The organism is Streptomyces sp. NPDC107562 (assembly GCF_055657325.1).
The window spans coordinates 1-55,841 of sequence record NZ_JBVKBE010000020.1; the positions used below are offsets into that span (position 1 = coordinate 1).

Annotated in this window: 51 protein-coding genes and 2 pseudogenes (1 of these 53 running past the window's edge); 31 read left to right on the forward strand and 22 right to left on the reverse strand. The window is 72.0% G+C overall.

What is annotated here, in order from left to right:
- Positions 1-90 precede the first annotated feature (90 nt).
- On the reverse strand, positions 91-1,698 hold the full coding sequence (locus tag ACZ7LV_RS35490) for an acyl-CoA synthetase (protein ID WP_471945477.1): 1,608 nt from the start codon (positions 1,696-1,698) through the stop codon (positions 91-93).
- A 196-nt stretch (positions 1,699-1,894) separates the two neighbouring features.
- On the opposite strand from ACZ7LV_RS35490, the gene ACZ7LV_RS35495 reads away from it, so the two are divergent.
- The 8 genes from ACZ7LV_RS35495 to ACZ7LV_RS35530 all read left to right on the forward strand — a co-directional run bounded on the left by ACZ7LV_RS35495 (position 1,895) and on the right by ACZ7LV_RS35530 (position 8,482).
- Complete coding sequence (locus tag ACZ7LV_RS35495; RefSeq protein ID WP_471945478.1) at positions 1,895-2,695, forward strand: crotonase/enoyl-CoA hydratase family protein; 801 nt, start codon at positions 1,895-1,897, stop codon at positions 2,693-2,695.
- 17 nt (positions 2,696-2,712) lie between these two features.
- Entirely contained in the window at positions 2,713-3,654 is a 942-nt protein-coding gene (locus ACZ7LV_RS35500; RefSeq protein WP_471945479.1) for a Zn-ribbon domain-containing OB-fold protein, read from the forward strand.
- The gene (locus ACZ7LV_RS35505; protein ID WP_471945480.1) at positions 3,651-4,700 is read left to right on the forward strand and encodes a thiolase domain-containing protein; all 1,050 of its coding nucleotides are present in this window, start codon (positions 3,651-3,653) and stop codon (positions 4,698-4,700) included. Before ACZ7LV_RS35500 ends, ACZ7LV_RS35505 begins: the two co-directional genes overlap by 4 nt.
- Entirely contained in the window at positions 4,697-5,863 is a 1,167-nt protein-coding gene (locus ACZ7LV_RS35510; RefSeq protein ID WP_471945481.1) for a thiolase domain-containing protein, read from the forward strand. The genes ACZ7LV_RS35505 and ACZ7LV_RS35510 overlap by 4 nt, the downstream gene beginning before the upstream one ends.
- Positions 5,864-5,944: 81 nt before the next feature.
- Complete coding sequence (locus tag ACZ7LV_RS35515) at positions 5,945-6,187, forward strand: DUF397 domain-containing protein (RefSeq protein WP_401671060.1); 243 nt, start codon at positions 5,945-5,947, stop codon at positions 6,185-6,187.
- A 151-nt stretch (positions 6,188-6,338) separates the two neighbouring features.
- A complete protein-coding gene (locus ACZ7LV_RS35520) occupies positions 6,339-7,250 on the forward strand; it encodes a universal stress protein (protein WP_471945482.1) in 912 nt (303 codons plus the stop codon).
- A gap of 28 nt (positions 7,251-7,278) precedes the next feature.
- Positions 7,279-7,878: an ABATE domain-containing protein gene (locus ACZ7LV_RS35525; protein WP_471945483.1), complete on the forward strand. Its 600-nt coding sequence runs from the start codon at positions 7,279-7,281 to the stop codon at positions 7,876-7,878.
- A 106-nt stretch (positions 7,879-7,984) separates the two neighbouring features.
- A complete protein-coding gene (locus ACZ7LV_RS35530) occupies positions 7,985-8,482 on the forward strand; it encodes a hypothetical protein (RefSeq protein ID WP_401671053.1) in 498 nt (165 codons plus the stop codon).
- Positions 8,483-8,486: 4 nt separating this feature from the next.
- Here the strand turns inward: ACZ7LV_RS35530 and ACZ7LV_RS35535 are convergent, their stop codons facing one another.
- On the reverse strand, positions 8,487-10,460 hold the full coding sequence (locus tag ACZ7LV_RS35535) for an N-acetylmuramoyl-L-alanine amidase (RefSeq protein WP_471945484.1): 1,974 nt from the start codon (positions 10,458-10,460) through the stop codon (positions 8,487-8,489).
- 262 nt (positions 10,461-10,722) lie between these two features.
- Entirely contained in the window at positions 10,723-11,904 is a 1,182-nt protein-coding gene (locus ACZ7LV_RS35540; RefSeq protein ID WP_471945485.1) for an aminoglycoside phosphotransferase family protein, read from the reverse strand.
- Between the two features lie 244 nt (positions 11,905-12,148).
- Between ACZ7LV_RS35540 and ACZ7LV_RS35545 the strand changes: the two genes are divergently transcribed.
- On the forward strand, positions 12,149-13,639 hold the full coding sequence (locus ACZ7LV_RS35545; RefSeq protein ID WP_471945486.1) for a DNA-binding protein NsdB: 1,491 nt from the start codon (positions 12,149-12,151) through the stop codon (positions 13,637-13,639).
- 11 nt (positions 13,640-13,650) lie between these two features.
- On the opposite strand, the gene ACZ7LV_RS35550 is transcribed toward ACZ7LV_RS35545, so the two are convergent.
- Positions 13,651-15,096: a PP2C family protein-serine/threonine phosphatase gene (locus ACZ7LV_RS35550; protein WP_471945487.1), complete on the reverse strand. Its 1,446-nt coding sequence runs from the start codon at positions 15,094-15,096 to the stop codon at positions 13,651-13,653.
- 348 nt (positions 15,097-15,444) lie between these two features.
- Between ACZ7LV_RS35550 and ACZ7LV_RS35555 the strand changes: the two genes are divergently transcribed.
- On the forward strand, positions 15,445-15,858 hold the full coding sequence (locus tag ACZ7LV_RS35555) for an SsgA family sporulation/cell division regulator (protein ID WP_471945488.1): 414 nt from the start codon (positions 15,445-15,447) through the stop codon (positions 15,856-15,858).
- A 28-nt stretch (positions 15,859-15,886) separates the two neighbouring features.
- Here the strand turns inward: ACZ7LV_RS35555 and ACZ7LV_RS35560 are convergent, their stop codons facing one another.
- From ACZ7LV_RS35560 to ACZ7LV_RS35570, 3 genes are all read right to left on the reverse strand, one after another.
- A complete protein-coding gene (locus ACZ7LV_RS35560; protein WP_471945489.1) occupies positions 15,887-16,912 on the reverse strand; it encodes a Gfo/Idh/MocA family protein in 1,026 nt (341 codons plus the stop codon).
- A gap of 72 nt (positions 16,913-16,984) precedes the next feature.
- Positions 16,985-18,079 carry a baeRF3 domain-containing protein gene (locus tag ACZ7LV_RS35565; protein WP_471945490.1) on the reverse strand — a complete coding sequence of 365 codons (1,095 nt, stop codon included), beginning with the start codon at positions 18,077-18,079 and terminating at the stop codon, positions 16,985-16,987.
- Positions 18,080-18,131: 52 nt separating this feature from the next.
- Complete coding sequence (locus ACZ7LV_RS35570) at positions 18,132-19,745, reverse strand: alpha/beta hydrolase (protein ID WP_471945491.1); 1,614 nt, start codon at positions 19,743-19,745, stop codon at positions 18,132-18,134.
- A gap of 303 nt (positions 19,746-20,048) precedes the next feature.
- Here ACZ7LV_RS35570 and ACZ7LV_RS35575 point away from each other — a divergent pair, with 303 nt between their 5' ends.
- A complete protein-coding gene (locus tag ACZ7LV_RS35575) occupies positions 20,049-20,708 on the forward strand; it encodes a chaplin (protein WP_471945492.1) in 660 nt (219 codons plus the stop codon).
- A 729-nt stretch (positions 20,709-21,437) separates the two neighbouring features.
- Here the strand turns inward: ACZ7LV_RS35575 and ACZ7LV_RS35580 are convergent.
- On the reverse strand, positions 21,438-21,920 hold the full coding sequence (locus tag ACZ7LV_RS35580; protein WP_471945493.1) for a nucleoside deaminase: 483 nt from the start codon (positions 21,918-21,920) through the stop codon (positions 21,438-21,440).
- Positions 21,921-22,089: 169 nt separating this feature from the next.
- On the opposite strand from ACZ7LV_RS35580, the gene ACZ7LV_RS35585 reads away from it, so the two are divergent.
- The gene (locus tag ACZ7LV_RS35585; protein ID WP_471945577.1) at positions 22,090-22,866 is read left to right on the forward strand and encodes an ArsR/SmtB family transcription factor; all 777 of its coding nucleotides are present in this window, start codon (positions 22,090-22,092) and stop codon (positions 22,864-22,866) included.
- Positions 22,867-23,021: 155 nt separating this feature from the next.
- On the opposite strand, the gene ACZ7LV_RS35590 is transcribed toward ACZ7LV_RS35585, so the two are convergent.
- Positions 23,022-23,462: an SPW repeat protein gene (locus ACZ7LV_RS35590; RefSeq protein WP_471945494.1), complete on the reverse strand. Its 441-nt coding sequence runs from the start codon at positions 23,460-23,462 to the stop codon at positions 23,022-23,024.
- Between the two features lie 121 nt (positions 23,463-23,583).
- On the opposite strand from ACZ7LV_RS35590, the gene ACZ7LV_RS35595 reads away from it, so the two are divergent.
- From ACZ7LV_RS35595 to ssuE, 4 genes are all read left to right on the forward strand, one after another.
- Positions 23,584-24,084 carry a MarR family winged helix-turn-helix transcriptional regulator gene (locus ACZ7LV_RS35595; RefSeq protein ID WP_401671024.1) on the forward strand — a complete coding sequence of 167 codons (501 nt, stop codon included), beginning with the start codon at positions 23,584-23,586 and terminating at the stop codon, positions 24,082-24,084.
- Between the two features lie 165 nt (positions 24,085-24,249).
- Complete coding sequence (locus ACZ7LV_RS35600; protein ID WP_401671021.1) at positions 24,250-24,417, forward strand: hypothetical protein; 168 nt, start codon at positions 24,250-24,252, stop codon at positions 24,415-24,417.
- A 265-nt stretch (positions 24,418-24,682) separates the two neighbouring features.
- The gene (locus ACZ7LV_RS35605) at positions 24,683-24,760 is read left to right on the forward strand and encodes a putative leader peptide (RefSeq protein WP_471945578.1); all 78 of its coding nucleotides are present in this window, start codon (positions 24,683-24,685) and stop codon (positions 24,758-24,760) included.
- A gap of 297 nt (positions 24,761-25,057) precedes the next feature.
- Positions 25,058-25,612 carry an NADPH-dependent FMN reductase gene (ssuE, locus tag ACZ7LV_RS35610; RefSeq protein WP_471945495.1) on the forward strand — a complete coding sequence of 185 codons (555 nt, stop codon included), beginning with the start codon at positions 25,058-25,060 and terminating at the stop codon, positions 25,610-25,612.
- Between the two features lie 40 nt (positions 25,613-25,652).
- Here ssuE and ACZ7LV_RS35615 read toward each other — a convergent pair.
- Positions 25,653-26,683 (reverse strand): annotated as a pseudogene (locus ACZ7LV_RS35615) (acyl-CoA dehydrogenase family protein).
- Positions 26,684-26,779: 96 nt separating this feature from the next.
- On the opposite strand from ACZ7LV_RS35615, the gene polX reads away from it, so the two are divergent.
- The 3 genes from polX (at position 26,780) to ACZ7LV_RS35630 (ending at position 30,892) form a co-directional block, all read left to right on the forward strand.
- The gene (polX, locus tag ACZ7LV_RS35620; protein WP_471945496.1) at positions 26,780-28,537 is read left to right on the forward strand and encodes a DNA polymerase/3'-5' exonuclease PolX; all 1,758 of its coding nucleotides are present in this window, start codon (positions 26,780-26,782) and stop codon (positions 28,535-28,537) included.
- A gap of 200 nt (positions 28,538-28,737) precedes the next feature.
- Positions 28,738-29,454: a chitinase gene (locus ACZ7LV_RS35625; protein WP_471945497.1), complete on the forward strand. Its 717-nt coding sequence runs from the start codon at positions 28,738-28,740 to the stop codon at positions 29,452-29,454.
- Between the two features lie 64 nt (positions 29,455-29,518).
- A complete protein-coding gene (locus ACZ7LV_RS35630; RefSeq protein ID WP_471945498.1) occupies positions 29,519-30,892 on the forward strand; it encodes a phospholipase in 1,374 nt (457 codons plus the stop codon).
- 47 nt (positions 30,893-30,939) lie between these two features.
- On the opposite strand, the gene sph is transcribed toward ACZ7LV_RS35630, so the two are convergent.
- Complete coding sequence (gene sph, locus ACZ7LV_RS35635) at positions 30,940-31,959, reverse strand: sphingomyelin phosphodiesterase (RefSeq protein ID WP_471945499.1); 1,020 nt, start codon at positions 31,957-31,959, stop codon at positions 30,940-30,942.
- A gap of 279 nt (positions 31,960-32,238) precedes the next feature.
- Here sph and ACZ7LV_RS35640 point away from each other — a divergent pair, with 279 nt between their 5' ends.
- Positions 32,239-33,069: an alpha/beta fold hydrolase gene (locus ACZ7LV_RS35640; protein WP_471945500.1), complete on the forward strand. Its 831-nt coding sequence runs from the start codon at positions 32,239-32,241 to the stop codon at positions 33,067-33,069.
- Between the two features lie 64 nt (positions 33,070-33,133).
- On the opposite strand, the gene ACZ7LV_RS35645 is transcribed toward ACZ7LV_RS35640, so the two are convergent.
- Positions 33,134-33,703 carry an antibiotic biosynthesis monooxygenase gene (locus ACZ7LV_RS35645; protein ID WP_471945501.1) on the reverse strand — a complete coding sequence of 190 codons (570 nt, stop codon included), beginning with the start codon at positions 33,701-33,703 and terminating at the stop codon, positions 33,134-33,136.
- A gap of 72 nt (positions 33,704-33,775) precedes the next feature.
- Here ACZ7LV_RS35645 and ACZ7LV_RS35650 point away from each other — a divergent pair, with 72 nt between their 5' ends.
- The 6 genes from ACZ7LV_RS35650 (at position 33,776) to ACZ7LV_RS35675 (ending at position 41,040) form a co-directional block, all read left to right on the forward strand.
- Positions 33,776-34,300 carry a (2Fe-2S)-binding protein gene (locus ACZ7LV_RS35650; RefSeq protein ID WP_471945502.1) on the forward strand — a complete coding sequence of 175 codons (525 nt, stop codon included), beginning with the start codon at positions 33,776-33,778 and terminating at the stop codon, positions 34,298-34,300.
- A gap of 10 nt (positions 34,301-34,310) precedes the next feature.
- Positions 34,311-35,339 carry an FAD binding domain-containing protein gene (locus ACZ7LV_RS35655; RefSeq protein WP_471945503.1) on the forward strand — a complete coding sequence of 343 codons (1,029 nt, stop codon included), beginning with the start codon at positions 34,311-34,313 and terminating at the stop codon, positions 35,337-35,339.
- The gene (locus tag ACZ7LV_RS35660) at positions 35,336-37,570 is read left to right on the forward strand and encodes a xanthine dehydrogenase family protein molybdopterin-binding subunit (protein ID WP_471945504.1); all 2,235 of its coding nucleotides are present in this window, start codon (positions 35,336-35,338) and stop codon (positions 37,568-37,570) included. Before ACZ7LV_RS35655 ends, ACZ7LV_RS35660 begins: the two co-directional genes overlap by 4 nt.
- Positions 37,571-37,643: 73 nt before the next feature.
- Positions 37,644-39,410, forward strand: coding sequence for a SpoIIE family protein phosphatase (locus ACZ7LV_RS35665; protein WP_471945505.1), 1,767 nt, complete (start codon positions 37,644-37,646; stop codon positions 39,408-39,410).
- A 94-nt stretch (positions 39,411-39,504) separates the two neighbouring features.
- Positions 39,505-39,897, forward strand: coding sequence for a VOC family protein (locus ACZ7LV_RS35670; protein ID WP_471945506.1), 393 nt, complete (start codon positions 39,505-39,507; stop codon positions 39,895-39,897).
- Between the two features lie 78 nt (positions 39,898-39,975).
- Complete coding sequence (locus tag ACZ7LV_RS35675) at positions 39,976-41,040, forward strand: adenosine deaminase (RefSeq protein WP_471945507.1); 1,065 nt, start codon at positions 39,976-39,978, stop codon at positions 41,038-41,040.
- On the opposite strand, the gene ACZ7LV_RS35680 is transcribed toward ACZ7LV_RS35675, so the two are convergent.
- Positions 41,028-41,537 (reverse strand): mycothiol transferase, encoded by a 510-nt coding sequence (locus ACZ7LV_RS35680; RefSeq protein WP_471945508.1) that lies wholly within the window; start codon positions 41,535-41,537, stop codon positions 41,028-41,030. The two genes, ACZ7LV_RS35675 and ACZ7LV_RS35680, sit on opposite strands and share 13 nt — an antisense overlap.
- A 56-nt stretch (positions 41,538-41,593) precedes the next feature.
- Positions 41,594-42,481, reverse strand: coding sequence for a LysR family transcriptional regulator (locus ACZ7LV_RS35685; RefSeq protein ID WP_471945509.1), 888 nt, complete (start codon positions 42,479-42,481; stop codon positions 41,594-41,596).
- Positions 42,482-42,596: 115 nt separating this feature from the next.
- On the opposite strand from ACZ7LV_RS35685, the gene mgrA reads away from it, so the two are divergent.
- Complete coding sequence (gene mgrA, locus ACZ7LV_RS35690) at positions 42,597-43,586, forward strand: L-glyceraldehyde 3-phosphate reductase (RefSeq protein ID WP_471945510.1); 990 nt, start codon at positions 42,597-42,599, stop codon at positions 43,584-43,586.
- 85 nt (positions 43,587-43,671) lie between these two features.
- Here the strand turns inward: mgrA and ACZ7LV_RS35695 are convergent, their stop codons facing one another.
- Positions 43,672-43,959 (reverse strand): DUF1905 domain-containing protein, encoded by a 288-nt coding sequence (locus ACZ7LV_RS35695; RefSeq protein WP_471945511.1) that lies wholly within the window; start codon positions 43,957-43,959, stop codon positions 43,672-43,674.
- A 305-nt stretch (positions 43,960-44,264) separates the two neighbouring features.
- Between ACZ7LV_RS35695 and ACZ7LV_RS35700 the strand changes: the two genes are divergently transcribed.
- Together ACZ7LV_RS35700 and ACZ7LV_RS35705 are read left to right on the forward strand one after the other, a co-directional pair.
- The gene (locus ACZ7LV_RS35700) at positions 44,265-44,675 is read left to right on the forward strand and encodes a hypothetical protein (protein ID WP_471945512.1); all 411 of its coding nucleotides are present in this window, start codon (positions 44,265-44,267) and stop codon (positions 44,673-44,675) included.
- Positions 44,676-44,818: 143 nt separating this feature from the next.
- Positions 44,819-46,675, forward strand: a pseudogene (locus ACZ7LV_RS35705) (glycoside hydrolase family 5 protein).
- 94 nt (positions 46,676-46,769) lie between these two features.
- Here the strand turns inward: ACZ7LV_RS35705 and ACZ7LV_RS35710 are convergent.
- From ACZ7LV_RS35710 to ACZ7LV_RS35730, 5 genes are all read right to left on the reverse strand, one after another.
- Positions 46,770-48,239: an aldehyde dehydrogenase family protein gene (locus tag ACZ7LV_RS35710; protein ID WP_471945513.1), complete on the reverse strand. Its 1,470-nt coding sequence runs from the start codon at positions 48,237-48,239 to the stop codon at positions 46,770-46,772.
- On the reverse strand, positions 48,239-49,327 hold the full coding sequence (locus tag ACZ7LV_RS35715; RefSeq protein WP_471945514.1) for an AMP-binding protein: 1,089 nt from the start codon (positions 49,325-49,327) through the stop codon (positions 48,239-48,241). The genes ACZ7LV_RS35710 and ACZ7LV_RS35715 overlap by 1 nt, the downstream gene beginning before the upstream one ends.
- Positions 49,328-49,403: 76 nt before the next feature.
- The gene (locus ACZ7LV_RS35720) at positions 49,404-50,738 is read right to left on the reverse strand and encodes an aminotransferase class III-fold pyridoxal phosphate-dependent enzyme (protein ID WP_471945515.1); all 1,335 of its coding nucleotides are present in this window, start codon (positions 50,736-50,738) and stop codon (positions 49,404-49,406) included.
- Between the two features lie 61 nt (positions 50,739-50,799).
- Positions 50,800-51,567, reverse strand: a complete 768-nt coding sequence (locus ACZ7LV_RS35725; RefSeq protein WP_471945516.1) for a helix-turn-helix domain-containing protein — start codon at positions 51,565-51,567, stop codon at positions 50,800-50,802.
- Between the two features lie 101 nt (positions 51,568-51,668).
- A complete protein-coding gene (locus ACZ7LV_RS35730) occupies positions 51,669-52,931 on the reverse strand; it encodes a streptophobe family protein (RefSeq protein WP_471945517.1) in 1,263 nt (420 codons plus the stop codon).
- 271 nt (positions 52,932-53,202) lie between these two features.
- Between ACZ7LV_RS35730 and ACZ7LV_RS35735 the strand changes: the two genes are divergently transcribed.
- Positions 53,203-53,661, forward strand: coding sequence for an ATP-binding protein (locus ACZ7LV_RS35735; protein WP_471945518.1), 459 nt, complete (start codon positions 53,203-53,205; stop codon positions 53,659-53,661).
- Between the two features lie 85 nt (positions 53,662-53,746).
- Here ACZ7LV_RS35735 and ACZ7LV_RS35740 read toward each other — a convergent pair whose 3' ends face one another.
- Complete coding sequence (locus ACZ7LV_RS35740) at positions 53,747-54,634, reverse strand: RNA polymerase sigma factor SigF (protein WP_471945519.1); 888 nt, start codon at positions 54,632-54,634, stop codon at positions 53,747-53,749.
- A 276-nt stretch (positions 54,635-54,910) separates the two neighbouring features.
- On the opposite strand from ACZ7LV_RS35740, the gene ACZ7LV_RS35745 reads away from it, so the two are divergent.
- Positions 54,911-55,288: a helix-turn-helix domain-containing protein gene (locus ACZ7LV_RS35745; protein WP_471945520.1), complete on the forward strand. Its 378-nt coding sequence runs from the start codon at positions 54,911-54,913 to the stop codon at positions 55,286-55,288.
- Between the two features lie 15 nt (positions 55,289-55,303).
- Here ACZ7LV_RS35745 and ACZ7LV_RS35750 read toward each other — a convergent pair whose 3' ends face one another.
- Positions 55,304-55,841: the 3' portion of a ClpP family protease gene (locus ACZ7LV_RS35750; protein WP_471945521.1), read on the reverse strand. It continues 65 nt past the right edge of the window; the window shows 538 of its 603 coding nt (coding positions 66-603); its start codon lies off the right edge, out of view — the gene reads right to left on this strand; it ends in the stop codon at positions 55,304-55,306.

A 55,841-nucleotide genomic window follows, 5' to 3' on the forward strand; every position in this document is an offset into this window, starting at 1 on the left:
ACCCGCTACGACAAACGAGCCCGGCACTACCAAGCCCTGGTCACCCTCGCCTGCCTACGACTCTGGCTGACCTGACTTTGCGGACACGCCCTAGGACCTGTCGGCCGCCGTGGCCACCTCCCGGGCCCATCGGTAGTCCGCCTTGCCGCTGGGGGAGCGGCGGATGGTGTCCGTGACGATCAGCTGGCGGGGGATCTTGTACCCGGCGAGGCGGTCGCGGCAGTGGGTCCGGATGTCCGCCAGGGTGGGCTCGGATGCCCCCTCGCGCAGCTGGACGACCGCCGCGACATGGTTGCCCCACTTCGCGTCCGGCACCCCGGCCACCAGGGCGTCGTAGACGTCCGGATGGGACTTGAGGGCCTGTTCCACCTCCTCCGGGTACACCTTCTCGCCGCCCGTGTTGATGCACTGCGACCCCCGCCCGAGGACCGTGACCACGCCCTCCTCGTCGACGGTCGCCATGTCGCCGAGCAGCACCCACCGCTCCCCGTCCTTCTCGAAGAAGGTCTCCGCGGTCTTCGCCGGGTCGTTGTAGTAGCCGAGCGGCACGTGGCCGCACTGGGCGACCCGGCCCACCTCGCCCACGGCCACCCCCTCGCGTGTCGCCGGATCGACCACCCGGGTACGGGAGTTGACCCGGATGCGAAAGCCCCGCCCGGGCCCGGAGTCGTCCGTCGCCGTGCCGTTGAAGCCGGACTCGGAGGAGCCGAAGTTGTTCAGCAGCATCACGTGCGGCAGCAGGGCCAGGAACTGCTGCCGGACAGTCTCCGACATGATCGCGCCGGACGACGACACGCTGAACAGGGCGGAGCAGTCGGTGCCCTTGAGGGGGCCGGAGAGGGCGTCGATCAGCGGGCGCAGCATGGCGTCGCCGACCAGGGAGACGCTGGTGACCCTCTCCTTCTCGATGGTCCGCAGCACCTCGTCGGGCACGAACTTGCGGTGCAGCACCACCCGCTGGCCGAAGCCGAAGCCGATGAACGCCGTCAGCGTGGACGTGCCGTGCATCAGCGGGGGAGTCGGGAAGAACGTGATCCCCGAGCCGCCCGCCGCGACCCGCTCGGCCAGCTCCTGCGGCGCCTTGACCGGCTCGCCCGTCGGCGCCCCGCCGCCGAGGCCCGAGAAGAACAGATCCTCCTGACGCCACATCACCCCCTTCGGCATCCCCGTCGTGCCGCCGGTGTAGATGATGAACTGGTCGTCCCCGGAGCGCGCCGGGAACCCGCGCTCCGGTGAACCGCCGCTCTCGGCCCGCGCGAACGGCACCCCGAGCGGACCTCCGCCTCCCACCCGCAGCAGGTGGCGCACCTGCGGCGTCCTGGGCAGTGCCGCCGCCACCCGGTCCGTGAACTCCGCGTCGAAGACCAGGGCCACCAGATCGGCGTCCCGGTAGAGATGGACCAGCTCCTCTTCGACATAGCGGTAGTTGACGTTCACCGGCACGATCCGCGCCTTGAGGCAGCCGAGCACGGTCTGGAGGTACTCCACGCCGTTGTAGAGATGCAGTCCGAGGTGCTCGCCGGGGCGGACGCCGCTCTCCAGCAGGTGGTGACCGATCCGGTTGGCGGCCGCGTCGAGCTCGGCGTACGTCAGCCGGCGCTCCGCGCCCGTGCCGGGGTGGTCGAGGTACACCAGCGCCTCGCGGCCCGGCACCACGTCCACGACCGACTCGAACAGGTCGGCAAGGTTGTACTCCACCGCTCCTCCTGACCTCGCTGCCCCTCGGTTGCCGGTCATCAGAGCAAAGGGCGGCACAAGTGTGAAGGGTCCGCGCGACAGAAATCTGACTGACTGTCAGAAAACTCTTGAAGCCCCGACGCGCCTGCTGCAACCTGTTCTCGTTCCGGCGTACGAGCCCGAGGCCGGCAGGACGGGGACGACGGGGAGGACGATCATGGGTGGGACCGAACACCTCACCGTGCAGCGCGAAGGCGCCACACTGGTGCTCACGCTCAACCGGCCCGAGGCCAGGAACGCGCTGTCGCTGCCGATGCTCGTCGGCCTCCACGACGGCTGGGCCGAGGCCGACGAGGACGACGCGGTCCGCTCCATCGTGCTCACCGGGGCGGGCGGCGCCTTCTGCGCGGGGATGGACCTCAAGGCCCTGGCGGGCAAGGCCATGGCGGGCGAGCAGTACCGGGACCGGCTCAAGGCCGACCCCGACCTGCACTGGAAGGCCATGCTGCGCCACCACCGGCCCCGCAAGCCGGTGATCGCCGCCGTCGAGGGCCCCTGCGTCGCGGGCGGCACCGAGATCCTCCAGGGCACCGACATCCGGGTGGCGGGCGAGTCCGCGACCTTCGGCCTCTTCGAGGTCCGGCGCGGGCTCTTCCCGATCGGCGGCTCCACGGTCCGGCTGCCCCGCCAGATCCCCCGCACCCACGCCCTGGAGATGCTGCTCACCGGGCGGCCCTACGGCGCCCGCGAGGCGGCCGACATCGGGCTCGTCGGCCACGTCGTCCCCGACGACACCGCACTCGCCAAGGCCCTGGAGATCGCCGAACAGATCAACGCCTGCGGTCCGCTGGCCGTCGAGGCCGTCAAGGCGTCGGTGTACGAGAGCGCCGACATGACCGAGGCCGACGGCCTGGCCGCCGAACTCCGGCGCGGATGGCCGGTCTTCGACACCGCCGACGCCAAGGAGGGAGCCCGCGCGTTCGCCGAGAAACGCCCGCCCCACTACAAGCGCGCCTGACGTCGAAGGAGCCCGGCATGCCCGAAGTCCTCAAAGCCCCCCTGGTCGTCGAGTTCCCGTTCACCCGCTCCCTCGGCCCCGTCCAGAGCGCCTTCCTGACCGGCCTGCGCGAACGCGTCGTCCTCGGCGTGCGCACCGAGGACGGGCGCACCCTCGTCCCACCGGTCGAGTACGACCCCGTGACGGCCGAGGAGCTGCGCGACCTCGTCGAAGTGGCCCCCACCGGCACGGTCACCACGTGGGCCTGGAACCCGGCCCCTCGCCGCGGCCAGCCCCTGGACACCGCCTTCGCCTGGGCCCTGGTCCGACTGGACGGCGCCGACACGGCCCTGCTCCACGCGCTCGACGCGCCCGGCCCCGACGCGGTCCGCACCGGCATGCGGGTCCGCGTCCGCTGGGCCGAGGAACGCACCGGCGCCATCACCGACATCGCCTGCTTCGAGCCGTACGACGGCGAGGCCGAACGGCCGGGCGGTCACACCGGCGAGTTCCAGGACCCGGTCACCGGCATCGTGGCCCACGCCCGGCTCGACTACAGCTACAGCCCGGGACGCGCCCAGACCGCCTACATCGAGGCGCTCGCGGACCGGCGGACCGTCGGCGAACGCTGCCCGTCCTGCCGCAAGGTGTACGTGCCGTCCCGCGGCGCCTGTCCCACCTGCGGCGTCGCCACCGCCGAACGCGTCGAGGTCGGCCCCCGCGGCACGGTCACCACGTTCTGCGTCGTCAACATCAAGGCCAAGAACCTCGACATCGAAGTCCCCTACGTCTACGCCCACATCGCCCTCGACGGCGCCGACCTCGCCCTGCACGCGCGCATCGGCGGCATCCCCTACGACCAGGTCCGGATGGGCCTGCGGGTCGAACCCGTGTGGACCGAGGACGCCCGCTACCCCGACCACTACCGGCCGACCGGCGAGCCGGACGCGGACTACGACGCCTACAAGGAGCTGTTGTGACCCGAGAGATCGCCGTGGTCGCGTTCGCGCAGACCGTCCACCGGCGCACCAGCGACGAGTTCTCCGAGGTCGAGATGGTCATGCCGGTCCTGCACGAGGTGCTGGACCGCACCGGCCTGAAGGCCGCGGACATCGGCTTCACCTGCTCCGGCTCCAGCGACTACCTCGCCGGCCGCGCCTTCTCCTTCACGCTCGCCCTGGACGGCGTGGGCGCCTGGCCGCCGATCTCCGAGTCGCACGTCGAGATGGACGGCGCCTGGGCGCTGTACGAGGCCTGGGCCAAGCTGCTCACCGGCGAGACGGACACCGCCCTCGTCTACGCGTACGGCAAGTCCTCGCCCGGAGCCGTGCGCGACGTCCTCACCCGCCAGCTCGACCCGTACTACCTCGCCCCGCTCTGGCCCGACTCCGTCGCCCTCGCCGCCCTCCAGGCCCAGGCGCTCATCGACGCCGGCGAGACCGACGAGCCCGCCCTCGCGGCCGTGGCCGCCCGCAACCGCGCCGCGGCCGCGGACAACCCCCACGCCCAGCTGCGCGGCCCGGTGCCGCACGGCGACCACGTCGTGAGGCCGCTGCGCACCGGTGACTGCCCGCCCATCGGCGACGGCGCCGCCGCCGTGATCCTCGCCGCAGGGGAGCGCGCCCGCGAGCTGTGCGCGCACCCCGCCTGGATCCGCGGCATCGACCACCGCATCGAGGCACACGGCCTCGGCGTCCGTGACCTCACCGACTCGCCCTCCACCCGCCTGGCCGCCGAGCGTGCCGGCGCCTTCCTGCGGCCCGTCGACACCGCCGAACTGCACGCGCCCTTCACCTCGCAGGAGATCGTCCTGCGCAAGGCGCTGCGGCTCGGCGACGACGTGGCCGTCAACCCGTCCGGCGGCGCGCTCGCCGCCCACCCGATCATGGCCGCCGGCCTGATCCGCGTCGGCGAGGCGGCGGCCCGCATCCACCGGGGCGACTCCCGGCGGGCCCTCGCCCACGCCACCTCCGGCCCCTGCCTCCAGCAGAACCTGGTCGCCGTACTCGAAGGGGGTCCCCGATGAGCAAGGAACCAGTGGCCGTCACAGGCGTGGGCCAGACCAGGCACGTGGCGGCACGCCGGGACGTCTCCCTCGCCGGACTGGTCCGGGAGGCGGCCCGAGCGGCCCTCGACGACGCCGAGCTGACCTGGGCCGACGTCGACGCCGTGGTCATCGGCAAGGCGCCCGACTTCTTCGAGGGCGTCATGATGCCGGAGCTGTACCTGGCCGACGCGCTGGGCGCCGTCGGCAAGCCGATGCTGCGCGTGCACACCGCCGGGTCGGTCGGCGGCTCCACCGCCCTCGTCGCGGCCCAGCTCGTGGCCGCCCGCGTCCACACCACTGTCCTCACCCTGGCCTTCGAAAAGCAGTCCGAGTCCAACGCCATGTGGGGGCTGTCCCTGCCGATCCCGTTCCAGCAGCCGCTGCTCGCCGGGGCGGGCGGCTTCTTCGCCCCGCACGTGCGCGCGTACATGCGGCGCAGCGGCGCGCCCGACACGATCGGCTCGCTCGTGGCGTACAAGGACCGGCGCAACGCCCTGAGAAATCCCTACGCCCACCTCCACGAGCGGGACATCACCCTGGAGAAGGTCCAGGCCTCGCCGATGCTCTGGGACCCGATCCGCTACTCCGAGACCTGCCCGTCCTCGGACGGCGCCTGCGCCATGATCCTCACCGACCGCGCGGGAGCCGCCCGCGCGCCCCGGCCGCCCGCCTGGATGCTCGGCGGCGCGATGCGCAGCGAGCCCACCCTCTTCGCCGGGAAGGACTTCGTCTCCCCCCGTGCCGGGCAGGACTGCGCCGCCGACGTCTACCGGCAGGCCGGCATCGCCGACCCCCGCCGGGACATCGACGCAGCCGAGATCTACGTGCCGTTCTCCTGGTACGAGCCCATGTGGCTGGAGAACCTCGGCTTCGCCGCCGAGGGCGAGGGCTGGAAGCTCACCGAGTCCGGCGTGACCGAACTGGACGGCGACCTGCCGGTCAACATGTCCGGCGGCGTGCTGTCCACCAACCCCATCGGCGCCTCCGGGATGATCCGGTTCGCGGAGGCCGCCCTCCAGGTGCGCGGGCTGGCGGGCGACCACCAGGTCGACGGCGCGCGCAAGGTGCTCGGCCACGCCTACGGGGGCGGCTCCCAGTTCTTCGCCATGTGGCTGGTGGGAGCGCAGCCGCCGGACGCCTGAAAGGTCCCCCTCACGTGGCCTGTCGGCTCTCGGGGCCGATCGCTAGGCTGGCCGCGGACGACGAGTCGGGAGGAGCAGGACGTGGCCGAGACCACCATCCAGCAGCAGCCGCTCAAGGGCTGGGACAAGCCGGAACTGGACCTGAGCAACGCCGAGTGGCAGTCCAGCAGCCGGGGCCGGGGTGATGTCCAGATCGCGTTTGTCGAGGGTTTCATCGCCATGCGCAACAGCGGCCGCCCGGAGAGCCCCTCCCTGATCTTCACCCCCGCCGAGTGGGGCGCGTTCGTGTCGGGTGCCCGGGAGGGCGAGTTCGACCTGACCTGAGCCTCGCCGGCGTGGGCCGGCGACCCGACGGGTGCGCGAGGCGTTCCGCCCGATTTTCCGGACACGCGATCCCGGAGGCATCCCGGGGCCCGGGCCTGGGCGAGGCTGGCCCCGGGACGTGGCGGGTCGCCACTCCGGAGGTGAGGAACCCATGAGCACCCTGCCGGTCATCGCGGCGTTCGACGGTTCGGACGACAGCCTGCGCGCCCTGGACTGGGCCCTCGACGCCGCCCGCGGACGCGGTGCCCCGCTGCGGGTGGTGCACGTGCGGCAGTACGCCGTTCGGATGCCCGCCGACGCCGACGTCGTCCGGCTGCCGGAACCCGAGGACGATCCGGTGCTCGCCCGGGCCCGCGCCCAGGTGGCCGGCGCGCCGGACGTGGAGTACGCGGGGCCCGAGGGCACGCCGTCCACCGTTCTGCCCGAACTGGGCGCCGACGCCCTGCTGTTGGTGCTCGGCTCGCGGGGCCGCGGCGGCTTCGCGAGTCTGCTGCTCGGCTCCAACGGCCTCGCCGCGGCCCGGGACGCCGCCTGCCCGGTCGTCGTGGTGCCCCGGCCCGGCCGGGACGTCGCCGACGCCCCGCCGCAGGAACCAGGGCCTCGGGTGGTCGTCGGGCTGAACGTCGACGGCCCGGACGACGCGACACTCACCTTCGCCTTCGAGGAGGCCGCCCGGCGCGCGGCCCGCCTCCAGGTGGTCGCCGCCTTCCCCTGGCCGCTCCAGCTCTGGGCCGGCGCGGCGGGCGAGCTGCTGCCGACCGGGATCGACCAGGAGGCCGTCGAGAGCGAGACACGCACCCTGGCCGAGGGCTTCCTCGCCCCCTACCGCAGGCGCCACCCCGGCGTCCGGGCGGAACCGCGGGTGACGCCGGGCGACGCCGCCGCCCAGCTCGTCGCGCACTCGCAGGGCGCCGACCTGGTCGTCGTGGGCCGGCACCGCCGCCGGCTGCTCGCTCCGGCCCGCATGATGGGCTCCGTCACCCACGCCGTGCTGCTGCACGCCGCGAGCCCCGTCGCCGTGGTGCCGCCCGCGCCGCCGGAGGAAAGCCGCACCGCGCGCTAATGGCCACCGTGGCCCGTATCATTAGCCCATGCAGGACCCGACCAGCCGGGCCGCCCGGCTCGCGCTCGATCTCGCCCTGACCATCCGGCACGACGGGCACGGCGGTGTCGCCGACGACCTGACCGGCACCGACGGCCTCACCGCCTGGGTGCGCGCCCACCCCGACGTCGTACCGGACGCCGCCGCCTACACCGCCGACGCCGCGACCCTGACCGCCGTCCGTGAGGTGCGCTCCGCCGTCCGGGCCCTGTTCGCCCGCGCCGTGCGCCCCGCCGCGCCGAGCCCCGCCGACGCGACCCGTCTGCTGCCCGTCGCCGAGGCCCTGGCCCGGCTGAACGCCGCCGCCGCCCGCACCCCCACCGTCCCGGTCCTGCTCTGGCCCGACGACGCCGGACCCGTCGTGCGCCACCACCCCGCGCACGGCGAGATCGAGCCGGCCGCGCTGCTCGCGCAGGCCGCGGTCGCCTTCCTCGCCGGCCCCGACCGGCAGCGGCTGCGCGCCTGCCACGCACCGCGCTGCGTGCGCTACTTCCTGAAGGAACACCCGCGTCAGGAGTGGTGCAAGCCGTCCTGCGGCAACCGGGCCCGGGTCGCCCGCCACCACGAACGGCACAAGCGGCCCGCGTAGCCGCTCCGCCGGCCGTGCCACGGCGCGCCGCGGCCCGTCGCCCGGTTCCCCGCGCCCCTCCAGGACACGGCGGCGCCGACGACCTGCGGGCACGTACCATGGCCGCATGTCGTTCCTCCGCCGCCGCAGCGCCACCCCCGCCGGGCCCGACTTCGACGTGCTGGCCATGGACCCGGGCGACTGGCCCGGCAACCTGGGCGCCGGCCTGCTGCCCGCCCCCGACGGCTCGTGCCAGGGCGTCTTCCTGCGCTACGACCTCTTCGGCGGCCGCGGCCCCGCGATGATCATCGGCAACCTCCCCGAGGGCTCCCCGGCCCGCGAGGTCGTCGAGGGCCAGGTCCCGTTCGAGGTGGCCCAGCTGCTGCTGGCCCTGGAGAACGACGAGGAGGTCACCGTCGCCGGCACCGAGGACGTGCCGGTGATGCAGGGCGACAACCTCCTCATCGTGCGTCGGCTGAAGCTCTCCGAGAGCCGGATCTCCTGCGTGCAGTTCGACCGCAGCGACAACGTCCTCGTCACCATCGCCGCCTGGGACCGCCCCATCACCGACGACCTGTACGCCCTGCTGAAGCCGCTCCCGGCGGAGCTTTTCCAGCAGGGCTGAGGCGCTACGACGACAGCTTCACGTCGGCCGCCCGGACGAACGCGACCCGGTGGCCGAACTGGATCTCGTAGTACATGTCCTCACCCCTGACCACCTGATGCCTGTCGGTGGCGAAGGTGACCGCGTAGTAGTACTCGCCGGGCACCTTGTCACCGACGACGTACCGCTGCCCCGCGAGCAGCTTGTACGGCAACGGGGACACCGCCTGGACGGGCACTCCCGCCGGGTAAGCGGACGCCTCCGGGTAGGCGCGGCCGTACACCGGCACGCTGTCCAGCCCGCTCCTCGGCGTGACGGCCAGGCCCTTGGCGGGCACCGCCGTCGGAGCTTTCACCGGGTTGCGGAACCACGCCTTCTGACCGAGGTACCAGATCGCCGTCCACTGCCCCTCGCGTCCGGCCACCGCGTACTGCTGTCCGGTGGAGACCCGTGAGCCGAGGTCGTTGACGCCGGTCGTCGAGTCGCCGCCGCCCGGCCGCAGACCGATGTCCTTGATCAGCGGGTAGGTCTCGCCCGGCCCCGAGTACAGCCGCACCGCGCTCGAACCGTGCGTCGCGCACGGCTCGCCCGCCGTGGCGCAGCCCGTGTACACCGGCCGGTTCGTGGCGTAGTCAGGCAGGATCGTCACCATGCCGCCGCCCGGGCGCGCGGTGGGGCCGAAGGGGCGGCCGAGCAGGTGGAAGTAGTGCCGCCAGTCCCAGTACGGGCCCGGGTCCGTGTGCATGCCGGGGATCGTCGCCGTGGTGGTGCCGGGCACGGTGTCGTGGCCGAGGATGTGCTGCCGGTCCAGCGGGATGTCGTACTTCTTGGCGAGGTACTTCACCAGCCGGGCCGACGAACGGTACATCGCCTCCGTGTACCAGGCGTCCGGAGAGGTCAGGAAGCCCTCGTGCTCCAGCCCGACCGACTTGGCGTTCACGTACCAGTTGCCCGCGTGCCAGGCCACGTCCTTCGCCTTGACGTGCTGCGCGATGTGGCCGTCCGTGGAGCGCAGCGAGTAGTTCCAGGACACGTAGGTCGGATCCTGCACCATGTCGAGGACACCCTCCCAGGCGCCCTCCGTGTCGTGCACAACGATGTAGTCGATGTCCTGCGAGGCCGGACGCCCGCCCAGGTCGTGGTTGCCGTAGTCGCCCTCGCCGAACTCCTCGTACGGTGCCGGGATCCACTCGCAGGAGACGGTCGCCGGGCATTCGGTGCCCTCGGTGGCCGCCGTGCGCAGACCCGCCCCGCGCAACGGCGCGGTGTCGGGGGCGAGTCCGGGCTGCGCGGCCAGGCCGACCCGCTGCCCGGCGTCCGTGCGCCGTTGCAGACCGGCGCGGAGCACGTCGTACACGTCGTCCGCGTATCTCGCCGCCGTCGCCGTGTCGTCGGCGCCCGAGAAGCGGGCCACCGCCCCGTACCAGTCCGCCGGGTCGTCGCTGGGCGGCTCGCCGAGCTCCCGCTGCGCGGCGGCCAGCAGCGCCGCGCCGCCCGCCACGTTGGCCGCCGGGTCGGTGCGCAGGTCCTCGGCGCTGATGCCGGTCAGCTCGGCGGCCCGCGTCAGGGTCCGCAGACGGGCCGGGAGTTCGGCGTCCTTCGGCAGCTTCGCGTCGGGGAGCAGCGCCGGGCGGGCGTCGTCCCCGCGCGGGTCCTCCGAACCCTCGCTGTGATGCGGCGCCGTGGCCAGCGCCGTACGGGCGTCGGTCAGGTGCATCGGTCCGTAGCCGCCGGACACGCTGGGCGCACCGGCGTGCGCGTCCCAGCGGGACTGGAGGTAGGAGACACCGAGCAGCACGCTCTGCGGCACGTCGTACGCGGCGGCGGCCCGCTCGAACGCCTGCTGCAACCGGCCGTCCGCGCTGTCGTCGGGGCCGGCGTCGGACGGGGCCGCGCCGAGCAGCGGCAGCAGGAGCGCCGCGGCGGCGACGGCGCCGGCGCCGCGGCGCGGCCGTCGCTTCCCGGCCGCTCGTCGGGGGTCGGTGGCGAATCCTCGCAAAGCAGCCTCCTGGGACGGTTGAGCGCGATGAGCCGTGCGGGACCGGGCGTGACAGTGGTACCGGCTCTCCGACGATCCGTCAATCATGCGTCCAGGACGGCGATTTCCCCGGTCAGCGCGGGGTGGGGGGAGTTTCGCGGCGGCGGCCGACCGGCCTGCGCGGCGTCAGTGGAGTACACCAATGGGGCCTGTCCGGGCCCCGGCACGACGAAGGTCCGCGGTGCGCCGTTGTCCCGGGCACACCGCGGACCGTCATCCCCCTTCAGCGAGTGCCGACCGCCGCGCGCACGGCCCGGCGGGCCAGCTGGCAGTCGTCGTGCAGCCGCCTCAGGAGCAGCCGCTGTTCCTCGCCGGACGGCGCAGCAGCCGGGTGGGCCGTTCCCGGTGCCGCGGGGGCCATGTCGTGCATCGAACGCTGCACGGCCGTCTCGTACGTACGGATCTCGCGTGTCAGTACGAGCATCAGATTGACCAGGAACGCGTCTCGCGAGGCGGGCCCCGCGGACTGGGCGACCTGGCTGATGTGCCGCCGCGCGCCCGGCGCGTCGCCGAGCACCGCCCACAGGGTCGCCAGGTCGTACCCCGGCAGGTACCAGCCGGCGTGCTCCCAGTCCACCAGCACCGGTCCCGCCGGTGAGAGCAGGACGTTCGACAGCAGGGCGTCGCCGTGACAGAACTGGCCCATGCCCTGCCGGCCCGCGGCGAGCGCGATGCCGTGCAGCAGCTTCTGCAGGTCGCCCAGGTCCCGGTCGGTGAGCAGGCCGAGCTCGTGGTAACGGGAGATGCGGGCCGCGTAGTCCAGCGGCGCGTCGAACGTGCCGGCGGGGGGCCGCCAGGCGTTCAGCCGGCAGATCGCGCTCAGCGCCTGCCGGATGTCCGCGCGCGGCGGTGCCTCCACCGGGTGCCGCTGGAGGGCCGCCGCCCGTCCCGGCATCCGCTCGATGACCAGGGTGCAGTTGTCCGGGTCCGCCGCGATCAACCGGGGCGCGCGCACGGGCGGGCGGTGCCGGACGAACGAGCGGTATGCCGCTATTTCGTGGCGGATCCGCTCGGCCCACGCCGGGGACTGGTCGACTAAACACTTGGCGACGGCCGTACTGCGTCCGGTGGTGCCGACCAGCAGCACGGACCGGCCGCTGCGCCGCAGCACCTGCACCGGGGCGAACTCCGGGCAGATCCGGTGCACCGACGCGATCGCGGTGCGCAGCTGGGCGCCCTGGGGGCCGGACAGGTCGAGTCTGCCGCTGAGCGGTGGGGTGCCGAGCCCCGCGGGGCGTCGCGACCGGCCCGCGCCGAGCACGGGGGCCGTCGGGCGCGGGGGGGCGAGGTAGGGGCCGCCGCCGCCCGGCAGGGGGGGCTCTCCCGGCCTCGAGGAGGCGGGAGCCGCGGGGCGCGGGCGCAGCGGCCGGGGCGGGGCGGACACGGAGGACGATGCTGTGTACATGGGCGAAACAGATCCCTTCGTGTGCCTGCGAAGTCGTCGCACCACCCGCCCGACCGCCCGGGTGCACCCTGGGGAATGCACCAGCCGTATCAAGCAGGCGACCGGGTTGGGGTGGCGCATTCCTACCTGACACCCGATGTCCCGTGGCACACCATCTGGCGCACCCTGGCGAACCCTGGCGAATAGTCGCCCGGCAACTCGCCCCGGGCTACTGTCAACTCAGCCGAGTACCTGGGGGCTTGACGTGAGCGGACAACCCAACACCCGCCTGGCGGACCTGTTCGGCCTGGCCGGCTGGTCCAAGGGAGAGCTCGCGAGGCTGGTCAACAAGCAGGCGGCGGCCATGGGCCATCCTCAGCTTGCGACCGACACCTCGCGGGTGCGGCGGTGGATCGACACGGGAGAGATCCCGCGCGATCCGGTGCCGCGGGTGCTGGCGGCTCTGTTCACCGAGCGTCTCGGCCGTGTCGTGACCATGGAGGACCTTGGTCTGGTCCGGCACGGGCGTGCGGGGAAACGGCGGAGCGGCGGGAATGCGGAGCATCCCGACGGTGTGCCGTGGGCGCCCGAACGGACTGCCGCGGTCCTCACCGAATTCACGGGAATGGACCTCATGCTCAACCGACGCGGCTTGGTGGGCGCGGGTGCCGTGCTCGCCGCGGGATCCGCACTCAGCAGCGCCATGTACGACTGGCTGCACACCGATCCGGCCCTGGCGGCCGACGCTCCCCACTTCGACGACCCCCTGCACGCCGACCCCGCCGGGTTCGACCGCTACGAGGCCGCCCCCATCGGGTCGCAGGAGATCGAGGAACTGGAGCGCTCGGTCGAGGTGTTCCGTGCCTGGGACGCGGCCCGCGGTGGCGGGCTCCAGCGCAAGGCGGTCGTGGGCCAGCTCAACGAGGTGGGCGGCATGCTCGCCTACCGCCACCCACCCCATCTGCAACGGCGCCTGTGGGGCGTCGCGGCCAACCTCGCCGTCCTCGCGGGCTGGATGTCGCACGACGTCGGCCTGGAGCCCACGGCCCAGAAGTACTTCGTCATCGCCGCCCATGCCGCGAGAGAGGGCGGCGACCGGCCCCGGGCCGGGGAGGCGCTCTCCCGGGCGGCCCGCCAGATGGTGCATCTGGGCCGGCCGGACGACGCGCTCGACCTCATGAAGCTCGCCTCGTCCGGCTCGGGGGAGGAGGTGCTGCCCCGTACCCAGGCGATGTTCCACACCGTCGAGGCCTGGGCGCAGGCGTCGATGGGCAAGGGGCAGGCGATGCGCCGCACCCTCGGGCGGGCGGAGGACCTGTTCGTCTCCGACAAGGGGGACGTGCCGCCGCCCAGCTGGATGCAGTTGTTCAACGAGGCGGACCTGTACGGCATGCAGGCCCTGGCCTACCGCACGCTCGCGGAGCACGAGCCGGGCGCCGCGGCGCACGCCCAGCACTACGCGGACAAGGCGCTGGCCCTGCGGGTCGACGCACAACAGCGGTCCAAGATCTTCGACTTTCTGTCCATGGCGTCCGCCTGCTTCATCGCGGACGACCCCGAACAGGCGGACCGGTTCGCCCGTCTCGCCCTCATGTCCATGGGGCAGAACTCCTCGCGCCGTACCTGGGACCGGCTGCGCCAGATGTACCGGCTCACCGCCCAGTACGCCGAGTACCCGAAGATCCAGCAACTGCGGGAGGAGATCAAGCTCGCCCTGCCCAAGCAGAAGGGGAGGGGCACCAGTTCGGCGGTGTAGGTCCCGCTGCCCTATGACGTGAGCTCGGCCGACGTGACCCTGGCGATCAGGACGCATGCGTCGTCCTGCCGATCGGTCGCGCCGAACTCCTCCACGACCATCCGTACGCAGTCCTGTGCGGTCCGGGCCCCGGCGAAGCGCGGGGCAAGGCCGGTGAGGCGCTGCGCCGCGTCCGTCCCGCTGCTCCCGGGCACCAGGCCGTCGGTGTGCAGCAGAACCAGGTCGCCCTCTTCGAGGGTTTCCTCGGCCTCGCCGTAGGCGGCACCCGAGGTCGCGCCGAGCAGGACGCCGTCCGGTGCGTTCCACCTGCGCCCCGTCCCGTTGCGGAACAGCAGCGGGGCGGGGTGTCCTGCCTGCGCCCACACCAGGGTGCGGGTCTCGGGGCGGTAGCGGCAGCAGACGGCGCTGCCCAGGACCGGCTCGACGGTGGTGTCCAGCAGGTGGTTCAGCCACGCCAGCAGCTTGCCGGGCCGGGTGCCCGCCATCGCCATGCCGCGTACCGCGCCGAGCAGCATCGCCATGCCCGACGTCACGGCGACGCCGTGGCCGGTGAGGTCGCCGACGCTCAACAGCGTTTCGCCCTCCGGCAGTTCCATGGCGTCGAACCAGTCGCCGCCGATCGGCTCGCCGGGCGACGCGGGCAGCCGTCGGGCCGCCAGGTCCAGGCTGTACGGGCCCCCGGGACGCGGGAGCCGCAGGGAGCCGTGCCACGGCGGCAGCACGGTCTCCTGCGGCTCGACCGCCGGCCGGTGCTCGGTGCGTGCGGCGTCCGGCGGTCGCAGGAGCGAGTCACGGGTCTCGCTCACCGCCCGCTGGCTGCGCCGCAGTTCGCTGACGTCGCGCAGCACCGCCCACATCGAGGCGGTGCCGCCGTCGGCGCCGAGCACGGGCTCGCCCATCATGTGCACGGTCCGGACCTCGCCGTCCGGCCGTACGATCCGGAACTCGCCGTCGATGCGCTTGGCGTCGACCAGGCAGTCCGTGACCATCGAGGTCAGCTGCGGCCGGTCCGCGTCGAGGACCAGCGAGGGCAGCTCGTCCAGGGTGAGCGGGGGAGCGGCGGCGTCGCGGCCGAGGATCTCGTACAGCTCCCCGGACCAACTGGCGTGGTCCGTGAGCAGGTTCCACTCCGCGCTGCCGACCCGGCTGAGCAGCGACTCGCCGCGTGCCGTGGGGACCGCTGCCGGTGGCCGCGCGGCTTCCGGGCTCCCGGTGACGGGGGGCGGGCCGTCGCGCAGCTGTGCCAGATGCTCGTCGAGGTCGTTGAGTTGGTGCAGCGCGAGGTCGTAGAGTGCGCGCTGCCAGCGGTCCCGCGGGTCGGCGTCGTCGGTGCGCGCGTCCCGCCGCACGGCGTCCATGTCGCCCTTGAGCCGTCGCGCCTGCGATATCAGCGCTTCGACCGTGCCGCGTCCTGGCGGTGGGGCGGCTGGGCGGTCCGCGGAGAGATGGGACGGCATGACGCACTCCGATGCGGGGACGGTACGACAAGGCTGGCGGTGGGACCGTTACGACTGTTGCACAGCGCGCGACGCCCTGTAAGGGATTTGGCAACACACGATACGGTGGTGCTTCTGGCATATGCCAGCGTCTTCCAGGACTGCTCGCGGCGTAGCCGGAGCCTAGGCGCCGTGACGGTCAAGTCGTAGGGCGCGTACGTGAATTGACGGGTTCTCGGCCCTTTCGGGTCGCGCCCGAATGAGTGTTCGTCGCATGGATGTTCCAAGGTGTACGTGAGAGGGCGCACCGCGCTCGTAAGAGAACCGGCATGGAACCGGCCGCCCTCTCGCCGCAGTGGAGACCGAAGCATGGACATCACCCTCCAGCAGCCCGCCCGCGCCCGGCTGATCACGGCGGAGGAGCGGGAAGTTCCCGTCCCCGTCACCCTCCGCTACCTGTCCGCCGACCCCCTCGCGGTGCACTTCGACTTCCCGCCCGAGTCCTGCCTCGACGGGGAGGCGCTCAGCTGGACCTTCGCGAGAGCCCTGCTTCAGGAAGGGGTGCGGGGACCGGCGGGCAGCGGCGACGTGCACATCTGGCCGTGCGGCAGGGCCCTCACGGTGCTGGAGTTCCACTCGGCGAGCGGACTCGCGCTGGTCCAGTTCGACACCTCGGCGCTGCGCCGCTTCCTGCTGCGCACGTACGCGGTCGTCGCGGCCGGCCAGGAGGACGTCGGCGCGGCCCTCGATCGGGGGCTGGACTCGCTGTTCGACGGGGTCTGACCCGGGCCCGCGGGCCGTGCCGTCCGGGTCAGCCGCCGTCACCCGCGTACAGCTCCGGACGCGTGGCGAGGCCGACGGTGACCCGGTCGCCCCCCTCCAGGGCCCGCACCCCGGCCTCGGCGACGGCGGAGGCCGCGTAGCCGTCCCAGGCGCCCGGGCCGGTGACCCGGCCCCGCCGGGTGGCGTCGACCCAGTCCTGCACCTGGCGGTCGTAGGCGTCCGCGAACCGTACGAGGTAGTCCTGCGGCACCTCCTCGCGGGCTCCGCCCTCCGCGGTGACCAGCAGGGTGTGGCCCTCCCCGATCCGGGCGCTGCCCGACTCGCAGACGGCCTCGCAGCGCACCTGGTAGCCGAAGCCGCAGTTCACGAAGACCTCGACGTCGACCACGGCGCCGCCCGCCGTCTCGAACAGCACGAACTGCGGATCGAGCAGACCCTCGGGGGCGTTCGTGCTGGACCGGGGGCGCAGCACCGTCACGGCGGTCAGCTCCTGGCCGAGCAGCCAGCGCGCCGCGTCGATCTCGTGCGAGACCGAGCTGTTGACCAGCATCGCGCTGGTGAAGCCCGGGGGCGAGGAGACGTTGCGGTGGACGCAGTGCAGCATCAGCGGGCGCCCCAGCCTGCCGCTGTCCAGCAACGACTTCAGCTGCCGGTACTCGGCGTCGTAGCGCCGCATGAAGCCGATCTGCGCGAGCCGCCGGCCGAGTCGCGCCTCCGCCTCCACCACCCGCAGCGCCCCCTCCGACTCCGGCACCATGGGCTTCTCGCACAGCACCGGCAGACCGCGGGCGAAGGCCGCGAGCAGTGCCTCCTCGTGGGCGGGGCCGGGGGAGGCGACCAGTACGGCGCCGACGCCGGGCGCGTCCAGTGCCGCCTCCGCCTCCGCGTGCACGAAGACCCCGTCGATCCCGGCCGCCGCCTCCTTCGCGCGCTCCGGGTCCGGGTCGGCCACCGCGGCCACCCTGGCGCCGCTCACCACACGGTCCAGCCTCCGTATGTGATCGGCTCCCATGTGTCCCGCGCCCAGCACCGCCACGCCCAGCAGCTCACCCACGAGCGCCCTCCCTTGTCGCCGGATGTCCCGGCGTAGCGTAGGCACAAGGGCGCGGGCACCGTCAGTGGCGCGTCAGTAGCGCAGCACCCCCGCGATGCCGTCGGCGTCGGCCAGGGTCCCGTCCGGGACGAAGCGGACGTCGGCGCCGGTCTCCAGGCACTGCTCCACGATCTCGTCCACGATGTCCTCGCGGGCGTCGAGATCGCCGCCGGAGGCCGGGACGAGGTGGTCGCCGTCGTCGCGCACGGTCACGCGGTAGTTCTCCTCGACGGCGAGCAGCCGCACCCGCGCCTCCCGGGCGTTCTGCCAGACCTCGTCGACGCCGGCCGCGAACTCCTTGCGCCCGCGGGCCGATTCGAGTTCCTTGGTCACCGTGTCGATGGTCCGCAGGTCCTCGGCCTCGACGATGGCCCCCACCGCCTGCCACACGGCCTCGGGGGTGCCCTGCGCGAGTCCGCCGTGGGCGATGTGCAGGGCCCGCCGCGCGGCGTCCCCGACCTCGTCGAGGCAGGACAGCGCGGCCTGCTCACCGGTCACGTACAGCGGCCGTGGGCGGTCCCGCAGGATCGCGCCGACCGCGGTGTCGGCCTCCCGCAGGAAGTGCCGGGTTCCCTCGTCGCGGAAGGTGCTCGGCATGTCGCCGACGCGTTCCAGGCGCTCGGGATCGAAGTTCTCCGGCCTGCGGACGAGCGGGAAGCCCCCGCTGCGCTCCTCGGCGACGCGCCCCCCGCCGCCGTTCCACAGGGTGGCGCGGTCGGCGGAGACCGACAGCACCCAGAACGGCCGCTCGGACACCTGTGCGGAGACCAGGTTGCGGGTGAGGAAGGTGTCGGAGAGCACCACCCGCTCGGGCACGGAACGGCCGAGCGACCACACCTGGTGCTCACCAGGGGCGGCGAAGATCACCAGGCCGTCCTCGGAATGGGTCAGATCGACCTCGCCGAGTGCCTGGTCGAGCTGGGCCGCCACATCGGCGCGCCGTTCCCGGGTCACCGCGGGATCGGCCTCCAGCTGCCTCTTGGCCTCGGACACCACATTGCGCAGCCGGACCCGGTCCTGCGCGTTGTACGGCTCCCTGCGGTGCGTCGGCGTCAGCACGGAGACCGCCGGGTAGGGGCGCGGGCGGCGCAGCTCGGACAGGGTCGTGGGACTGAGTGCGTGCTCCATGACAGCACCATAGGACCGATTCGCGTATCAGGCATTTGGGGCAATGCGCTCCTCACGGCGAGGCGCCCGCGCCGTTCTCGGAACCGCAGGAGCTACCGCTCGGCGGCAGGGTGCCGTACAGCAGGAAGTCGTCCACCTTGCCGCGCACGCACTTGGACGACATGTAACCGGTGTGGCCCTCGCCCTTGTTGTCGAGCAGCACGGCCGACGGTCCCAGCCGCTTCGCCGTCTGGACGGCCCAGCGGTACGGCGTCGCCGGGTCGCCGCGGGTACCGACCAGCAACATCTTCGGGCCGTCGACGTCCTTCACCTCGTCACGGATGAAATCGGTGCCCTTGGGGCGGCCGTAGCACAGCAGGACCTGGGTGAGTCGGAACGGGCCGAAGACCGGCGACGCCGCCTCGTACGCGGCCCGCAGCCGGCCGAGGTTCCCGGTGATCTGCCGGGCCGTGGGCCGGTCGGGGTCGTCGGCGCAGTTGACCGCCATCAGCGCGGCCGGGAGGTTGTCCAGGGGAACGTTCTCCTGGTCCACGAGCCCGCCCTCGGCGGACGGCGAGTCCTCCTGGCGGCCCTGGCGCGCTCCCGCGGCCGCGAGGCCGCCGGTGGCGAAGGCCTCGACGCCCTGGGTGTCCCCGTCCTCCACCAGCGAGGCCAGCGCGCGTTCGAGCGACGGCCACATGTCTCTGCTGTACAGCGCCTGGCTCAGCGCACCGACCAGGTCCTGACCGGTGAACTCGCCGCTGAACGCGGTCGGGACCGGATCCTCGTCCATCGAACGGACCAGGCGCACGACCTCCTCGCGCGCGACGCGCGCGTCCTGGCCGAACGGGCAGGCGATGTCCTTCACGCACCAGTCGATGAAGTCGTCCAGCGCGGTCTGCTGCCCCGCGGCGCCCGCCACGCCCTGCTTCACGAGCGACTCCGTCAGTGTGTCGACGCCGTCCAGCGCCATGCGGCCCACCTTGTCGGGGAACTGGGCCGCGTAGACGGCGCCGAGGCGCGATCCGTAGGAGAAGCCGAGGAAGTTGAGCTTGTCGTCGCGGAGCGCCTGACGGATGACGTCCATGTCCCGGGAGACGTTGATCGTGCCTATGTGCGGCATGACGGGCCCGGAGTGCTTGGCGCACTCCTCGGCCGCCCTCTTCAACTGCCGCAGCACCGCGTTCGGATCACGCAGCGTCTCGTCGGTCCCGGCCGTGACCTCCGCGCCGGCGGAGGGGCTGTCGCCGCAACTGACCGGCGAGGAGCGGCCGACGCCCCGCGGATCGAAGCTCACCACGTCGTAGCCGTCGGTCAGGGCCATGAAGTCGTCACCGCTGTGGGCGAGTTCGCTGACGCCCGGGCCGCCGGGACCGCCGAAGTTCAGCAGCAGCGAGCCGCGCTTGTGGCCGCTGGCCCGGTACCGGGCGACTGCCAGGTCGAGTGTTCCGGCGGCCGGGCGGGCGTAGTCCAGGGGGACCGTGACCTTCCCGCACTGCAGATCGCCGGAGACCGTCCCGCCCTCGCACTTCTTCCACACGACCTTTTGCCGGTAGAACCGCGTCAGGTCGGGCTGTGAGTCGTCCGTGGCTGTCGCCGGCACGCCGGCGCCCAGCATCGCCAGGCCGATGGCTCCGGCGACCGAGTGGCGTCGTACCGCGCGCAGCGGTGACGGCTTGGCCAGCATCGATGCCTCCAAGGGGCCCCGCGGGGGACCGGTGAACGGCGCCCTCGCCCACGATAAGCGGCCCTCGCGACAGCCGCCTCCGGGGCCGGTACGGCGTCAGGAGCCGCTCTCACCTGTTCGGCTCACACGTCCGGTACGTTCGGTTACGGACTGTGTGCAGGGGTTCGGATGGCTTTACTGCCAGTTCGACAAACGTGTCACTCGGTGGGGTGAAAGGCGGATAAGCCATAACTCGGATGGTTCACCTGCGTTTTATCCGGTGCGGGTGAGTGCCCGTGACCTCGTCTGGAAGGCAGGGACCCCATGAAACGGGTTACCCGAAACGGTGTGATCGCCGTCGCCGCCGCGTCCGGCGCGATGGCTGTGACGTTTCCGGCGTACGCGGACTCCGCGGCCGACGGAGCCGCGGTCGGCTCGCCAGGGCTGATCTCCGGCAACACCATCCAGCTCCCGGTGCACGTCCCGGTGAACGTGTGCGGGAACACCGTGAACGTGGTGGGGCTGCTGAACCCCGCCGCGGGCAACCGCTGCGCCAACACCGGCGACGCCACGAAGGGATCCGGCTCGGGTTCCGTGGCGGGCGGGGGCGCGTCCGCCGAGGGCAGCGGAAAGGATTCGCCCGGCGTGCTCTCCGGCAACGGGGTGCAGCTCCCGGTGGATCTGCCGGTGAACGTCACCGGCAACAGCGTGAACGTCGTCGGCATCGGCAACGCGGCCGTCGGCAACGAGTCCGAGAACAGCGGCGGCCCGGTCCGCCCCGAGGAGCCGACGCCGCGACCGTCGACCCCGCCGAAGGCCCACCCGGCGCCGAAGCCGACGCCTCCGCGCGTCACGGAGCCGACCACGTCCGGCCTCGCGGAGACGGGCGCGGACGCGACCCTGCCGACGGCGATCGGCGCCTCCGCGCTGGTGCTGGGCGGGGCGGTCCTGTTCCGCCGCTTCCGCCCCGACGCGGTGCGCTGACCGTTCCGGCCCCGAGGCCGCCGTGGCCCGGAGGGCGAGTACCACCGGGCCCGCGCCCCCTCGCGCCCTGATGAAGACCGCGGGCCGACGGCCCGGCGGCTCCGTGGCGGGCCCTGGGGCCGTGAGCGTCGCTTGTGGTCGGCGCCCGGGCCGGTCTGGCGTGTGTTTCCTGCGGGCGCGGGTTCGCCCGTCGGCCGGCCCAGGGGTGGGCTTTTGCGGTGTGACCGCCGGTCCGGTCTGGCGTGCGTTTCGTGCGGGCTCGGGCTCGGGCTCGCTCGTCGACCGGCCCAGGGGTGGGCTTTGCGGCGTGACCGCTGCCTGGCCCGTATCCGGTCCGGTCTGGCCCGGATCTCCCCGCGGGCCCGGGCGGCGACCTCGCGCGGCCACGGTCGGTCGGCTCCGGGTGGTCTTCCGGGACGCGAGTGCTCCCGGGCCCCTGCCGGTCCGGGCGCGGGTCTCCGGCCCCGCGGGGTCGCCCGTCCAGGGGTGGCTGCGCCCGCCTGGCCCCCGGGCGGGCCGGGGCGTGAGGTCGCCGCGTTCCTCGCCCTCGGCGCGTCAGCCGCGAACGCCGCCGCCCAGGAGGCGGCGGCGTGGGCACGTGGCCCGTTCGGGCGCGGGTATCCGGCCCCGCGGGCTCGCCTGTCGCCCCGGCGCGACTTGCGTCGCGGGTCGTCGCTCGGCGCGTGCGGGATGTCGGCCCTCGGTGGCATGGCCGAGGGGCCCGGGGTGTCAGGAGCGGGCGCGGTGGAAGCGGTGGTGCAACTCCCGGATCTCATCGGTGAGCTCGGGGACCGGACCCTCCACGATGACGCCCGGCGCCACCTCGTTCACCGGCAGTGTCCGTACCGGCGGCGCCGGTACCCCCAGCTCCGCCAGCCATGAGACGAGCTGCTGCGAGGACGCCACGTACACGATGCGTCCGAGACCCACCCAGGCGTGCGCGGCCGCGCACATCGGGCAGTGCTCACCGGACGTGTACACCGTCGCCGTCGCCCGCTGCTCCGGCGGCAGATGCTCCGCTGCCCAGCGCGCGAGTGCGAACTCCGGATGCCGGGTGCGGTCGCCCGAGGCCACCCGGTTGCGGTCCTCGGCGAGCACCGAGCCGTCCCCGCCGACCAGCACCGAGCCGAACGGCTCGTCCCCGGCGTCCAGTGCCTGGCCCGCCAGCTCGACACAGCGGCGCAGATGCGGCAGCTCGGCTTCGCTCACCATGCGGGATCTCCCCTTCCCTCTGTTTGTTCCTCTGTTGCCGTCCGTTCCATCGGCGGGTCCAGTCCACACCCCGTTGGGGGTTCGCCGCCTCCTGGGACGGTCTCACATTGACATGCAGGCAATTGCCTGCATAACGTGGAGTGTGCGATCAGAAGACGACGACTTCCGGATGGACAGGGTCTTCAAGGCCCTGTCCGACGAGACCCGCATGCGCCTCCTGGACCGGCTGCACGAGGAGAACGGGCAGACCCTGGGCGAACTGTGCGAGCGCATCGCGATGACCCGCCAGTCGGTGACCCAGCATCTGGCCGTCCTGGAGGACGCCAACCTGGTGAGCACGGTGCGACGGGGCCGGACGAAGTTGCACTACCTGAATCCGGTGCCGCTCCACGAGATCCAGGAGCGGTGGATCGACAAGTTCGAGCGCCCGCGCCTGCGCGTGCTCGGCGCCGTGAAGCGACAAGCCGAGGAAGCCATGACCGACAAGCCCACGTTCGTGTACGTCACCTACATCGAGAGCACCCCGGAGAAGGTCTGGGACGCGCTCACCGACGCCGACCTCACCGCCCTCTACTGGGGGCACAGCAACGTCTCCGACTGGCGGCAGGGCTCCCGCTGGGCCCATGTGCGCACGGACGGTTCCGGCGTCGCCGACGTGGTCGGCACCGTCGCCGTGAGCGAGCGTCCGACGCGCCTGGTCACCACCTGGGCGGCGCCCGGCGACGAGGGGGGCGAGGACGACGGGGCCGGCCGTTCGCGCGTCACCTTCGACATCCGGGCGCACGGTGACATCGTCCGCCTGACCGTCACCCATGAGGACCTCGCCGACGAGGCCGAGCGTGCCGACGCGGCGTCCGGCTGGGCGGCCGTGCTGTCCAACCTCAAGTCGCTGCTGGAGACCGGCAGTCCGCTGCCTCAGGAACCCTGGCTGGTCCCCGGCCCCTGAGCCACGGAAACGGCAGGCACGGAAACGGCAGGCACGGAAACGGCAGGCACGGAAACGACAGCCACGGAAACGGCAGCCACGGAAACGGCCGGTCCGCCAGGCATGGCGGGCCGGCCTCGCTGCTGTCTCATCGACTCCCTTCCTGTCGGGGATACCTACGGCTTGGGGACGCTCTTCGCTGCCGTACCGGCGCACACCAGGCCCAGGATCACAGCCAGGGCGCCGATGATGACGTTGTTCCAGACGACACCCGCGTCCGGGTTCGAGCCGACGATCCACGGCGAGATGATCATCCACACACCCAGCGCGCACATGGCCCAACTGAGGCCGTACATGCGTTCGGGTGCCCGTGTGAACCCGAGTGCCAGCAGGCCGATCGCGATCCCGATGATCAGGTTGTGGGTCGTGAGTGCGGCTTGGCTGGTGGCGTAGTGGACCACCCAGGGAGATACGGCACAGTACAGACCGAGCAGGAACACCGGTCCGTCCACGAGTGCCACATCACGGCCGCCGAGCATGCGCGCGTAGCGGGCCCGCATCTCGTAGGCGTCGGGGTGGCTGGACATGTCACCTCTGGTGGGCTGGACGTTGGCCATGACTCGTCTCCTTCTGACTTCGCTGGCCAGACCGCGGCTGGTGCGGTATGCGGTAAGCGCCGCGTATGTCCATTCTGCTCTTATTTCGCCTTTATGTGTAGACGTCACTACTCTGATCATCGTGAAGAGAACCGATCATGCGCACGGCCCCGGTAACCGGCGCCCTCCCGGGGCCCCGGGAGGCGTCGACCTCAGGCACCTCGCCGTGCAGCTGCGCCGGATGAACGTCGAGATCAACCGTCTGGTCCACGGACTGGCGGGCAACGACCTGAACGCCACCGACGTGCAGGCGCTCGCGGCCATCCTGGACACCGACGGCCCCATGACGCCGGGGCGCCTGCGCAAGCACCTCGGACTCACCTCCGGATCCGTCTCCGCCTGCGTGGAGCGCCTGGAGCGCGCGGGCCTCATCCGCCGGGTCAGGGGCGGCACCGACCGCCGCGTCGTCCATCTGCGCTACGCCTCCGCCGCCCCGTCGACGGCCCACTGGTACTACCGCCCGCTCGCCGAGGCCACCGCGGCCGCCCGATCCCGCTTCTCCGAGGCCGAACTCGGCGTGGCGCTGCGCTTCCTGGCGGCGCTGAACGAGGAACTCTCCCTGCACCGGGCCTCCGGCGACTGACGCCCGCGCCGTCCCGAACCGCGGCGGACCCCCGCCCGTTCACCGCCTGTCGCGCGCCGTGCAGACCGATGTACATGATCGCGGACTTCCAGGGCAGGCGAATCGTACGGGAGTTGCCCGTATCCGTCGAGGGCTCGACGGAGGACGTGGGAGGTGTCTGCGGCTATGGGTGCGAAGGTGATGGAGCGTTTCCCCGCCGGCGCTCCGCGCGGTTCGTGGCCGGCGGAGGAGTACGCCGCCGCGCTGCGCGCCGAGGGCGAGTCGGCGACGGTGGTGATGGATCTGAAGCAGGACGCGTTCCTCGTGGTGGTCCCGGCCCGCGACGAGGACTGACCGCCGGCCGCCCGGAGCCTCGCGTCGCGTCGACCGGTTCCGGCCACAGGTGCGGCCCGAAGCGGCCCGAAGCGGCTCGAGGCGGCCCGATGCGCGCGGCGCCGGAGCGGCGGCGGACCGGCGGCGGACGAACACGACGGATCTCGGAGCCGGTTCAGGTGCTTTCCCGCCACCGCCTCGCGATGTTCCCTGGTCCGCGATGCGAGATCGGCCCGGAGTTCCTTGACGGTCCCGTCCGGCGGCTGCCACGATCGAGGGCATGCTGATGCGACTGGACCTCACGCGGCGACGCCATGTCGACCTCGCACGCGTCTCCAGCGCCTCCTGTCGCGCCGCGTGCTGATCACTGCCGCGGCTGCTTCCACCCCGCCCCTGCCGTAGCGCAGTTGGGCCTGCCCGGCACTTTGGGTCTCCTTCGTGTGCGTGCGGCGCACCCGTTCCGCGCTGCGGTGCGGCCGGCCTTTCCGTACCGCATGGCGTGAGGGGAGTTCCCGTATGCCCGGGCACGCACCGGTAGCTGCCCGGTCATGACCGTCCGGTCGTGCAGGGCAACGGAGTTCCGCCCGCTCGACCGCACGGCCCCGACGCCCCGGACCCGCCCGATCCGCCCGGAACCCGATCCGCCCGGAAAAGAGAATCCATGGCCACCGTACTGTCCGTCTCCGGCAGCCCCTCCGCCTCCTCCCGCACCGACCGACTGCTGCGCCACCTGGACCGACGGCTGGCCGCGCAGGGCCACGACGTCGTCCCGCTCGACATCCGCACCGTCCCCGCCGAGGCCCTGCTCGGCGCCGACGTCCGGCACCCGGCGATCCTGCGGGTCACCGAGCTGTTCGCCCGCGCCGACGGGGTCGTGGTCGGTACGCCCGTGTACAAGGCGTCGTACTCCGGCGTCCTCAAGGCGCTCCTCGACCTGCTGCCGCAGTACGCGCTGACCGGCAAGACCGTGCTGCCGCTCGCGACCGGCGGCACGGCCGCCCATGTCCTCGCCATCGACTACGCGTTGCGCCCGGTGCTGTCCTCCATGGGGGCGGGCCACATCGTGCAGGGCTGGTTCACCCTCGACAGGGACATCACCGTGCACGACGACGGCACCCTCACCGTCGCGCCCGCCGCCGCGGAGGCGCTCGGTCAGGTGGTCGACCAGTTCTCGGCCGCTCTGGGCCGCACCCCCCTGCTGGCGGCGGCGGGCTGAACGGCCCGATCCCTCCCAGCGCGCCGGGGTGCCGTTCGCCTCAGGAGGCCAGGGCGTCCAGGTGCGCGCGGCGTGACTCGGCGGTCTGGCCCTGGACCAGCAGGAACAGGGCCTCGCGGGCGAGCCGCTGGGCCGTGCCGTCCAGCGTCATCGACCGGCCGCCGCCCGACACCACGGCCGCGGTGGTCGCCGCGCGCATCACCTCGTACGACCGCAGCCTGAGCGCGAGCCGTTCGTCCAGGTGCTCGTGCGGCGCCGCCTCGTCGGCCAGCGCGTAGGCCCGGTCGCGGATCCCGGAGAGGCGGGCGCGCAGGGGGCCCGCGACGTCGTCGTCCAGCAGGCTCAGGGCGGCTTCGGTGACGCCGAACACTGCGGGGGAGGCGGCCACCGTCTTCGGACGGTCCTCGGCGGCCCACTGCTCGTACGGCTTGCGCAGGGCGACCGCCTCCTCGGGCAGCCACAGCCCGTCCAGCTCCAGCGACACCGTGCGCGCCGCGGTGAGCGCCGCGAGCCGCATCGGGGGGAGGGGCGCAGCCCCGGCTGTTCCCGCGCCTCGGTGAAGGCGAACAGGGCCTCGCCGCCGTCGGTGATTCCGGCGAGCAGCATCACGTCGTTGAGGCCCCAGCCGGTGTACCAGGGCACGGTCCCCTCGAACCGCCATCCGCCGCGCGCCCGCTCCACCCGCACCGGAGTACGGGGGTGGGCCCGCAGATGCGCGTAGGCGACGCCCGAGAGCAACTCGCCGCGGGCCATCGGGCCCAGCAGGCGCTCCCGGACCGGTGCCTCGCCCTTCACCAGCGTCGCGACCGGCGTGTGGTGCTGCGTCTGGACGAACCAGGTCGAGCAGCAGGCCCCGGCCAGGATCTCCGCCGTCGCACGGGCCACCGCGGCGGGCGCGGCCGAGCCACCGTACTCCTCGGGCGCGCCGAGCCCGAGCAGCCCGGACCGCTTGATCGCCTCGATGTGCCCGACGGGCACCTCCGTGCGGTCGACCACCGCGGCCCGCGGGGCGAGGAGGTCGTCCGCCAGCCGCCGGGCGCGGGCGACGAGCGGGTGCGATGGGGTGGTCATGGCATGATCTTCCGCTGCCGTGGCCGGGGATGTCGATTCCGGGGGATCGGCCGCTCAGCTGAGCGGGGTCCGCGACGTGGTGCCTACCCTGGAGACGTGGCTCGTTCCAACGATGAGGTCGCCGCGCTGTTCGCGGAGTACGCGGACCTGATCTCGATCACCGGGGGAGACGCGTTCCGGGCCCGGGTGTACGAGAAGGCCGCCCGGGCGATCGGCGGTCACCACGCCGACGTGTCGACGCTCGACCTCAAGGGCCTCCAGGAGATCCCGGGCGTCGGCAGGTCGATCGCGGAGAAGATCGTCGAGTACCTCGGCACCGGCCGGGTCACGGCGGTGGAGGAGCTGCGGGCGAGGATCCCCGCGGGCGTGCGGCGGCTGACCGCGATACCGACGCTGGGTCCGAAGAAGGCCATGGCGATCCACGAGCAGCTGGGCATCTCCTCGATCGAGGAACTGGCCGAGGCGATCCACGAGGAACGGCTGCGGGACCTGAAGGGCTTCGGGCCGAGGACCGAGGAGAACATCCTGCACGGCATCGCGCTGTTGCGCTCCTCCGGGGACCGGGTCCTGATCGACGCCGCCACGGATGTCGCCGAGGGCATCGTCGCCCGGCTGTCGCAGGTGCCGGGCTGCCTGCGGTGCGCGTACGCCGGTTCGCTGCGCCGTGGGCGCGAGACGATCGGGGACGTCGACGTCCTGGTCGCCGCCGAGGACTCGGAGCCCCTGATGCGGGCCTTCACCGAACTGCCCGAGACCGGTGAGGTCGTCGCGCGCGGCACGACCAAGACGTCCATCCGCACGACCAAGGGCCTCGCCGTCGACCTCAGGGTCGTCCCGCCGGACTCCTGGGGAGCGGCACTCCAGTACTTCACGGGCTCCAAGGCCCACAACATCCGCACCCGCGAGCGGGCCGTGCACCAGGGGTTCAAGCTCTCCGAGTACGGGCTGTTCGACGTCGAGAGCGGGGAGCGGATCGTCTCCGAGAAGGAGGAGGACGTCTACGCGCTCCTCGGGCTGCCCTGGATCCCGCCGGCGCTGCGCGAGGACCGGGGCGAGATCGAGGCCGGGGCGCGCGGCGAACTGCCCGAGCTGGTGCGGGAGTCCGACCTCCGGGGCGATCTGCACACCCACACCGACCTCACGGACGGGCTCGCCCCGCTGGAGGAGATGGTCGCCGCGGCCGCCGCGCGCGGCCACGCCTACTACGCGATCACCGACCACGCGCCCAACCTCTTCATGCAGCGCATGACCGACGAGCGGATGCTGGCGCAGCGCGAGCGCGTCCGGGAGCTCGACGAGGAGTACGGGCGGCGCGGCGGGCGCGGCGGGATGCGGTTGCTGCACGGTGTGGAGCTGAACATCGACCCCGACGGCGGCGTGGACTGGCCGGACGACTTCCTGGCCGGCTTCGACCTGTGCGTGGCCTCGGTGCACTCGCACTTCAACCAGAGCCGCGAGGCGATGACCCGGCGGTTCCTGCGGGCCTGCGAGAACCCGTACGTCCACGTCATAGGCCACCCCACCACCCGCCTCATCGGCAGGCGGCCCGGCGTCGACGTGGATCTGGACGCGCTCTTCGAGGCGTGCGCGCGCACCGGCACGGCCCTGGAGATCAACTCCCACCCCGACCGGCTGGACCTGAACGACGAGCACATCCTGCGGGCCAAGCGGTACGGGGTGAAGTTCGCCGTCGACAGCGATGCCCACTCCGTGCTCCATCTCGCCCATCTGCGCTACGGCGTGGGCATGGCACAGCGTGGCTGGCTGACCAAGGACGACGTGATCAACACCTGGCCGCTGACCCGGTTGCGGCGCTTTCTGCGCCAGGGGCGGACCACGGGACGTAAGAGCTAGCACGAACCACCAGGCCGGACCGGCGCCGTGCGCCGGTCCGCCGTCTGCTCGCCTCATCTCATCGGCGCTCCCGGGCGTTTGACTGGTCTACACCCTTGACTGGTACAGACCAACGCGGTTGAGTGGCGGACCAACCCCCCACCACGGCCGCCCCCGACGTCCTTCCCGGGAGCGGCCGTGTTCCGCAAAGGAGCCGAACCTTGTCGAGGCGTCGTATCCGCATCTCCGCACTCCTGAGCTCGCTCGCCCTCGCGGGCGCAGCCCTGGCCCTGCAGCCGGCCCCCACCGCGTCAGCCGCCGGATTCGTGGTCAGCGAGGCGCAGTTCAACCAGATGTTCCCGGGCCGGAACTCGTTCTACACCTACAGCGGCCTCACCGCCGCGCTCAGCGCGTACCCCGGCTTCGCCAACACGGGCAACGACACCGTGAAGAAGCAGGAGGCCGCGGCCTTCCTCGCCAACGTCGGTCACGAGACCGGTGGTCTCGTCCACATCGTCGAGCAGAACCAGGCCAACTACCCGCACTACTGCGACTGGGGCCAGTCGTACGGCTGTCCGGCCGGGCAGGCCGCCTACTACGGCCGGGGCCCGATCCAGCTGAGCTGGAACTTCAACTACAAGGCCGCGGGCGACGCGCTCGGCCTGAACCTGCTGGGTGACCCCTGGATGGTGCAGAACAACGCCTCCGTCGCCTGGAAGACGGGCCTGTGGTACTGGAACACCCAGTCCGGTCCGGGTTCCATGACCGGCCACAACGCCATGGTCAACGGCGCCGGCTTCGGGCACACCATCCGGAGCATCAACGGCTCCCTGGAGTGCGACGGCAAGAATCCCGCGCAGGTGCAGAGCCGGGTGAACAACTACCAGCGGTTCACCCAGATCCTCGGGGTTTCACCGGGCGGCAACCTGTACTGCTGACGTGGGTTCGCGGGGCATGGTGTCATGCACCTGACCAAAGCACCGCGAACGAAGGGCATTCGTCATGCGTCGCACCCCCCACGCCCTGCTCGCCACGACCGCCGCGCTGGCCGCCGCGGTCGTGGCCCCCACACCCCCGGCCGGGGCCGCCGTGGCGGCCCCGGCGCCGGGCACGTACTACGTGCAGAGCGCCACCACCGGCCTCAACGCGGCCGACAACCAGGGCGTCGTCGAGCAGCACAGACCCAAGGGCAACGAGGACCGCCAGCAGTGGAACCTCCGTCCGAGCGGCACCTCGTACGTCCTCGAGAACACCGACGCCGCCGGCAGCTGCCTCGGCCACGCGGGCGAGCAGGCGCGCACCGTGGCCTGCGCGAGCGCCGACGCGGCATGGGAGATCACGCCCGCGGGCGCCGACCGGTACACCCTCAAGGCCCCCGGCACCGACCGCCACCTCACGCTCGCCCCCAAGCCCGCCGGCGCCAACTACCCGGTCCCGCTGGCCGTCGGCGCCCCGGGCACCCTCGCCTCCTGGTACCTCACCCCTGTCACCCCCGTCACCTCCCCCATGCCCGACCAGGACCGGCGCACCCTCGACCAGGTCACGTTCCTCACCTCGCACAACGCCTACGCCAACGGCGTCGACGGCGGCTTCGCCCCGCCGTTCGTGAACCTCGTGCCGAACCAGTCCCGCGGCATCGACCAGCAACTGGCCGACGGCGTCCGCGGCTTCATGCTGGACATCCACCAGACCCCCGACGGCGCGATCCTCTGCCACAACAGCTGCACCCTGGTCAGCCGGCCGGTCGCCCTGTGGGTCGACCTCCAGCGGATCGTGGACTTCCTGCGGGCCCACCCCGACCAGTTCGTCACGGTCTTCCTGGAGGACTACGTCGACCCGGGCGTCCTGCGCTCCGAACTCGCGCGCGTCACGGGCCTGGAGGACATCCTCTACCGTCCCGACCGCACCGGCGTGCGGGACAACGGCTGGCCCCGGCTGGCCGAGCTGGTGGCGGCGAACGACCGGCTGCTGATCCTCACGGACCACAGCCGCTCCGCCGACGAGGCCGCGGGACTGACCCGGGACAGCTTCGGCGTGATGTACCAGCGGGAGTGGACCGTCGAGAACTACTGGTCGATGGGTTCCGGCCTCGGCTCCTCCGACTGGTCCTGCTACAGCCGCTGGTACGACGCGCACACCAACCTCCCGCTGACCCGCGGGGAGCCCGGCTTCCGCCCGCTGTTCGTGATGAACCACTTCCGTGACGTCCCGCTCTCCGGCACGGTCCGCACCGACAACACCAAACTCGCCGACCGCGCCCGCCGCTTCTGCCAGCCGGCCGCCCGCAAGAAGCCCAACTTCCTGGCGGTGGACCGCTACGAGCTCGGCGACGCCGCCTCCGCGGTGAACGCCCTGAACACCTACACCTACCCGTAGGTCCCCGCGGGCGCGGGCCCCGGTCACCCGGGGCCCGCCTCGCCGCGTCAGTGGCCGAGCACCGGGTAGTGGTCGGAGAGGTTGGTGTACGTGTGGTCGGTACCCCAGCTCGTCACCGTCCAGGGCGCGCTCCGCTCCTCGACCACCTCGTTCGTCCAGAGCGACGGCCGGGCGTGCCCCGCCCGGTGGAGGACGAAGTCGAGGTCCTCCCGCGGATCGTCGGGGTAGCGGTCCCGCGCGATGGAGTTCTCCGCGGTGTCGAAGGAGTACGGGTGGCCCGTGCGCGCGGTGCCGTCCACCAGCCCGGCGTCCGTGAGCATCGAGGCGTGCTCGGCACTGCGGGAGTCGACGTTCAGGTCACCGGCGACCAGCACCTGCTCACCCGCCGGGATGTCCTTGCCGTCCAGGAACGCGTCGACGGCCCGGAACTGGCGGCTGCGCATCGCCGCCGCCTCGCCCACGTCGCAGCCGGGGTCGGTGGACTGGGCGTGCGTGCCGAGGACGTGCACCTTGCTGCCGTTCACGTCCAGGACGACGTAGGCGAAGCCCTTGTTGGACCACCAGTCCGCGCCGCACGCGTCCTTGTAGACCCACTGTTCCTTGCGCAGGATCGGCCACTTGCTGAGGATCGCCACCCCGCCGTCCTCAGGGGTCGTCGCCGAGTACGCACCGCCGGTCGCGTCCCAGCCGCTCCTGCCGCGCCCGACCACGGGGGTCTGGTGCGGATAGCTCGCGGCCGCGGCGCTCTTCAGCGCGTCCGAGGACGAGTTGTCGAACGCCTCCTGCACGACCACGACGTCGTTGCCGCCGAAAAAGGGCGCCTGTGCGATCCGCGCGGCCCGGTGGTCCTGACCCCAGTGGGGGTAGAGGGTCTTGCTGAACAGGAAGACGTTGTACGACAGCACCCGCAGCGGCGGGGTCTGCTCGGCGGCCGCGGCGGGCGCCGAACCCGCGAGTCCGGCGGCGGCCAGCGAGAAGGCGAGCACGACGGCGCCGTGGGCGCGGCGCGGTGCGGGAAGCGTCACTGGATCTCCCTGTGGGGTGAAGAGGTGAGTGGCGCCGCACATCGAACCACCTGGAGTTACCCCCAGGTAACACCCGTGCGCGACAGGGGTGGCGGAAGGGCGTATGCCGGTGGGCGGGTGCCCCGGGCTGCTCCGGCGGCAGGAAATGAGGTATCCGGGAGGCGGGCGTAACGTGGCTGGCATGGACTCGGCCGCGGCCCTCGGCCCGCCGGTCCGGTGCATTCGTACGGCTGGACGCCGACTGCCCCACGGCGCGTCGGCGTCCGTCGCACGAGCAGGCCGCCTCAGCCTCCCGAGGCCTCTCCAGCGGAAGGATCAGCAATGGGCACGGTCACCACCTCCGACGGCACGACCATCTTCTACAAGGATTGGGGTCCGCGGGACGGGCAGCCGATCGTCTTCCACCACGGCTGGCCGCTCAGTGCCGACGACTGGGACAACCAGATGCTGTTCTTCCTGTCCCACGGCTACCGCGTGATCGCCCACGACCGGCGCGGGCACGGACGCTCCAGCCAGTCCGCGACGGGCCACGAGATGGACACCTACGCCGCCGATGTCGCGGCGCTGACCGACGCGCTCGATCTTCAGGGGGCCGTGCACATCGGCCACTCGACCGGCGGCGGAGAGGTCGCCCGCTACGTCGCGCGCGCCAAGCCCGGCCGGGTGGCGAAGGCCGCGCTGGTCGGCGCGGTGCCGCCGATCATGGTCAAGTCGGACACCAACCCCGGTGGCACGCCGATCGAGGTCTTCGACGAGTTCCGCGCCGCCCTCGCCGCCAACCGCTCGCAGTTCTACCTCGATGTGCCCTCGGGGCCGTTCTACGGATTCAACCGGGACGGTGTGGAGATCAACCACGGCATGGTCCACAACTGGTGGCGGCAGGGGATGATGGGCGCGGCCAACGCCCACTACGAGTGCATCAAGGCCTTCTCGGAGACCGACTTCACCGAGGACCTGAAGCGGATCGACGTCCCGGTGCTGGTCGCGCACGGCACCGACGACCAGGTCGTGCCCTACGCGGACGCGGGACCGCTGTCCGCGGAACTCCTCCCGCACGGCACCCTGAAGTCGTACGAGGGCTACCCCCACGGCATGCTCACGACTCATCCGGAGGTCCTGAACCCCGACCTCCTGGAGTTCGTGAAGTCGTAGCGTCACCGCGGAGGCGGGAGGGGGCCGCTCGGCCCCCTCCCGGGCCGTCCGCCCCTCTCGGCCCTCAAGCGCCCAGCTTGTCCGGGTACAGCCATGCCTGCAGGAGCCGGCTCAGCAGCGGCATGACCGCGTAGGTGAGCAGGGGAGCCAGCACGACGGGGAACACCAGGGTGCGGGGCACCAGCGGCCAGTCGCGGAAGTACTCGGCGAAGAGCCCGTCGTAGAGCAGCGCGAACGGGTAGACCGCGAGGATCGTTACCAGCGACATCTTCCAGCGCGCGGGGGGCCTGACCGTGGTGCCGGGGAGGTTGAACCACGTCTCCAGGCCGGTGGTGGTGAGCTTCGGGTGGGCCGAGCGGCCGAAGGGCTGGACGCGATCCTGCCACTTGGCTCGCTCGGGGGAGGTCATCCAGCGGTCCAGGCTCCGGGTGTCGGCGAAGCGGACCACCGCGTGGTAGCGACGGCTGTCGCCCTCCGGCCGCAGCCAGACCACGCCCCGGTGGCCGGGGAAGGCCGCCGCCTCCCGCTCCAGCCCGTGCGCCCACTGCTCGAACTCCTGCTCCCTGCCGGGCACCACCTCCCAGGTGTACACCACGGTCACCGGTTCTCGGGCTGCGAGCAGATGCTGTTCCATGCCGCAAATCTAACTTTTGCAGCCGGTCTGTGCCCGTACGAGAATGAAGGGTGCTTTCTCAGGAGGTGTCCCATGTCCACACCCGGCCAGGCCGTCACCGAAACAGGCACCGCACCCGTGGAACGCGGCCCCGGCCCGGTCCGGGTGCGACTGTCGATCAACGGCACCGAGCACGCCCTGGACATCGAGCCACGGGTGAGCCTGCTGGACGCGCTCCGCGAGCGCCTCGACCTGACGGGTGCGAAGAAGGGCTGTGACCAGGGCACCTGCGGGGCCTGCACGGTGTGGGTCGACGGACGGCGGGTGCTGGCCTGCCTCACGCTGGCGATGACCTGCGAGGGCCACGAGATCACCACCGTCGAGGGACTGGCCGCCCACGGGGAACCGCACCCGATGCAGCAGGCCTTCATCGAGCAGGACGCCTTCCAGTGCGGCTACTGCACACCCGGCCAGATCATGTCCGCCGTCGCGCTGCTCGCGGAGGGACACGCCGGTGACGACGCCGAGATCAAGGAGTGGATGAGCGGCAACATCTGCCGCTGCGCCGCCTATCCGCACATCCGGGCCGCGATCCGCTCCGTCCGCGACCAGACGTAGGAGGCGCCTCGTGCGGCCCATCACCTACCTCCGCGCGACCGACACGGCGACCGCCGTCGCCGCCGTCACCGCGGACCCCACGAGCGACTTCCTCGCCGGGGGCACCACCGAGGTGGACCTGCTCCGCCAGAACGTGCTGAACCCCCGACGGCTCGTCGACATCAACGAACTGCCGCTGGCCGCCGTCGAAGGCACCCCGGAAGGCGGTCTGCGCATCGGCGCACTGGCCCGCATGAGCGAGGTCGCGGCCGCCCCCGTGGTACGTGAACGCTTCCCGCTGGTCGCACAGGCCCTGGAGCTCGGGGCGTCCGCGCAACTGCGCAACATGGCGTCCATGGGGGGCAACCTGCTGCAACGCGTGCGCTGTTCGTACTTCCGCGACGCCGAGTCCGCGTGCAACAAGCGTGACCCGGGGACGGGCTGCTCGGCGATCGAGGGCTTCAGCCGTGGCCACGCGGTGCTCGGCACCAGCGAACACTGCATCGCCACCCACCCCTCGGACGTGGCCGTGGCGCTGGTCGCCCTGGACGCACGGGTGCACACCCTGGGCCCGAACGGTGAGCGGACCTACGAGATCGACGACTTCTTCCTCCTGCCCGGCGACTCCCCGCACCGCGAACACCCCATGGAGCACGGTGAGTTGATCACCTCCATCGAGGTGCCGCCGGCGCCACTGGCACGGCACTCGCTCTACCTGAAGGTCCGGGACCGCGAGTCCTACGAGTTCGCGCTCGTCTCGGTCGCGGCCGCGCTGTCCGTCGTGGACGGCACCGTCGCCGACGTACGCATGGCCCTCGGCGGGGTGGCCACCAAGCCCTGGCGGGCCCGGCGCGCCGAGGACTTCCTGATCGGCGCGGCCCTGAACCGCGACAACTTCGCCCTGGCCGGCCGTGTCGAGATGGACGCCGCCCGGCCCACCGCGCTGAACGCCTTCAAGGTCGAACTCGCCCAGCGCGCGATCGTCCGCGCCCTCGACACGCTCAGCGACGGAACGGGAGACGGGCCCTCGGCCCGCCCCGGGACCGGGAGCCCGTCATGACCGCCACCGTCCCGTCCGCCCTCGGACAGCCGCTCGACCGGGTCGACGGCTTCGCCAAGGTCAGCGGCTCCGCGCGCTACTCCACCGAGATCCCCCTCCCGGACATGGCGTACGCGTGCGTCGTCGGCTCCCGCATCGCCGCCGGGCGGGTCACGGAGATCGACACGAGCGCCGCGCTCGCCGAGGAAGGCGTCCTCGCGGTGCTCACCCACCGGACACTGCCCAAGGTCGCCGAGCAGCCGCCCCTCGTCCCCTCGCTCGCCGGGACGGCCGCCCCCGGCCAGACCTTCTTCCCGATGCAGGACGACACCGTGCACTACGCGGGCCAGCAGATCGCGATCGTCCTCGCCGACACCTGGGAACGGGCCCAGCACGGGGCGCGGCTGCTGCGTGTCACCTACGAGGAGACCCCGCCGGTCACCACCCTCGACCAGGGCCGGGACCAGTCGTACGTACCCGAGCGGATCTTCGGCGGCTGGATACCGGGCCGTATCGAACGCGGGGACGTGTCGGCCGCCCTCCAGGACGCCGACGTCCGCGTGGACGGCACGTACACCTACGCCGCGAACAACCACAACCCGATCGAACCCTCCTGCACCACGGCCCAGTGGGACGGCGACGAACTCCTCCTGTACGACTCCACGCAGGGGGTCAACGCCACGCAGATGACGGTGTCCCGGCTGCTGGGCCTGCCGATGGCGAAGATCCGGGTCATCAGCCACTACGTCGGCGGCAGCTTCGGGTGCAAGGCGATGATCCACGCCCACTCGGCGCTCGCCGCGATGGCGGCACGTGAGATCGGCCGGCCCGTCAAACTCGCCCTCACCCGGGAGCAGATGTTCACCTCCGTCGGGCACCGCGAGGAACAGGAGCAGCACATCACCCTCGGTGCGACGCGTGAGGGCAGGCTGACCGGGATCCGGCACCACAAGCTGTCGCCGACCTCCCACTTCGACGACTGGGCCGAACCCTCCGTCGGCACCTCCTCGCAGATCTACGCCTGTCCCGCCTTCGAGGGCGAGTACCGGCTGTTCCGCGCCAACACCATGACCCCCACCTTCATGCGGGCGCCCGGCGAGGCGAGCGGCATGTACGCGCTGGAGTGCGCGATGGACGAGCTCGCCCACGAGCTGGGCCTGGACCCCGTCGAGCTGCGGCTGCGCAACCACACCGACGTCGACGCCATGTCGGGCCTGCCCTGGTCCAGCGGCGGCCTCAGGGAGTGCTACGACCGGGGGGCCCGGCGCTTCGGCTGGGCCGACCGCGACCCCCGGCCGGGTGTGCGCCGGGAGGGGAACTGGCTGATCGGGACCGGCATGGCCACCGCGGTCTACCCGGTCGCCCCGCTCGCCAACCCGCAGCGCGCCCGGGCACGCCTCTACGCCGACGGCACGGCGGTCGTGCAGGCCGCCACCCCCGAGTTCGGCACGGGCGTCGCCACCGTCATGACCCAGGTCGCCGCGGAGGGCCTCGGGATGAACGTGGACCGCTGCCGGTTCGAGTTCGGCGACACCGACCTGCCCAACATCGCGGCCGCGGTGGGATCGTCGGGCGCGGGCATGATCAGCGCGGCCGTGCACAGCGCCGCGACCGCCCTGCGCGGGCAACTGATCATGAACGCCGTCGGCGACCCCGGCTCACCGCTGCACGGCGCCGACCCGGTCGACGTCGTCGTCCGGGACGGGATCATGACCGCCGGCACGGCGTCCGAGTCGTACGGCGATCTGCTGCGACGCAACTTCCGGCCGGACGCCGAGGCGGTGGGGCAGTGGAACCCGCCCCACGACATCCCCTACGGGATGATGACCTTCGGCGCCCAGTTCGCCGAGGTCGCCGTCGACGCGGAGCTCGGCCTCGTCCGGGTGCGGCGCATGACCGGTGCCTTCGCGCCCGGCCGGGTGCTCAACGCGAAGACGGCGCGCAGCCAGTTGATGGGCGGCATGCTCTGGGGGCTGGGCCAGGCCCTCCTGGAGGCCAACCACATGCAGCCGGACACCGGCCGCTGGGTCAGCGCGAGCCTCGGCGAGTACCTCGTCCCGGTCAACGCGGACGCCCCCGACGTCGACGTCGAGCTCGTCGAGATCGAGGACGACATCGTCAATCCCCTGGGGGTCAAGGGAGTCGGCGAGATCGGTCAGGTCGGCGTGGCGGCCGCGATCGCCAACGCCGTGCACCACGCCACCGGGCGCCGGGTGCGCAAACTGCCGATCACGATCGAGGACCTGCTGTGAGCGGCACGCCGGGCATCCGCGGCCACGTGGCGGCAGGCGCTCCGGTCGCGTCCCGGCCGAAGGTCATACACCTATGGGAGCACCGGACCCGAACGGCGTGACGGGCGCGGGCGACCCCGACGGCACGGACGCCGTGGGCGCCCTGGTCGAGGACGTGGGCGGCGAGGCGGCCGAGGCGCTGCGCGCCCTGCTGACCCACTCGGCCGTCGGGATCGCCGTCTGGGACGGCGACCTGCGGTGCGTCTGGGCCAACGACGCGCTGGAGGGCATCGACGGAATCCCCCGCGACCAGCGGCTGGGACGCCGGCCCCGCGAGGCCCTGAGCGGCGACGCAGCCGATCTGGAAGCCGTGGTCGTCCAGGTGCTGGAGACCGGAGCGTGCGCCACCGGTCGCGAGTACCGGCCGCCTGCCCCCGCGGGACGGCCGCGCGACCGTGCGTTCTCGGCCTCCTTCGTGCGCCTGGACGACGCCGCGGGACGCACGCTGGGTGTGTGCATGCTGATGCTGGTCATCAAGGACCGGCGGTGGGCCGGGAACCGCCTCGCCACGGTCAGCGAGGCGGGCGCCCGCATCGGGACCACGCTCGACGTCATGCGCACGGCCCAGGAACTGGCCGACTTCACGGTGCCCTTGCTCGGCGACTACGTGACCGTCGACCTGACGGAGGCGGTACGGCTCGGCGAGGAGCCGCTGGACCGGTTCGGGCCCTCGCAGGGGAGCCTTCCCAAGTTCCGGCGAGCGGGCCGGGCCTCGATCCACCCGGGCGCCCCCGAGGCCCTCTGGTCGGAGGGCGAGGTGGTCTACGTCCCCGAGACGTCGCCGTTCATGGAGGCCCTGTCCTCCGGCCGCCCCGTGCTGCACGCCACGATCGACACCTCCGAGGGCACCTGGCTGGACCAGGATCCGGACCGGGCTGCGAAGATCCGTGAGTTCCACATGCACTCCCTGCTGATCGTCCCGGTCCAGGCCCGGGGCGCGATCCTGGGCGTGGCGGTGTTCGTGCGGACGGACAACCCGACGCCCTTCGACGAGACCGATCAACTGCTGGCCGAGGAACTGGTGTCCCGGGCCGCGCTGAGCCTGGACAACGCCCGCCGCTACACCCGCGAGCGGACGCTCGCCCTCGCGCTCCAGCGCAGTCTGCTGCCGCGCCGCCTGGACGGCGGAGCCGCCATGGAGGTGGCCGCCCGCTACCTGCCCGCGTCGCCCGGGGACAGCGTCGGCGGCGACTGGTACGACGTCATCGGCCTCCCGCGCGGACGACTCGCGCTCGTCGTGGGCGACGTGGTCGGGCACGGCATCGACGCCGCGGCGACCATGGGCCGGCTGCGCACGTCCATCCGCACGCTCGCCGACCTCGATCTGCCGCCGGACGAGTTGCTGACCCGGCTGGACCGGACGTTCATCCGGCTGACCGAGGACGAGGTCGAGGCCGGGGCCGGTGTCCCGTCGATGGGTGCCACCTGCGTCTACGCGGTCTACGATCCCGCCACCTCGCTCTGTACGTTGGCCCTGGCCGGACATCCGCCGCCCGCCGTCGCCCGCCCGGACGGCGTCGTCCACTACCCCGACCTGCCCCACGGCCCCCCGCTGGGCGTCGGCATGCTGCCCTTCCCGCCCGCCGAGATCGAGCTCCCCGCGGGCACCGTGCTCGCCCTGTTCAGCGACGGGCTCGTCGAGGAGCGGCACCAGGACATCGACGTGGGCCTGGACCGGGTGGCCCGAGCGCTGTCCCTGGGCGCCTCGTCGCTGGAGGAGCTCTGCACGGCGGTGATCGGCACGCTGCCCTCCCCGACCCCGGCCGACGACGTCACCCTCCTGCTGGCCCGAGGACTGTGAGCGCGGCCCTCGGCAGAGCCGTCCGGCAGCGACTGGCGCCGCCGAGGTTTTACGTATAACCTCTCCCGTCAACCAGCCCTCCCGGAAGGTCCCGATGGCACGTATCGCCCTGGTCACCCTCGTCGTCGACGACTACGACGAGGCCATCCGCTTCTACACCGAGGCCCTCGGCTTCCGGCTCGTGGAGGACGCGCCCCGCCCCGACGGCTCCCGCTGGGTCGTGGTGGAGCCGGGGACGGACGGCGCCGGTACCGCTCTGCTGCTCGCCCGTGCCAAGGGCGAGGCGCAGCGGGTCCGGGTGGGCGACCAGACCGGAGGCCGGGTCGGCTTCTTCCTGCACACCGACGACTTCGCCCGTGACCACGCCCGGGCGCTCGCGGCAGGAGTGACCTTCCTGGAGGAGCCGCGGCACGAGCCCTACGGCACGGTCGCCGTCTTCCAGGACCTGTACGGCAACCGGTGGGACCTGCTCCAGCCCGCCGGCTGACCGGGCGCCGCTCCGGACCGCACCGCCCCGCCCTGCACGCTCCCCCGCTTCGCACGCTCCGCCCAGGAAAGGCGCACCATGAACGCTACGCGCGTAGACACCGAGACCCTCCGTCGCCTCCCCAAGGCCGTCCTGCACGACCACCTCGACGGCGGCCTGCGCCCCGCCACCGTCGTCGAACTGGCGGAGGCGATCGGGCACGCCCTGCCCACCACCGACCCCGACGCGCTCGCCGCCTGGTACTACGACGCCGCCAACTCCGGCGATCTGGTCCGCTACATCGCCACCTTCGAGCACACCCTCGCGGTCATGCAGACCCGCGAGGGCCTGCTGCGCACCGCCGAGGAGTACGTCCTCGACCTCGCGGCGGACGGCGTCGTGTACGGCGAGGTGCGCTACGCGCCGGAGCTCATGGTCGACGGCGGGCTGACCCTGCCCGAGGTCGTCGAGACCGTGCAGGAGGGCCTCGCGGCCGGCATGGCCAAGGCGGCCGCCGCGGGTACCCCGGTCCGGGTGGGGACCCTGCTGTGCGGGATGCGGATGTTCGACCGGAGCCGGGAGATCGCCGACCTCGCGGTCGCCTTCCGGGACGCGGGCGTCGTCGGTTTCGACATCGCCGGCGCCGAGGACGGCTTCCCGCCCGCCGACCACCTGGCCGCCTTCGCGCACCTGCGCCAGGAGAACGTGCCGTTCACCATCCACGCCGGTGAGGCGCACGGCCTGCCCAGCATCCACCAGGCGCTCCAGACGTGCGGCGCGCAGCGCATCGGCCACGGGGTGCGGATCACCGACGACATCGTGGACGGCAAGCTCGGCCGCCTCGCCGGATGGGTCCGCGACCGCCGGATCGCGCTGGAGATGTGCCCGACCTCCAACCTCCAGACCGGCGCCGCCACCTCGATCGCCGAGCACCCCATCACGGAGCTCAAGGACCTCGGCTTCCGCGTCACGCTCAACACCGACAACCGTCTGGTCTCGGGCACGACCATGACCCGGGAGATGTCCCTGCTGGTCGAGGAGGCGGGCTGGACCGTCGAGGACCTGCGCACCGTCACCGTGAACGCCGTCAAGAGCGCCTTCATACCCTTCGACGAGCGCAACGCCCTCCTGCGCGACGTGATCCTGCCGGGCTACGAGGCCTGAAGCAGCCCTCTCACGTAGGCGGCCTGGCCGACGTGCTGGAGGTCGTCGGACAGGACGCTCACCAACCGGGCACCGAGGCTGACCGGGGGGTCCCAGCGCTCGTCGACGATGCGTTCGAGGTCCTTGGCGGTCAGCCCGCGCAGGAAGCCGAGGGTCTGCGCGTGCACAGCGTCGTAGTAGCCGGTCAGCAGGCCGGGGGAGTCGACCCGTACCTTGGCGACCTGCGCCGCGCCGTGCCCGTACCCCGTGTCGTGGCGCGGCAGCCCGAGCGCGAAGCGCTTGTCCCAGTCCTGGGCGAGCCAGACCTGGTCGAGCCCCGCGGCGTCGGCGATGTGGTCGTCCTGGACGCGGCTGAGGTGCCAGATCAGCCAGGTGACGGAGTTCGCGCCGGGGCCGGGGAGGGCGTTGAGGTCGTCGGCCGTGAGGCCGTCGACGGCGGCGTGGACCTCTTCCTGGATGCGGTGGTACCCGTCGCTGAGGATGTCCTTGGCATGCATACGTCCCACCATGGCGTATCACCGCGCTCCCCACGACGGCGGGCGTCGCCGGTGGTTCAGGTGCCGGGCTGATCGTCGAGGAGGGACATCAGGGCCCTGGCGGCCGGACTCGTCGCCTCGGGCGCCGGCAACAGGGCCACCGTCTCGTACGCGGCCTCGCCGGTGCCCTTGAGGGGCAGGGCGGCGAGTGAGGCGCGTTTGTGCCGGAAGTGGTGCGGCACGACCGCGATGCCGAGGTTCTCGTCCAGCAGGTCCAGCAGGCTGTGCACGTCGTTCACCTCCAGGTCCACGGTCCGCCGGACCCCCGCCCTGGCGAAGACGGCGTCGGTGGCGCGACGCGGCCCCCAGTCGGGATGGAAGTCCACGAACACCTCGCCGCCCAGGTCCTGCGGCGTGACGGCGGCGCCGGCGGCGGCGAGGCGGTGCGTGGGATGGCACAGGACGGTCATCGGCTCACTGGTCAGCGCCACCGAGCGCAACTGCTCGGTGTCGTCCTCGGTGCGCACCGCGAAGGCCAGGTCCAGGCGCCCCGCGGCGACCTCCTCCAGCAGCGCTCCGGAGCCGGCCTGCCGCAGGCAGATCTCCACATCCGGGTGCCGGTGCCGGAACGCCGCGAGCAGCCGCGCGACGTTCACCCCGGCGATGCACTGTTCGGTGCCGAGCGCGAGCATGCCGCGCAGCACGCCCTGCACCGCGGCCACCGCCTCGTGGGCCGAGCGCACCTGGGCCAGGATCCGCTCCGCCTCGCCCAGCAGCGCCCGCCCGGCCGGGGTGAGCGTCACCCGCCGGGTGGTCCGCACGAACAGCGGGGTCTGCAACTCGCGCTCCAGCGCCCGGATCGAGGCCGACAGTCCCGACTGGGACACCATGAGCCGTTCGGCCGCCCGGGTGAAGTGCTGGTCCTCGGCGACGGCGACGAAGTGCTGGAGATGACGCAGTTCCATGACTGAGAAGCCTAGTCGCTCAATTCCATCGGATTCTTCTGTTGGACCACTGTCCGCAGGTCACGGCAGAGTGGGATCCCACCGAACCATCCGTGCCCACCCCTCTGGAGTCGCGTTGTACACGGCACACCCCGACCGCTACGCGGACATGCCCTACCGGCGTACCGGCCGCAGCGGCCTCAAGCTTCCCGCACTGTCGCTCGGCCTGTGGCACAACTTCGGCCCCGACCGGCCGGTCCAGACCCAGCGCGCGATCCTGCGCCGCGCCTTCGACCTCGGCATCACCCACTTCGACCTGGCCAACAACTACGGCCCGCCGCCCGGCGCCGCCGAGTCGGCGTTCGGTGAGGCGCTCAAGGCGGACCTCGCGCCGTACCGCGACGAGCTGGTGATCTCCACCAAGGCGGGCTACCTGATGTGGCCCGGTCCGTACGGCGAGTGGGGCTCGCGCAAGTACCTGCTGTCCTCGCTGGACCAGAGCCTGAGCCGGATGGGCCTCGAGTACGTCGACATCTTCTACTCGCACCGCCCGGACCCGGAGACTCCGCTGGAGGAGACGATGGGCGCCCTGCACTCGGCGGTCCAGCAGGGCAAGGCGCTCTACGTCGGCGTCTCCAACTACTCGCCTGAGCAGACCCGCGAGGCCGCCCGCATCCTGGGCGAGCTGGGCACCCCGCTGCTGATCCACCAGCCGCGCTACTCGATGCTCTCGCGGCTTCCGGAGGAGGGCCTGCTGGACGCCCTGGACGAGCTGGAGGTCGGCTCCATCGCCTACTCGCCGCTGGACCAGGGCCTGCTCACCGGCCGCTACCTGGACGGCATCCCGGAGGACTCGCGGGCCGCGGGCGACAGCCCCTTCCTGAAGTCCGACGCGCTGACCGAGGAGCTGGTGAACCGGCTGCGCGGCCTCAACGACATCGCCATGTCGCGCGGCCAGACGCTGGCGCAGATGGCGCTCGCCTGGGTGCTGCGCGGCGGCCGGGTGACCTCGGCCCTGGTCGGCGCGAGCAGCCCGCAGCAGCTGGAGGACAGCGTCGCCGCGATCGGCAACCTGGACTTCGACGCCGACGAGCTGTCCCGCATCGACGCACTCGCCCTGGCCTGACCCGCCGCATTCCCCACCCGTGCCCCGGAGGTGAGCCACCGCCTCCGGGGCACGGGTGTCTTCGTGCCGGGACGGCGTACGCGGCCTACCCGCCGAGCCGCTCCCGAAGACGCACCGTGACCGTGTCGCCCGCCTCCTTGCCGATCGCCCGGCGCACCTCGGCCTTGACGGGCAGCTTGTGGGTGCCGTCGCCCAGCGCCATGAAAGAGCTCTGGAAAGGGTGGCCGTCAATCGTGCCGCGGATCTTGACGAGTCCCCGGGTGCCGAAGAAAGCGACGGATTCGGGCCAGACGAGATACGTCCATCCGCCTTTGCTCGGACTCTTGTGCAGGACGGCGGTGAATTCCGCGTCGACGTTTCCGGCCGTTCCCATGACTGCCTCCACCGGTCGTGATCGCCAAATGCTTCACTCATCAGACCCCGTAAACAGGAAGAACTCATCGCGGAGGCTCTCGCTCCGCTACTGGCCAAGATCCGTACCGTCCGGCCTGCGCTCCTCACCCGTCGCGTTCCGGCCAATACGGGCGGTGAATATGCCAGGAGAGTGGCCGGAAAGGCATGGTGACAGTGATTCAATAGTGAAGATACTCGAAGGTACAGGGACTGTTTTCACCGCACAGGAGCCGCACCGAAAGCGGGGCATCACCGCTGGCAGGCAACGCGACGGGGGAGGCGAGCGTGCACGACGAATTCCTGTGCCATGTAACGGCGTACGGCACCTGCGGCGGCCGAAGAATCGGCGTACCGCTCGGCACCTACCGGGCACCCACTCTGGCACTCGCGCTGTGGTGGCTGCGCGATCGCGCCAACTGGATCGCCGAGCGGCTCGATCCCCAGCCCGGTGACGCGCCGTATCCGCCGAACGCGCTGATCCCGGTCGGCTCCGGCGTGGCCGACGTGCCGTCGGTGCTGCGCGCCTGGTGCGCCGACGCGGGTCAGCAGGAGCTGATCGCCGACCAGTTGGCGGCCGGGCGGCTGGTCAGGATCGCCACCTGTGACGACACCACGGAGTACGAGTTGCTCGCCGAGTCCGTCGACGCCCTGCGGATGCAGCGCACGATTCCGGCCCTCGTCGTTCCCGTCGCCTGACACGTGCCATCGGGGCCCGCGGCCCTGCGGGGGCTGGACCGCCGACGCACCGTCCACGATGATGACGCTGCCATGACAAAACTGTTCGGAGGGTGACCGTGCGCGCAGCCGTCGTCAGGGCCACACTGGCCGCCGTAGCCCTTCTGCTGCCCCTGGTACAGGGCCCCGCTGCCACCGCCGCGCCCGCGACCGTCCCTCGGCCCGAGGCCGCCGCCGACTGGACGGCTCCCCTGAGCACGCGCGGACGCTGGATCGTCGACGCGGACGGCGACCGCTTCAAACTGCGCTCCGACAACTGGCACGGCGCCAGCGGCACGTGGAACGGCTCGGGCGACACGGCCGACGACGCCAACCACCACGCCGGCGAGAACTCCGGGCGGATCCCGCTCGGCCTCGACCGTGCGCCCCTGGCCGAGATCATCGCCGGGTTCCAGTAGATCGGTCTGAACAGCGTCCGGCTGCCCTTCTCCAACGAGATGATCCACGACACCGTGCCCGTGACGGACGACGCCGTGGCCGCCAATCCCGCCCTCCGCGGCAGGACACCGCTCCAGGTCTACGACACCGTGGTCCGCGAACTGACCGCCTCCGGCCTCGCCGTCATCCTCAACAACCACACCAACACGACCCGCTGGTGCTGCGGAGTCGACGGCAACGAACGCTGGAACGCCTCGCGGTCCACCGCGGCCTGGGAGGACGACTGGCTGTTCATGGCCCGCCGCTACCAGGACAACAAGCGTGTCGTCGGCGTCGACCTCTACAACGAGGTGCGCCGCGACGTCTGGGACGACCCCAACTGGGGCCTGGGCGACCACCACGACTGGTTCGCGGCCTCGCAGCGCGTCGCCGACCGCATCCTGACGGAGGCCGCCCCGGACCTCCTGATCATCGTCGAGGGCATCAACTGGACCGGCATCCCCATCGACGGCTTCGCCCACGAACGCCCCACCCTCGAGCCCGCGCGGCGGCTCTCGCACACCCTCGTCGACTCCGGAAAGCTCGTCTACTCGGCCCACTTCTACGACTACACCGGCCCCCACCACAGCGGGGCGACCGGTACGGGCGAGACCACCGACCCCCGCTACCGCGACCTGAGCCCGAGCGAGCTGATCTCCGTCCTGAACCGCCAGGCGTTCTACGTCGCCGGCGAGCCGGACCAGCACTTCACCGCCCCCGTCTGGATCAGCGAGTTCGGCGTCGGCGGTCGCGAGGAGACCGGGACCCGGCAGCGCGCCTGGTTCGAGAACTTCGTCGACCACCTCGTGCGCACCGACGCCGACTTCGCGTACTGGCCGCTCGTCGGCTGGCACGAGAACCGCCGCGGCAACGGCTGGGCGCTGCTCCACTGGGACGCGGCCGGACACCGGATGGGCCTCTACGACGGCGACGACTGGCGGGCCGCCGCCTGGGCCCGGCTGATCGGGGCGCAGGGCCGGACCGGGCACGTGGCACCGGTCGCGGACTGGTCCATGCTCAGCCCCGACCACGGCGACTTCATCGCCTCCCGTCGGATGCGCGCCCTGCCCGACTTCGACCCGGGTGCCCGCAAGGCCGTCTGCCCGGACGGCCAGCGTCTGATCGGCCTCGCCCACACCGGCAACCGGGGCCTGTGCACCGACGCCGGCCTCACCTGGCGGCCGGGCGCCCACGAAGTGGTCGTCGACGAACGGCACGTCCGCCCCGGCCAGGACTGGGCGTCCGGCTACACCAAGCTCCAGTGCCCCGAGGGTTCCCTGCTCACCGGCTACAGCGTCCGCGGCTCCGCCGTCTCCGCCGCCCTGTGCGCGCGGGCCCCGGCGGGCGAGCCCGGCACGGTCGGCCGCACCGTCTGGTTCGACCGCGGCGACCACCGAGGACCGGCTCCCAAGGGCGGTGACTTCGCCGTCGGCCGCTACAAGGGGCAGTGCGCGGACGACGAGTACGCGGCCGGGATCGCCTACACGGGCCGCCTGGGCTCGGCACGGACCCCGGACGCCCTGTACTGCCGCCTGCTTTCGTGACGTGTCGACCCGGCGCCTCGTGGTCCCGGTCATCCCGCTGCGCGACCACCGGCAACGATGGAGTCGACATGGGACATGGGACATGGGACGGGGGTCACTCGTGCGCGTGCGTCGTGATCGAGCGGCGACTTCGACCCTGCGACGGTCCTTCGGCGGGCCCGGCCCGGTGCGGCGCCCGCTCCTGGCCGCGGGCCTCCCGTACGACAGCTTTGGTGCGCATGAGGAAGTCGGACAGGTAACCGTCGTGCGGCACGCCAGGGGCGTACCAGTGGGTGGGCCGTCGGCCCAGGTACACGTTGGCCACCGTCGGCTCCGTCACCAGGTCCTCGACCAGCCGCTCGTCCCGGGTGGCCACGTTCAGTACCAAGGTGTTCCGCAGCGGCGACGTGCCTGCCTCGTACGACCAGGGCGCCACCCACACGCACGGGAAGGGCAGCTCGACGCCGACCTGCTCGGCGTCGGGTCGGTCCACCTGGTGCACCGCCGGGCGCAACACCGCACCGCCTGACGGGAGTTCGTCGACGACACCGTCCCCGCCGAGCCACGGCCGGGTCCCGGCCGCCTTGCTCAGCAGGAGCTCCTCCACCGCGCGCGCGGACCGGACCGGTCGCACCGGAAGCAGTGCCCGCTCGTCCTGGGGCGGCAGGCTGGGGATGGCCGAGAGCCGCTCGGACAAGGCCCGCGCCAGTGGTGCCGGGTCCCCCTCGATCAGGACCGCGGTGGTGTTGGTGCACGCTGTCCCACCCTGACCGACCACCGAGTCGACGATCGTGTCCAGATGCTCGTGCCAGTCGACGTCGGCCGTGATCAGGATTTTCGAGCGTCCCGGCCCCTGGGGCAGAACGTGAGGGTCGTTCCGGTACTTGTCGACCACGTCCTGGCCGCCGTAGACCATGCCCAGGTCCGCCGCACGCAGGATCTCGTCGGCCGTCTCATGGTCGGTGGGCAGCAGGACCACCTGGTCGTCTCCGAACCCCGACGCGCGCAGCGCGCCGACCAGCCGGTGGGGAGTGAACGGTTCGCGCCCGGAAGGGCGCAGCGCCACCCTGTAGCCGAGCGCCAACGCCTCCATCCACAGGGCGTGAGTGGCGGGATGGTTGCCCGCGGCGTGCACGGCGAGGACGTTGCCGCGGCGGGTCCATGCCGCGGTCGTGTCGCGGCGTGCCCGATCGGACCAGTCGCCGACAGCGCCGACCGGCCGCCCCTGCAGAACGGAGTGACGGGCCAGCCGGGCCGCCTCGGCGATCATCTCGGTGCTGGCGCGCACTGCCGAGATGCCCATGCCGGAGACCCTGCTCACGATGTCCTGGTACTGGGCGAGGCTGTGCCCGTCGATCCTGGCAGTGGTGAACGTCGTGGCGGTACGGGCCAGCGCGGCGATCCGTTCGTCCGCGGGGAGGGAACGGGCCCTTCGCAGAGCGGACATCGTGCGGGCCACGAAGAGCCGGGGCACCAGGGTGAGTTCGGCGACCTCGCTGCCGGACACGTCGTGGACCCTCTGCCGGGTACGCGTGCGGTACAGGCCGTCGGCGCCGAGTGCGTCGAGGGGGATGAGCTCGTTCATCAGTACACCCCCTCGACCACGATCTCGCCGCCGAAGGCCGCCAGCGGTGCGACGTCCGCGACCGAGTCCCCGATCTGCCCGCGGAGTCCTTCGACCCTGACCGCGGTGTCCCGTTCCAGGTTGTTGGGCAGCAGCATGTACGGGCTGACATGGTGCGTGACCACCTGCCCGCGCTCGCCGTGGCGGACCGGCCGGCCGGTTGCGGGATCCACCACCAGGAACGAGGTGTACGGCGACGGGGGGTCGAAGACGCACGGCGCGTTGTCGGGCAGGCCGGCCCGCTCGGGGGAGGCGCCGAGGACCATGGTGCTGCCGTAGGCGCCCATCAGCGCGGTTTCGGGCAGCACATAGGTGCGCAGCAGGTCGCGGGTGTCGGTGTCCATGTGCGCCCCGGTCCACAGGACACTCCTTATCTTGCGCCGTACGAGTTTCAGCACCGCGTCGTCGAGCACCAGCCGCTCCAGCACGCGTGGGGTGGTCACCAGCACTTCGACGTGCTGTGTCTCCAGGACGTGAACGGCCTGTTCCACGAGGTGGTCGAGATAGGCCGTGGTCTCCGTGACGGCGCCGCGGACGATGAGCTTCTTCACCCAGCGCGGATCCATGTCGACGCAGAGGGGGATTGCGCCGTGTCGGAAGGCCAGCCGCCGGAAGAACTCCCCGACCACGTGCGGGCCGGTGGGCACGACGAGCAGCCAGTTGCCGTTCCGCGGAAAACGCCACGCTTCCACGGCCTCGGCGAGCCGCTCGAGGGCGTATTCGAACCATCCGTGGTGGAAGAGCACCCGCTTCGGGGCGCCCGTCGTGCCGCCGCTCTCGTAGACCCCGGCGACGTTCGGACCCAGTCCCCGAGGAATCAGGTCCTCGACGCGGACGTCGCGCAGTTCGTCGACAAGCTGCGGAAAGAGCGCGAGATCCTCGAACTCCCGCACGTCCGTCAGCGGGTCGAAAGGCAGCTCGGTGGCCCGCCGCAGCCAGAAGGGCGATCCGGTGTCGGGAGAGAAGTGCCAGCGCATCGCGGCGCGGACGAATTCACCGGGATCAGGCCGTGCGTCGGGCCGCAGTTCAGTGATGCAGTAGTCGGACATGGCGCCTCATCGGGGATGCAGGTGACGAATGGGGGTGTGGTGTCGCCGCCGTGGACGAGAAGCGGGCACGGACGCCTCATCGAGGTGCGAAGCGCGTCTCCATGAGCACCGATCGGTACGACTTCTCGAAGAGGTCGAGCATCAGCTGGATCTCTGCGGCGGTGCTGACCAGTGGGGGTGCGAAGACGATGCTGTCGCCGGTGGCACGTACCAGGAGGCCGTTGTCGGCTGCCCTGGCCATGACGGCCGGTGCCCAGCCGGCGGCCGGCCGTCCGGCGGCGTCCGGGGCGAAAGTGACCGCGGCGAGGAACCCGTGTCCCCTGACGTCACTCACCGCGTCGCCGCGGAGCCTCTCGAGGCCCTTCAGGAGCAGGGGCGCGGTGTCGCGCACATGGCCGGGAAGGTCCTCGTCCACGAGGACGGCGAGGGCCTCGCGTGCGACCGCCGACGCCAGCGGATGCCCCGAGTAGGTGAAGCCGTGACCGAAGGCGCCGATGGTCGCCGAGCCTTCGGCGATGGTGTCCGCGACCCGCCGTCCCACCATGACCGCGGAGATCGGCGCGTACGCGGAGGAGAGGCCCTTGGCAAGGGTGATCAGGTCAGGGCTCAGGCCGAATTCCGTAGTGGCGAACATGGCTCCTGTGCGGCCGAACGCGGTCACGACCTCGTCGGCGACGAAGAGGATGTCGTGTCGAGCGAGCACCTCCTGCACGCGGGGGTAGTAGCTCGGAGGCGGGATGATCACCCCACCCGCGCCGAGGATCGGCTCTGCGATGAACGCGGCTATCGTGCTCGCTCCTTCGGCTTCGATGAGCTGCTCGAGGCCGCTCACGAGCCGCGCGACGAACTGTTCCTCCGTCAGTCCCTCGGCCTGGGGGCCGTTCGGGTCGGGGCAGGCGACCTTCAGGAACGAGGGCAGGGGGAGGCCGAAACCCTTGTGGACGTGGTCGAGCCCGGTGGCCGAACCGGCGGCCACCGTGGTCCCGTGGTAGCCCCGTTCCTGCGAGAGGATCTTGGTGCGGCGCCGACGGCCCAGGCATCGGTGGTAGTACCAGGCCAGCTTGATGGCGGAATCGGTCGCCTCGGAACCGGAATTGGCGAAGAAGGTACGCCCCATGGGTATCGGCGACAGCCGAGCGAGATCCTCGGCGAGGGCGAGGGTGACGTCGTTGGTGCGGTGGGCGTAGGACGCGAAGAAGGGGAGCTTGGCCATCTGCCGCGCAGCGGCCTGCACCAACCGGGGCTGGCTGTAACCGAGATTGGTGCACAGCATTCCGGAGGTGCCGTCGAGGTACGAGCGTCCCTCGCTGTCCCAGACCCTCACCCCTTCACCTCGGACGATGACATGAGGTGCCGTATGCAGGGACGGCGACGTGTGCGGCTCCAGCAGCGTGGGGTGATGAGGTGTCATGACGTCACTCCTGGGTGAAGAGGGTTCGTTCACCCCAGAGAAACCCGCAGGAATTTGCGGCTCAACCGTTGTTCCGGTCAGCGGAACGGCTCGGCTCGCCCTCCAGACGTCGCATGTCGGAGAGGATCAGGGACACCGTCCTGTCCAGTGGACGTTTCAGGGACTCGACCTCGACGTTCTTCGGGCGGGCGAGAGCGAGGACGGCGGTGCCGCCGGACGGGAGAAGCACGGGTGCCGCGATGCAGTTGCACTGGTGGTACACCTGCTGGTATTCGGCGGCGAGTTGCCCGGCGTCCAGCGCGAGCCAGATCGCGGAGGCCGGATGGACCGAGGCGAGGCGTTGTGCTGCGGCCGGCATGAAGTCAGTGATCTGAGAACCGTATGAGCAACACGCGGTCTCCAGGAAATCGTTGGAGACGACGTGCAGAAACAGGCTCGCTCCCGTGGCCCGCGCGATGGCGTGCAGTCGCGGACGTGCGACGACCGACAGGGCCGTGAGCCGGTGGCCTGACTGCATCAGATGCGTGAAGCCTGGTTCCAGCGCCCACTTGTGATCGCGACGGGCGACGATGCCTTCCTGGGCCATCTGCTCCAAGAGCCGGTGCGCTGTCGTCTTCGGGATGCCCACCACCGACGCGAGACCGGTGACACCGACGGGACGGGGTGCCTGGCTGAGGGCGCGCACCAGCGCGAACGTGTTGTGCACCACCCCGGCCGGCTGGGTCTCGTCTCCCTGCGAGGGGTTGATCGTCATATCTCGCTTCTCCAGCGCTGCGGAGATACCTGCGGATGGCCGCCGAGCTCCTGGGCCCTGGGCAAACACGTTCATCGATAATGCGACCAATACGTACAAAGCTAGCAAAATGGGTGGTCGATCACTGACGAAGTGGCTGTTGCCGGGCCCGGATGAGGAGGGTGGTCGGGATCGGGCTAGGGCGTCGGACCCCGGCGTCGGGTCGCTCTGGCCAGCAGTGCGCCGAGGGCGCCTGTCACCAGACCCCACAGCACGGCGAGCCCCAGCGCGCCCCAGACGCGTGGTCGCAGGAACACCTCTCCGGCGAGGTCGCCGCCGAGGTCGCCGATGCCGAGGACGGACAGGCCGTAGGACGCGGAGACGCGCCCGACCAGGCAGATCATGAGCACGGTGAGCGCCAGCGCGACGGCCATCCGTACGGCGTGCTGCCAGAGCGGCACCCCGGCGGGTGAGCGAGCCGCCGCCACGAACGCCGCCGCCAGCACCAGCACCGCCGCCGCGACCACCAGCCACCACACCCGCCCGTCGTGCTTGGACAGGGTGCCGATGTTCAGGGCCTGGACGTCCTCGGAGCGCAGCACCTGATCGAGCACGTGCGGCATCGGCAGGCTGAACGGTCCCTCCACGCGACCGTCCCAGGTGGCACCCAGACCCAGGGTGAGCCCGAGCCACGCGAGATTCGGCAGCCCCAGCAGCAGCGTCGCGAAGGTCTCGGCGGGGTGCCCCCGCGTCCCCGCGGTGACCAGGCCGACGACCAGGCCCAGCAAAACGTGGACAAGGAGCAGGGCGACCATCGCGTACGCGACCGGACGCGCCGGCTCGCGCAGCCGCAGCAGCCAGCCCGACAGCGGGGTGCCACGGGAGACCAGCAGGGCCAGGACCAGCACCCCCGCGAGCCACAGCAGGCCGAAGAACAGGGACAGCGGTACGTCCGTCGCGAAGCCGACCTGCGGAGTGAGGCCGAACAGATCACCGATGTCGGCGATCGCGCCCTCGCCGAGGGAGATCCGGAAGGTCTGCCGGGCCCCGAGGGCGAGACCGAGCAGAGCGAGCAGCCACAGCAGCGCGACCTTCGCCGCCCAGGAGCCCAGCTCCCGGTCGCCCGCCGGTGCCCGGTCACGCAGGGGCAGCAGGAAGCCGGCGGCGATCACCAGGGCGCCGGCCAGCGTCACGGACAGGGGAATCACGGTCAGCCCCGCCGTCGTCTCGGCGAGGCCCCCGGCGTCGCCGGAGAACTCGACGACGCCCCCCACCGAGGTGACGAGGGTCGCCGCGACCACCCGGGGAAACGCCCCGTCCGGCAGGTCCGCCGCCCCCGCCGCCCACAGCCCCAGCGTGGCGGTGACCCCCATGGCGACCAGCCCGGCCAGCACCACGGCCACGGCCGGCACCCAGCCAGGACGGGCCCGTGCCTGATCGGAGGGGGTTCGGGCGCTCACACCGTCACGCTAGACAGCGCGTGCGCCGGGCGCGCGCCGGGAGGTCCGTCCGCGTTCGCTAGAGAATCGCCCTGGAGTGCCGGAATTGTGACCATATTCTTCGGCGGCAGGGGCAGGGGAGCGTTCGTCCTCGGCGTACACGCGCCCCCAAATCGCCCGCAAACGCTCCGGCGGTGTGACGTCTCCGGCACTATGGACTGCGGCGCCCGGGTCGGGGTACGAGGACTGGTGCAGCAGCGTCCGGCATGGCCGGCTTCGAAGAGAGACACGCATGATCGAGCACGGGGACGGGGCCGTCGTACCGACTGGTTTCGACGTGCCCGTGGAGCCACTACGGCGGGCGGCGCACTACACGGGCGAGCCGGGATGCATCGCCGAGGCGCGGTCCCTGGCCGCCCATTTCCTCGGTCAGCTCAGGACCGAATGGTGCGCCGAGATCGACGACCGCGTCGAGGGCGCGGTGCTCCTGGTGGTGAGCGAACTGGTCACCAACGCGGACCGGCACAGCAACGGGCCGTACATCCTGGAGCTGGAGGGTACGGACAGCGCCCTGGCGGTGTCCGTGTACGACAGCAGCGCCGCCCTGCCCAGGCGGTTCCCGCGCGACCCGGCCCGCGTCGGCCGGCACGGTCTGGAGATCGTGCACGCGCTGGCGGCCGAGGTGACCGTCGAGCGGGTTCCGGTGGGCAAGCGGGTGCGCGCGCTGGTGCCCCTGGCCGACACGGCGTGAGTCCCTGACGCGTGGCCAGGGACTCACCTCCGGGTCCGTTTCCCGACGTGGGTCGAGGGCGGCTTCACCGCCGGGGACTACCGCGTCACGCGCAGCCCAGCTCGCCGAGCATGCCCTGGCGCAGCCGCACGATGATCCGCTTGAGCAGGCGCGACACATGCATCTGGGAGCAGCCGAGCCGCTCGCCGATCTCGGCCTGCGTGGCCTCCTCGACGAACCGCATGTGCAGGATCTGCCGGTCACGTTCGTCGAGTTCGGCCATGAGCGGCGCGAGTGACTGGAAGTCCTCGACGAGTCGCAGGCCGTGCTCCTCGACACCGATGAAGTCGGCGAGGACGGACTCGCCGTTCTCGGGGCCGTCGCCGGTGAGGGCGGCGTCCAGGGAGGCCGAGTTGTAGCCGTTGGCGGCGATCTGGGCTTCGATGACCTCGTTCTCGGAGAGGTTCATCAGCGTGGCGAGCTCCGCCACCGTGGGGTCCCGGTCCAGGCGGCTGGCCAGCTCCTCGCGGGCCTTGGCCAGCTCGACGCGGAGCTCCTGGAGGCGGCGGGGCACGTGCACGGCCCAGGTGGTGTCGCGGAAGAACCGCTTGATCTCACCGACGATGTACGGCAGCGCGAACGAAGTGAACTCGACCTCGCGGGAGAGCTCGAACCGGTCGATGGCCTTGATCAGGCCGATCATCCCCGTCTGGACGATGTCCTCCATGTCGTCGCCGCGGTTGCGGAACCGCCCGGCGGCGAACCGCACCAACGACATGTTCATCTCGATGAGGGTGTTGCGCGCGTACTGGTAGTCGTGCGTGCCTTCCTCGAGCTCGTTCAGGCGCGCGAAGAACTGGCGGGACAGCTCCCGCGCGTCGCGTGGAGCCACGGTGCGGGGGTCCACGACTTCCGGCGTTGACCCCTCACCCGTCCTGGCCACGGAGCTGTCCTCGACGGCCCGTGCCTGCGACCCGGTCACGGCGGTGTCCATTACCTCTCCCACGAAAGTCATGGTGCGACGTCTGCCGCTTCGGCTTCTGTTGTCCTCGGTGGTACCTGTTGTCATGCCCGGTGGGTATCCGGGACCCGACGACGTATTCGTGCGTGTACCCGGGCTTTCCGTTTGCATGCCCCCTGATTCGGGTGACCCGAACCTGGCCAACTCCGCCCGCCAGGCCCCGTGTTCCCGATCCGTACCGTTTCGTCCGATTCCACGGAGAGCGGAACGCCGTGGGCTTCCCCTCACGGGCCGTGTACCTAGGCTGAGATGGTGAGCAACCGAGCGCCCAAGAGGCAGACGACACAGGACGAGGCCCACGTCATCCCGCTGCGCCCGCAACCGACGGGCAAGGAGCCGCTCTGGCGCGACCTCGTCGGTGACGTGCTGCGGCGCGAGCGCCTCGCCCAGGAGCGGACGTTGAAGGACGTCGCAGACGCCGCACGGATCTCGATGCCCTATCTGTCGGAGGTGGAGCGCGGCCGCAAGGAGGCCTCGTCGGAGGTGCTCGCGGCCGCGGCCCGCGCCCTCGGGCTCGGCCTGGGTGATCTGCTGGCGCGGGTGCACAGTGACCTCACCCGGCGCACGCCCAGCCGCGGCCGTGCCACCTCCACCGCCCCCCGCAACAGCCTCTGCCTGGCCGCCTGATACCGCCCCGGCGCCTCAGACCCGCACGAGGCGCCGGCTCAGCACCTCGTCGGCGAGCCCGTACGCCACCGCCTCCGGCGCGGTGAACACCTTGTCGCGGTCCATGTCGGCGCGCAGGGTCGCGAGGTCGTGGTGGGTGTGCCGGGCGAGCACCTCCTCGACCTGCGCGCGGATGCGCACCATCTCCTTGGCCCGCAGGGCGAGATCCGACACCGTGCCCTGCTGCCCGCCGCTGGCCGGCTGCCCGAGCAGCACGCGCGCGTGCTCCAGCACGAACCGCCGCCCCGGGTCCCCGCCGGCCAGCAGCACGGCCGCCGTGGAGGCCGCCTGCCCGACGCAGAACGTCGAGATCGGCGCCTGCACGAACGTCATGGTGTCGTAGATCGCCATCAGCGAGGTGAACGATCCGCCGGGGGAGTTGATGTAGAGCGCGATCTCGTTCTCCGGCGCCGCCGACTCCAGGTGCAGCAGCTGCGCGATGACGACGTTGGCGACGCCGTCGTCGATCTCGGTGCCGAGGAAGATGATCCGCTCCGACAGCAGCCGGCTGAAC

Excerpts from the sequence above, each read along its gene's own strand:
- ACZ7LV_RS35495 (WP_471945478.1), top strand. The coding sequence starts at position 1,895 with ATGGGTGGGACCGAACACCTCACCGTGCAGCGCGAAGGCGCCACACTG.
- ACZ7LV_RS35500 (WP_471945479.1), top strand. The coding sequence starts at position 2,713 with ATGCCCGAAGTCCTCAAAGCCCCCCTGGTCGTCGAGTTCCCGTTCACC.
- ACZ7LV_RS35510 (WP_471945481.1), top strand. The coding sequence starts at position 4,697 with ATGAGCAAGGAACCAGTGGCCGTCACAGGCGTGGGCCAGACCAGGCAC.
- ACZ7LV_RS35520 (WP_471945482.1), top strand. The coding sequence starts at position 6,339 with ATGAGCACCCTGCCGGTCATCGCGGCGTTCGACGGTTCGGACGACAGC.
- ACZ7LV_RS35525 (WP_471945483.1), top strand. The coding sequence starts at position 7,279 with ATGCAGGACCCGACCAGCCGGGCCGCCCGGCTCGCGCTCGATCTCGCC.
- ACZ7LV_RS35530 (WP_401671053.1), top strand. The coding sequence starts at position 7,985 with ATGTCGTTCCTCCGCCGCCGCAGCGCCACCCCCGCCGGGCCCGACTTC.
- ACZ7LV_RS35540 (WP_471945485.1), bottom strand. The coding sequence starts at position 11,904 with ATGTACACAGCATCGTCCTCCGTGTCCGCCCCGCCCCGGCCGCTGCGC.
- ACZ7LV_RS35550 (WP_471945487.1), bottom strand. The coding sequence starts at position 15,096 with ATGCCGTCCCATCTCTCCGCGGACCGCCCAGCCGCCCCACCGCCAGGA.
- ACZ7LV_RS35555 (WP_471945488.1), top strand. The coding sequence starts at position 15,445 with ATGGACATCACCCTCCAGCAGCCCGCCCGCGCCCGGCTGATCACGGCG.
- ACZ7LV_RS35565 (WP_471945490.1), bottom strand. The coding sequence starts at position 18,079 with ATGGAGCACGCACTCAGTCCCACGACCCTGTCCGAGCTGCGCCGCCCG.
- ACZ7LV_RS35570 (WP_471945491.1), bottom strand. The coding sequence starts at position 19,745 with ATGCTGGCCAAGCCGTCACCGCTGCGCGCGGTACGACGCCACTCGGTC.
- ACZ7LV_RS35575 (WP_471945492.1), top strand. The coding sequence starts at position 20,049 with ATGAAACGGGTTACCCGAAACGGTGTGATCGCCGTCGCCGCCGCGTCC.
- ACZ7LV_RS35580 (WP_471945493.1), bottom strand. The coding sequence starts at position 21,920 with ATGGTGAGCGAAGCCGAGCTGCCGCATCTGCGCCGCTGTGTCGAGCTG.
- ACZ7LV_RS35585 (WP_471945577.1), top strand. The coding sequence starts at position 22,090 with ATGGACAGGGTCTTCAAGGCCCTGTCCGACGAGACCCGCATGCGCCTC.
- ACZ7LV_RS35590 (WP_471945494.1), bottom strand. The coding sequence starts at position 23,462 with ATGGCCAACGTCCAGCCCACCAGAGGTGACATGTCCAGCCACCCCGAC.
- ACZ7LV_RS35600 (WP_401671021.1), top strand. The coding sequence starts at position 24,250 with ATGGGTGCGAAGGTGATGGAGCGTTTCCCCGCCGGCGCTCCGCGCGGT.
- ACZ7LV_RS35605 (WP_471945578.1), top strand. The coding sequence starts at position 24,683 with ATGCGACTGGACCTCACGCGGCGACGCCATGTCGACCTCGCACGCGTC.
- ssuE (WP_471945495.1), top strand. The coding sequence starts at position 25,058 with ATGGCCACCGTACTGTCCGTCTCCGGCAGCCCCTCCGCCTCCTCCCGC.
- ACZ7LV_RS35630 (WP_471945498.1), top strand. The coding sequence starts at position 29,519 with ATGCGTCGCACCCCCCACGCCCTGCTCGCCACGACCGCCGCGCTGGCC.
- sph (WP_471945499.1), bottom strand. The coding sequence starts at position 31,959 with ATGTGCGGCGCCACTCACCTCTTCACCCCACAGGGAGATCCAGTGACG.
- ACZ7LV_RS35640 (WP_471945500.1), top strand. The coding sequence starts at position 32,239 with ATGGGCACGGTCACCACCTCCGACGGCACGACCATCTTCTACAAGGAT.
- ACZ7LV_RS35645 (WP_471945501.1), bottom strand. The coding sequence starts at position 33,703 with ATGGAACAGCATCTGCTCGCAGCCCGAGAACCGGTGACCGTGGTGTAC.
- ACZ7LV_RS35650 (WP_471945502.1), top strand. The coding sequence starts at position 33,776 with ATGTCCACACCCGGCCAGGCCGTCACCGAAACAGGCACCGCACCCGTG.
- ACZ7LV_RS35660 (WP_471945504.1), top strand. The coding sequence starts at position 35,336 with ATGACCGCCACCGTCCCGTCCGCCCTCGGACAGCCGCTCGACCGGGTC.
- ACZ7LV_RS35665 (WP_471945505.1), top strand. The coding sequence starts at position 37,644 with ATGGGAGCACCGGACCCGAACGGCGTGACGGGCGCGGGCGACCCCGAC.
- ACZ7LV_RS35670 (WP_471945506.1), top strand. The coding sequence starts at position 39,505 with ATGGCACGTATCGCCCTGGTCACCCTCGTCGTCGACGACTACGACGAG.
- ACZ7LV_RS35675 (WP_471945507.1), top strand. The coding sequence starts at position 39,976 with ATGAACGCTACGCGCGTAGACACCGAGACCCTCCGTCGCCTCCCCAAG.
- ACZ7LV_RS35680 (WP_471945508.1), bottom strand. The coding sequence starts at position 41,537 with ATGCATGCCAAGGACATCCTCAGCGACGGGTACCACCGCATCCAGGAA.
- ACZ7LV_RS35685 (WP_471945509.1), bottom strand. The coding sequence starts at position 42,481 with ATGGAACTGCGTCATCTCCAGCACTTCGTCGCCGTCGCCGAGGACCAG.
- ACZ7LV_RS35695 (WP_471945511.1), bottom strand. The coding sequence starts at position 43,959 with ATGGGAACGGCCGGAAACGTCGACGCGGAATTCACCGCCGTCCTGCAC.
- ACZ7LV_RS35710 (WP_471945513.1), bottom strand. The coding sequence starts at position 48,239 with ATGAACGAGCTCATCCCCCTCGACGCACTCGGCGCCGACGGCCTGTAC.
- ACZ7LV_RS35715 (WP_471945514.1), bottom strand. The coding sequence starts at position 49,327 with ATGTCCGACTACTGCATCACTGAACTGCGGCCCGACGCACGGCCTGAT.
- ACZ7LV_RS35720 (WP_471945515.1), bottom strand. The coding sequence starts at position 50,738 with ATGACACCTCATCACCCCACGCTGCTGGAGCCGCACACGTCGCCGTCC.
- ACZ7LV_RS35725 (WP_471945516.1), bottom strand. The coding sequence starts at position 51,567 with ATGAACGTGTTTGCCCAGGGCCCAGGAGCTCGGCGGCCATCCGCAGGT.
- ACZ7LV_RS35735 (WP_471945518.1), top strand. The coding sequence starts at position 53,203 with ATGATCGAGCACGGGGACGGGGCCGTCGTACCGACTGGTTTCGACGTG.
- ACZ7LV_RS35740 (WP_471945519.1), bottom strand. The coding sequence starts at position 54,634 with ATGGACACCGCCGTGACCGGGTCGCAGGCACGGGCCGTCGAGGACAGC.
- ACZ7LV_RS35745 (WP_471945520.1), top strand. The coding sequence starts at position 54,911 with ATGGTGAGCAACCGAGCGCCCAAGAGGCAGACGACACAGGACGAGGCC.